Consider the following 57,073-nt stretch of genomic DNA (forward strand, 5'->3'; position numbering starts at 1 on the left):
GAACACTATAAAGTTACAATAATTTTCGCTAATCACCAAATTTACAAATAGTTATAATTCATCGAACTCACGTTAATTAGCTGAGCATCATATAATGTATCTTTTCCATAAAATACATATCTCTTCTCATCAGTAACAAAATCTCTGATACCAATTGGTATAGAATCTTTTACCGATTCAATATATTCCATATAATTATTAAAATTCCAAATGCCATTATTTTTTCTAATTCTAAACATATTATTTATGATAAGTTTTCAGTTTCTTTTTTACATTTTCTGGCAGTTTGGGCATGTTATTCGTATCATGTCCATGCTTGTTCTTCCACACACCGTTGGAATCCATTATTCCAATTTCTGTTATTTTTCCATTTCTACATTCCTTATAAATATGTATTTCAAAATCGGCTTCTCCTCCTTTTCCATTGAACGAATCTTTTCTTGCTCTATATCCATCTCCTAATATTATTGGTGTAATTCGTTTGTTGTTATCCTTCTTTAATCCAAAAACATCCAGCCAATAATTTGTATTCTTAACATATCCATACAGCGTTGGATTGTTCCCAGCTAATCCTATCGGATCCTGTGAGATATAACACCCCATAGCAGGGGAATAGTATCTGAATCGGTTGTATGCCAACTCAGTCTCATAGTCATAGTACTGCCCTTGGAAGAGGAAAGGCACCGTCACGTTCTTATAGTGGGAATTCCTTCTATGGCATTCCTCCTTGATAATCTTCCCGTTCATATCAAGCCGTCTGTAACATACTTCCTCACCGTTCTCATCGTACATCTCCGTAGGGGTACCCAAATGGTCGGTCATGATGGAATAGGTATGACCGTCCTGCAACAAAGCCAACGGTACAAAGCTGTTTTCTTCAAAAATCCATGTCTTGAAGTCTTCCTCATAGGGTTTCCAGCCCTTGTCCTCATAACGTTGTCCGCTCGTCCATTCGTGCAGCGGTACGTTCCCGTTCCACAACCAGTTGGTCTGTTCAGATGCCGATTTGCTCAGTCGCCTGCCAAGGGCATCATAAGTGAACTCCACCCAATGCCCGTGTCTGTCGGGACGCTGCACGCCCGCAAGACTTCCGTTTTGGTTCTTAAGAATGCGATTTCTTGCCATGGCAAAGCCTGAACAAGTTCCGCTTTGCTCATTTGGCTTAACGAAATCGTTCCATGCGTATTTCCAATGCTCACGCTTGGCATCCCACCATTTGCCGCTTCCCTTGTAGCGTTCCACGAGATTGCCGTCCTTGTCGTAGCCGTAACGCCATTCTCCGTCCGTTTCCATCCGGCTGCCTTCAAGATACTTGCGGAGCTTGCGGTCGGGGTCGTCAAAGAGATTGCCTATCTTGTCCACCGTGCGGTATTCCACACGTCCGTCTGCATAGGTGGCTTTCTGCAAATGCCCCCAAGAGGTGTATTCATAAGCGGTGGTTCCCTCACGGCTGTCCTCCGTCCTGAGCAGCCTGTCGGCCACTCCCCAGTGGTATTTTCTCTGACGGCGTGTCTGTGCCGACACGCGCGTCCGGCTGTCCACCAGCCTGCCCACATTGTCATAGGCAAAACTGCGTGCCACACCGCCCGGCATCATCCGCTCTATCTCAAGACCAAGATTGTCATAATGGTGTCGGGAGTTGAAACTGAGGTCGCCTTCTGTTTGGTGTGCCGAGAAGTCCACCAGCTCACCGAACTCGTTGCGGTTATATACAAGGTCGGCTCCCATCGAGCTTTTCAGTGTGGAGATGAGACCGTGTTTGTCGAACGTCCGCTTGATGACGTGCTCGTTGGAGCGTTCCTCGGTCGGAAGCCCCATATTGTCATACTTGAAGCTGACCGTGGCATGCTCGTTCACGGCTTCCTGCAACCATCCCGAAGCATAATAACTGTAAGTGTGAACCTCTTCCTCGTCCCATCCGTGAGAAACTCTTGTTACCCGTCCGGCTTTGTCATAACGGTATTCCTTGAACTTACCGCTCGGAAGGGTTTCCTTGACGACACGTCCCGCACGGTCGAGCACATAGGAGCGCACCGCCTTGTCAAAACCGATTTCTTCGACGACACGACCTGCGGGGGCAAGCGTGTAACGGTAGCGTTCTCCGCCCTCATTGAGCACAGAACGCAACTGTTCCTCGTTGTCATACTCGAAGAAGAGCACACCTCTTTCATCCTTGCGGCGCATCAGCTTCCACATCCCCTCATAGGCATATTCCACCTTTTGGTGGTTGTCCTTATAGCAAAGAAGGTTGTCGATGCCGTCATAGGTCAACTCGATATGATTGCCGTCAAAGTCCGACACTTCCACGATACGCCCCAAAAGGTCATACTTCCGTTCCTGTACGGCGCCTTTGGCATTGATGACCTTGGTACAGCGTCCCAAACGGTCATACTCGTAGCGTGTGATGTTGCCGCGAGAGTCGCCTGCCTCAGTGATGTTAAGCCACTTATCATAGCGGATAAGGGTTTCCACACCGAACTCGTCAACGATTTTGTCCAATAGACCGTCCTTATACGAGAACTCGATGAAAGCGCCCTTGGGATTTGTGCGTTTGGTCAGGTTGCCTGCTTCGTCATATTCCATCTTCCATCGACCACCATCGGTGCTGACTACCTCAAAAGGACGGTTCCGGAGCAAGCCTTTCTTGAAGTAGCTTGCCTGTATGCCGCCCCCTTCAGGGTCTGCACTGGAAATGAGGTTCCCTAAGTCATCATAGTTGAACAAATAGCTTCCGCCCTCTGCATCCTGCTCTTGGACAATCTGACGGTTACGGTTATGGTAGGTATAGACCTCATTACCGTTGGGATCTTCCTTCCGGTAAACAAGTCCGTCCTTATGGTAATAGACGGTCTTGCGGTCGAAACTGTTGAGCACCTCCGTCTTTCCCTTGAAGAAAGTCAGCTTGTGGTTGTAAATGCCTTGTGTACCCCAAGTGTGGATACACCGTGCCCCCGTCTGTGTGCCGTCATATTCGAAGAACCATTCCAGTCCGTTGCGCCACACCTCACGGGTCATGAGCCTGCCCTTGTAGTCGAAGAGCATCTTATCACCCTCGGCACCGCATTGCTCCACCATATTGCCGTCCTCGTCATAACGGTAGGAGGTCAGAAGCACTTCCTCATCCTTACGCATGTCGGGATGGGGAGCATAGATGGCAAGGATACGACCGCTTTTTTCATCGGTTTCTACCCGGAGTACTCTTTGTGCGCTGTCGGTAATGGAGGTAAGATGTCCTTTCCTGTTATAGGAAAAGCGGATACGGAAGCCGTTGTTATCGCTTACACGTTCCAGCAGCCTTACCTCATCATATTCTTGGGTGGTGAAATGGTAGAACAGGTCTTCCTCTATATCCCAAATGGAATAGTTGCCGTCCTCATCGACCCTTGCCTCGATGCGTTCACGCTCGATGACCGAAGGGCTGTCCTTGGACGGCAGGGGGAATGCCACGGGACGACCGTCATTCATACGGAATGTGAGTATGTCTGCATCCACCACAATACCCATGTCATAGGAGTGGTGCCAGCCGTAACCGAGCGGTCCGGAATAATCACTCTGGCTGTACCACGTGCGCTCCCAAGAAATGGGAAGCGGACCGGACAGATAGAAGTCTTCCTCATCGGTGAAGAAGTTTCCCGTGGCAACATCCACGGGGTGTCCCGTAACGGTACAGATGGTCTTATGCAGCGCGTCTTTCAGGGCATTGCTCTTAATCTTGTCGTTGACCATCCCATGCAGTTTATCCGCTATCCGTTTCATCTTCTTCTTGTAATACCCGGCAAAACGCCCCATGATGAAACGCTTGGTAGCTTCCATCGGGTTGATGGGGATGGGAATGGGATTGGTCAGAATAGGCTTGAACCACGGTATGGGCACAATCATGCCCGTGGGAAGGAACAGTGCAAAATAATCGGCTTCCTTTTTGACCGCATGCGGGGTAACAAGACCGATGTCCCAGCAGTCCATGTGCAGGTGGGCGCCTCCGCCGGAGAGCGGGTCGCCGTCGGCAAGTACATTCAGACTGCCCATATAGGCGTGCCCACGGTTCATGGGCGGAGGGACGAAGTTGCCGATATGGGGAATGCTTCGTGTAGTGGTACCCGCAACGGCTCTCGGGATGAAATTTCCTATCTTGACAGTGGCACCGAGCATACCGACAGCCATTGTTGCCAAGGTATGGATAATCTCACACGCCTTTGCCGCATCTGCCTCACCCGGAGCACCTTCACCCTCTTCGGGCATAGGGGGTGGTGGAGGTATCACAGAAGCAATGGCGATGGCAAGGAAGTCCTTGGGGTATATGAGAATGCCGATATAAGGTGCGGGAACCGGACTGCCCGGAGGCACCATAATATGGGCATCGACACCCATCACGGGGTCAAGCTGCTTGCTGATGGGAAGGCAAGCCATACCTTTGAGTCTCAATGCACCCAAAGCGGGGATGGCAAGCGATGAGAATACGGCATCACCAAGACCCGAAAGGGTCATGGCAGCCTTCATACCCGTATCCACCGCATTGATGCTCGGAGATACACCGGAGTTGGCATTTTCACTATATGTCTGACCTATCGAACTCAATGGCTCGACTACGGTCGCTGACAACTGAGACTGAACCGAAGTGAAGTAATTGCGTTGTTCTGATTCGATACGGTGAGACATATAATATAGTGATTTACAATATTGAATTTAGTTCATCAATAGACTTCAAGAACTCAGATTCAAGAAATGCCAGAGGATACTTTTCGCTCCCCCCATAAGCATACACAATAGCCAATTCATTGAGATATAAGAGTAAACAATCTCTAATATCTGTCTTTTTGCCCAATTCTTTAGCTTTATCTAATCCGCTCTTACGATTAACTAAGAAATCCCCATCACATCTACGTTTCAATGCCTCTGTTGTTTTTTGATCAAGAATTTTCTTTAATGCAGCATCAGCGAAGTGCTGATGAGTAGCATTTTTCTTTGAATCAAAATATATCAATGCTAACATAGGTTCAATGAATACCCATGTGTTCCAATTTTTATATTCCAGCCTTAACAATACTGGAAACAAATTATAGAACTCTTGCTTGTACCCTTTACTATATAAGCAATACACTACATTTTTAAGATTTATCAAGTCAGCAGAAGAATTGACACTCATTTTCTTGAGTACTTTCTTAATTTGATTATTGATAAATTTACTATCAATACTATCAACGTTTTTGATAATGTCTTGAATTTGATTTTCCATTATGAAACAATTTTAATCTTTATTCTTATATTCTCATCACAATTCTGTAAGGCAGCTCTAATAGAAGAGCCTGCACCTCTGTTATCTTGAGGGGAGATATGCTTAACATCAGCACCTTCCCCTCCTTCTTCAAACATGGCCATTGGCCACTCATCTCTGTCTTTTCCTTTTTTAACTTCCACACCTCGCAATGAATCCTTCCTTCTACTTCCAGCGTTGGCTCTATCTATAGTCACGATTTCAGCCTTTCCATCCTTGATAGCCTGTGCTATATGTTCGGTTGTTTCAGGATAAACAGAATGAGATATTTCTAAAACATAATCATGGTCATCACCTTCCGCTTCCTTTAAATAACACCCTTTAAGTCCCAATAAATCAATATAAGTATTAGGATCTTTCACATAACCATACAATCGTTTTCCCCCCGCCAATCTGATTGGGTCTTGTGAGATATAACACCCCATATTTGGGGAATAGTATCTGAAACGGTTGTATGCCAACTCAGTCTCATAGTCATAGTACTGCCCTTGGAAGAGGAATGGCACCGTCACGTTCTTATAGTAGGAAGTCCTTCTATGGCATTCCTCCTTGATAATCTTCCCGTTCATATCAAGCCGTCTTTACCAGACTTCCTCACCGTTCTCATCGTACATCTCAGTAGGGGTACCCAAATGGTCGGTCATGATGGAATAGGTATGACCGTCCTGCAACAAAGCCAACGGAACAAAGCTGCTTTCTTCAAAAATCCATGTCTTGAAGTCTTCCTCATAGGGTTTCCAGCCCTTGTCCTCATAACGTTGTCCGTTCGTCCACTCGTGCAGCGGTACGTTTCCGTTACACAGCCAGTTGGTCCGTTCAGATGCCGATTTGCTCAGTCGTCTGCCAAGGGCATCATAAGTGAACTCCACCCAATGCCCGTGCCTGTCGGGACGCTGCACGCCCGCAAGACTTCCGTTTTGGTTCTTAAGAATGCGATTTCTTGCCATGGCAAAGTCTGAACAAGTTCCGCTTTGCTCATTTGGCTTAACGAAATCGTTCCATGCGTACTTCCAGTGCTCACGCTTGACATCCCACCATTTGCCGCTTCCCTTGTAGCGTTCCACAAGGTTGCCGTCCTTGTTGTAGCCGTAACGCCATTCTCCGTCCGTTTCCATTCGGCTGCCTTCAATCTTTTCCTTGGAGGCGCAAGCATTGGCGGAAAGCAAACAAAGGAAAAATGCCATGTGCAGCATCCACAGCAAGTGCCAACCCAGCCGTGGGTGGGTCAAGGTGTCGGTGCGCTGCGTAATAACGGCTCTGCCCATGGATTGTTTAGGCTAATGTTGTGATTGCAAATATAAGTTTATTCAGGCAATTTGCTATTGAAAATCTGTATAATTGTAATTTCTGAATTACATTTGGCGTTAAAACGACTACTATAGTTTTAAGATTGAAGAGCCCGGCATGTTTGTATTCTACTTACGTTGCCTTATATATTGCCCCGTTTGCTTCTTCTCATAGCCGTCTATGCTATTCCGCAATCACGTGCTTCTGCCTTGGTAGTCCAACTCATGCCCGATGTTGATAAGACCAAGCCAGCTTCAGGGGGCATTCGCCAAGCAGGGTAGTGGACAATGTATTTTCACAGGTAAATCTTGCCATCATGGCGTCGAAGGTTGTGGATGGATGATTCACGGGTGTCGTGGCGGCATGGAATAAGGCCGTGACACCACCTGCACCACGCTCATTGCCTATATGGTGGTAGGGGGGGGCGGCCCTGCGGCTTCCTGTCAGATGCTTATGGTTCGGTCGATGCCTATGTCTTGAATGAACTGTTTGTCGTGGCTAACAATGAGCAGCGTTCCGATATAGGTTCTCAGTGTGGCAGCCAGCACATCCATGCTTGATATGTCGATGTTGTTGGTAGGCTCGTCTGCGATTATCATGTTGGGGGCATCCTCGCATACAAGCAGGCAGCATAATGCCAGTTTCATTCTTTCGCCGCCGCTTAGAAAGGCGCATTTCTTGTTCCACGACGCCGCCGTCAGCGAGAAACGGTTCAATAGCATTTTCAGTTCGTGCTCAGGTCTCTTTCCGTTGTAAGCCTCAAGCTGTGTGTAAACAGTCTGTTTGTCATCAATCAAAGAATACTCCTGGTCGAGGCATACAATGTTTAGCGTTTGGCTTCGGCGCACATTGCCGCTTGTGGGATTCAAGGCGCCGGTCAACAGTTTTATCAAGGTGCTTTTGCCGCATCCGTTGTCACCCCGGAGCCATACGCGCTCGCCGCTGTATAAGGATATGCTCAATGGCGAGCGTTGCCACAATGGTTCCCGGCCGGGATATCCGAATGTTACGTCTGTTGTTTCCACCAACAGTTTGTTGGCTGGCATGGTAGGGTTGCCAATGTCCAGTTTCATTTCCGGCAGTTTGTGCAGTTCGGTTTGTGCCGCGTTAAGGTCCTGCTTCATGGCCGCCAGCTTTTCCTGTTGCATCTTGTTGAGCCTTGACGCCGAGGCCTCCGATTTGTCGCGCATGTTGCCCATGGCTATTCGGGCCACGCATTTCTTCGCGCTTAGCTTCTCACCCCTTGATGCGTGCTTTTGTTGGCGCTCCATGGCCCGTTGTGCCGACATCTCGGCTTTCTTCAGTTCCTTCTGCCGGTTTTGCAGGCGTGCGGCCTTGGCGGAGTTTTCTGCGTCAACCGTTTCCTTGTATATGTTGTAGCTCATGGGATAGTATTTCATCCCAGAGGCAGACATCTCATATATTGCGGGCATCATGTCGAGCAGCGTCCTGTCGTGGCTTACCACGACCACCGTCCGGTTGGTCTGGCTCACAAACTCGTAGAGCAGGCTCCTGCCTGTTGTGTCGAGGTGGTTGGTGGGTTCGTCCATCAATGCGACCGACGGTTGAAAGACATTCAGCCCGGCCAGGAACGCTTTGGTCTTTTCGCCTCCGCAGAGTTTTCCCATCGGAGTGCAGGGCGACATGCCGTTGAGGTGCTATCGGGCGAACGCTTCCGCCAGCCGGTCTTCTATGTCCCACTCGTCGTTGAGCAGAGTGAAGTCGTGCTCCGTGCCCTGTCCGCCGAGTATTGCCTCCATGGCAGCCAGCTTTTCTGCCACGCCTAAGGCTTCGGCCACGGTCATGCTGTCGTACTGGCCGAAATGTTGCGGTATGAGGTAGGGTGTGCTGTCGCATGCCACCATGCCGGCGGCACAGGCCGTCTTGCCGGCCATTATTGACAATAGCGTTGACTTGCCTATGCCGTTGTTTCCGATGATTGCGCATTTTTCGCCCTGTTGAACAGTGAAACTTATGTTTTGGAACAGGGGCTCTTTGTCGGGATGGACATATGCCACCCCTTGAACTTGCAAGATCATGGTTGTTTGTTGGGATTAAGATGTGTAAGTGTTGTTTGCGTGTAAAACGGTCTATACACCGGACTTGAACAGGCCCGTGGGTGGTTTTGTGGTGTATAGTGAGTTGTTTTTACATCGTGGAAAATAATTTCCTGCAAAGTTAATGCATTTGTTCGGCATTGCCAAGCACCGGTTGCTTGGCTTGCCGGTTTTTAACCTGTTTTTGCGAACTAACGGCTAACTGACGCCGGCAACGTCGCCCTGCGGCAGTGTGGTATGGCGCCTGCCGCTTTCCGTTGTCTCGGCCGGGATTGCAGGAAAAATCAAGCCACAACCCGGTGCCCGTTGGTGAGAGGCCCTCGGGTTGTGGCGGTGAAAATTGTTGCGCTCTTTGCAACAGACATCTGATGTGCTTTGTCGTCAGTTGGCGGTATTGTTTGATGTGCTTCGCTTGTCGTTGTGGTTGGCCACCAAGGTTTATTTGTTGACGTCGAACCTCAGTCCGACGTTGAGGCTGAATGCGAGCGGGTTGTCAGAATAGAACGAAGTGACGTTGCTGCCGTTGTCGAAATGGTAGCTTATGCCCGGTTCGGCGTATATGGCCAACCGTGGCGCAAACCGCCACTCGGCGCCGATGGCGGCATTTGCCGACAGCTGCAGCGGCTTTATGGTCATCTTGTCGCGTGTGGTCGACTGCTCTGCGCCGTCTACTATGGTGCTGGTCTCGTCGCGCCCGCTCACCATCTTCTCGACCATTCCGCCTGCTGTGGCATATACGCCGAAGTGCTTGTTGGCCCAAAAGGTGTAGCTGGCAGCTATCGGCACCCCCACGTAGTGCAGTCGCCGGGTGGTCTGGGCTGCGTAGTTGTCGCCTATGGCGGTGAGCTCGGAGCGCTGGTAGCTGTATGACAGTCCGGCGCTTACGCTCCACCGGTCGTTTATGCGGTAGTTGAGGCTTGCCGAAGCTGTTATGGGCTGGTTGTGGCTCACGCTCGTTGTCGTGGGGTTGTCTTGCGCCAGGGTGGGCAGGCTGTTGTCGCCCCTAAACTGTGCCGCGTGCCATCCTATCGGGTCGGCCTTGGCCAGCAGTGCCGGCAGTGCCGTGGTGGCGCCCGTGGTCGTTGTCGACGAACCCATGGCCAGTGCGGCCCTCAGGCGTTGCCTTCGTGGCGTTAGTCCATGCTCTTGCGTGAGGCCGTATGGCTGTAGCTGCCTGGCGGCGTGCTGCTGCCGCTTGTCGTGCTGTTGCGTCTCTTGTTGCGGTGTTGCCACCTGTGCCGTGCCGTCGGTGGGGATGGGGGCCGCCGCGTTAGTTTCGGCGGGCTCGGCCTGGGCTCGGCCCTCTTGGGCCGGTGCCGGTCTGCGCCCGGTGCCCGCCATGGCCATCAGGGGCTTAGGCTCGGCCTGGTCGGCCGTGGTGTTCAGCCCCGTCGTGGGTTGGGCCTTGTCGGGCCTGGCGGTGGTCGCCGTTTTCACCATGTCAGCCCCCCGGCCCGCGGTTGGCGGGGTGGTGTCGCCCTGCCTTGTGAGCAGCGTCATGGCCGGTGGCAGCGCAATGGCGGCGATGGCTGCGGCGGCAACGAGCCTTCTGCCCCAGGCCAGTGTCGTCTTCATCCGTGCCGTATGCGCGGCGTGCACCATCTGGCTGCGCAACAGTGCCGGGTCGATGGTGGGCGGCTCTTCGGTGTAATTGGCGAGCTTGTCGCGTATGTCGTCTGTCCAGTCGTGGTTCATGGGCTGAGCTTCATTGTTGTCGTTGTTGTCGATATTCGTGTATCATGTGGGCAAGCATGTTCCTTGCCCTGTGGTATTGAGATGCCGATGATGCTTCCTTGATGCCGAGCATGTTGGCTATTTCGCGGTGCGACTTGCCCTCGATGGCGTAGAGGTTGAACACCGTGCGGTAGCCGTCGGGCAGTTTGCGTATCAAGCTGTGTATTTCTTCAGGTGTTATTTCCGTCACGTCGGGCGTCGGTTCGTCGGGTGTGTCCGGCATGTTGTCAAGCGAAGCGAAGTCGGTCTTTCGCCTTGCCCTCAGGAAGTTGACGGCCTCGTTGGCCACTATTCGTGTTGCCCATGACCTGAGCGAGCCCGGCCCCCTGTAGCTGAATTCCCCGGCGTGTTGCATTATCTTTACCATGGCGTCGTGGAACACGTCCTTGGTGTCGTCGGGTGAGGCCACATAGCGTGAGCACACCCCGGCGAGGTACGGGGCGTGCATGGTGTAGAAGCGTGCCACGGCTGTGGTGTCGCCACGGCGCAGACCGTTGGCCAGGTTCTGTTCGCTGTCTTCCTTTGTGTTCTCGTAGGGTGTGCTCACTTTTTCTTTAGGGCGGTGTCAGTCTTTCCGCGGCTTATACTTGAACGTGTGCGTCTTTGTGCCGCTGTATGAGTTCCACTGTAGCGTGATGTTTATTGTCGTGTCAGGTTCGTTGAACGTGCTGTCGAGCCTGAACGCCACGAGTCCGTCGGCCACGGGGCCTGCGGCCGACTCGGGGGCCGCGTCGTGGTAGAACTGCAGCAGGTATGGGGTGTTGACGTCGGTGCGGTGCACCAGGTTCACCCTGTGCGGCCTGCCCGAGGCCCACCGTGTGCGGAAGCGCAGCGTGAGGTAGCCGTCTTCGGCCACGGTCTCGAAGCTGTTTACTATCTCCACGGGGTCGTTGCCGTAGGCCGAGTCGTTTTTCTCGGCAAGGTTGGCAACGGTGGGCTTGGTCAGTATGCTGTCAATCCAGTTTATGGTCACCGTTTGCCCCTGGTGGGCCGTAGGGTTTTCCGTCGGTGTGCAGTTTACCAGCGCCCTCACCTCCTTGTTGCCGAAGGGCGACACCTTCATGTTGGTCGGTATGAGCGTTGTCGAGTCGTCCACCTGCAGGTAGAACGAAGAGTTGTCGGCGTTGGGCTTCACGGTCACAATGGCCGTGGGCCTGGCGTAGGGATAGATGTAGTAGTCATCGTCGTCGTTGTCGCACGACTGCAGTGTGGCGGCCGTAGCCAAGAGCCACACGCTTAACAGGGCTGTTGCAATTTTTTTCATGTCAGTGTCGTTTTTGTCATTGTCATCTGCCTATATAACTCTGTTTGCGTGCGATGCTTGCTTCGTCTTGGATTAAATAAAGTTAACGTGGTTTTTGGCCGTGATGTTGCGGGTGGCATCACAGCCGTCCCTCTTCGCGGTATGAGTAGTAGCGTCCGTCGGTTATTATCACGTGGTCGGCAAAGAATATGCGCATGGTGCCGCAGGCGTCGTTGAGCTTTTGCGTTATCCTGTCGTCGTCTTTGCTCGGCCTCGGGCTCTGGCTCGGGTGGTTGTGGGCCAGCGCCACCACGGTGGCGTTGTTGAGCAGCGCCTCGCGCATGATGATGCGCACGTCGACGGCCGTCTCGCTTATGCCGCCGTGCGATATGCGCTCGCGCTTTATCAGCTTGAAGTTCTGGTTCATCAGCAGTATCCAGGCCTCTTCGGTGTCGAGGTCCTGCATGAGCGGGTGCAGGTGGTTGTAAATGGCAGTGGCCGACCCGAGGTCGGGGCGTTCCTCGGCTTTCTCCATCTGTCGCCGCTTGCCCAGTTCGCATGCCGCGAGTATCGTGATGGCCTTGGCCGGCCCCATGCCTTTATACCGTGTCAGATCGGCAATCGAGAGCTTGCCGAGCGTGTTGAGGTTGTTGCGGCAGTCGTTGAGCACTCTCTTGGTCAGCTCCACAGCGCTTTCTCCCGCCGAGCCCGAGCCTATGAGTATGGCCAGCAGCTCGGCGTTCGACAGTGCCGCCGGCCCCCTTAGTGCCAGCTTCTCGCGCGGCCTGTCGTCTTCGGCCCAGTCGGCTATGGTGAGCCTGGGCCGTGCCTCGTCCCTTGGGGTGTTGTCGTTGTTGTTTCCCATGCCCTTGCTTGCCCGGCCTGCGTGGCTATTTGTAGAAATTGCGCTCGAAAGCCTGGAACTCGTCTTTGCCCAATATGCACCGCTTCCACCATGCCTCGATGAATCCGAAGCCGTAGCCCATGAGCTGCACGAAGGCGGCGCCCACCGACAGCAGCCCTATCTTCAGGCTCCTGTTGCGCACGGCCGAGTCGGCCGCTATGATGGCGCAGTAGGCCAGTATGGGCAGCCACGGCGCGGCGCAGAGCCAGTACCAGCGGTGCGGGTCGTCGTAGTGCATGAGCAGCCTGCCGGCGGCCGACGTCAGCAAGAGGGCCATTACGCCCACCGTGAACACCGTGGGCAGCAGGTGGACGAGCTTGAGCGAGCCCGGGTGCCTTTTCTGCAGGTTGATGCGGGCTATGCCGCTGTTGTATACCTGGCGGAAAAACTTGCGCATGTCGGTGCGCCGCTTGTGCCACACCCATGCCCCGGGGAACAGGCGGCAGCGGCATCCCGCCTCGACAATGCGCAGGCTGAAGTCGATGTCTTCGCCGAAGCGCATCTTCGAGAAGCCCCCGAGCCGCAGGTAGACATCGCGGCGCACGCCCATGTTGAACGACCTTGGGTAAAACTTGTCGAGCTTTTTCTTGCCGCCGCGTATGCCCCCGGTGGTGAAGAAGCTTGTCATCGAGTAGCTTATGGCCTTCTGCGTGTCGGTGAACGACGGGTGGGCGCGGTCGGGCCCGCCAAAGGCGTCGGCCGGCGCGGAGGCCAGTTCGTCGGCAATGGCTTGCAGGTAGCCCGGCGGCACCACGACGTCTGAGTCGAGCACTATGAGCCACTCGCCCTTGGCGCGCTCGGCGCCGTAGTTGCGGCTGGGCCCCGGCCCGGAGTTCTTCTTGGCAAAGTATCTGACGTCGAGCTTGCCGGCATACTGCTCGGCCACAGCCCGGCAGTCGCGCTCGGAGCCGTCTTCCACTATTATGACCTCAAAGTCTTTCACTGTCTGCGCGGTGAGGCTCTCGAGCAGCTCGGCCACTTCGTCGGGGCGGTTGTATACGGGTACGATGATGGAGTATTCGCAGTTAGTCATGTCTGTTGGTCGGCTTGGCGCCGGGCTTTAGGGTTGTGGTGGTGGGCGGGCCCGCGCTTTGGGCCCTGCCCTTATCCTGAAAATGCACAGCCCATAATCCGCATAATCGGCAGATTATGGATTGTGCATTGCCATGAGTGCCGCCGTGCCTGTGGTGGCGGGCGGTATATGTCGCGCCGTGGCGCAGCCTTATTCCTTCACGCGGCTGAGGTAGCTGCCGTCGCGGGTGTCAACCTGTATGAGGTCGCCCTCGTTGATGAACAGCGGCACGCGTATCTCGACGCCTGTCTCGAGCGTGGCGGGCTTGGTGGCGTTGGTGGCCGTGTCGCCCTTGATGCCGGGCTCGCTGTGGGACACGCGCAGGTTGGTCTTCACGGGCATCTCGGCGTAGAGTATGGTACCGTCGGTAGTGTCGGTGACAACCTCGACCACGTCGCCCTCTTTCATGTACTCGCTGCCTATTACAAGGTCGTTGGCGATGGGTATCTGTTCGAAGGTCTCCTGGTTCATGAATATGCGGCCGGTGGGATCCTCGTAGAGATACTGGTAGGGGCGGCGCTCTATGCGCACGTCCTCAAGCTTGAAGCCTACCTGGAAGGTGCGGTCGAGCACACGGCCGTCGGTGACGTTCTTCAGCTTGGTGCGCATCACGGTGTTGCCTTTGCCGGGCTTTACGTGCTGGAAGTCGATGCATACCCACACCTGGTTGTCCAGGCGTATGCAGGTGCCTTTCTTAATTTCCTGTGAGTTAATCATTGTTTTTATTGTTTTACTGTTTCGTTTAAACTTTCCTAAGCGGCTGCAAAGTTACTGAAAATCAAGTGAACAGCAAAGGAATTTTTGCGTTTTTTGATGCCACGCGCCACCTCGCGGGCACAAAAGAGCGGGCTTATGGCAAAAGTTTTGGCTAAAAAAGGCCCAAAGTTTTGTGGGTTCGAAAAAAATGACTACCTTTGCACCCCAAAGTGTACGAATAATAACAATAAATAAAAATAAGGACGATGAAAAGAACATTTCAGCCTCACAACAGAAGGAGAGTGAACAAGCACGGTTTCCGCGAGAGAATGTCAACAAAGAACGGCCGCCGCGTGCTGGCTTCACGCCGCGCCAAGGGCCGCAAGAAGCTGACCGTTTCTGACGAGCACCACGGAAAATAACAGTCCGTGGGCCGCAGCCGGGGCCGCTCCGGCTGGCTGCCGAAGTGGAGCATGGGCGTGTGCCTTTGCTCCACTTCGGCTTTTTTGTGCCGTGGCGCAAGGGGCGCCCGTGGTGGCTCGCCTGCCTGCCGGCGTCCGCCGCAGGCGTGGCCTTTATGGCTCGCCAGATAAATCCAGTGACTTTGTGGGAGTTAGGGAGTTAGGGAGTAAAGGAGTTAAGACAATAGTTTTTGGGGTTTATTTTGTAGACGGGAGGCAGGAGACAGGAGTACAGACAATAGTTTTGGAAACATGGAATCTCTGGGAGCATTGGTAAGGTGTTGCAGGAAGACAGTCGAATACTATTGTCTTAACTCCTTTACTCCCTAACTCCCTAACTCCTAAAAAGCCCCCTATGTTTGTCGGGTGTCCCCTTTGTGTCGCGTTTTTTTTGTTGGCGGCCAACCCCCTTGCCGCCAGGGGCTTGCCGGCGGCTGCCGTTTGGCCCGCCGGAACGGGCCGTTCGGGAGCGTGGCGGATGCCGTTTCGCAAGCCAATACGGGCCATTTGGCAACGGCGGGTGGCCGCAGTGCCCATTTGTCAATATTTGTTTCCAACATCGCATGCCCCAATCCGGCCAGCCGTAAGGCTGCGGCCACTACCCGTGGGGCTGCCCGCGGCGGCTATGCCGGCCACCGGGGCGCTCCCGCACAGCCCGGCCACGCCCTTTTGGCAGCCGCCGAGGCACAAAAACAGCCAATTGTTTTGCTGTCAGAGCCAAAAGCATTATCTTTGCATGATGCAAGCCGTGAGCGACGGAGGCGGCGGGGGCAACGGCCCCGGTGGCCCGCCGGCAAGGCTCATGCGGGTTGATGGCCGGCAGCACAGGCCGTGAGGTGCGGGCCAACGGCAAGTGAAGTCACGGCAATGACACAGATATCAAGCAATGAAGTCAAAAGAGTTTTTCGGCAAGTTCCTCGACAGGCGGCTCTGGGGCAACCTATTGGCCATGGCTGTGGTGGTGGCGGCGCTGTGCTTCGGAGTGAAGTACGGCCTCGATGTCTACACCCACCACGGCGAGGAGATACCTGTGCCCAACGTCAGGGGCATGGGCTTCAACGAGGCCCGGGCGCTGATAGAGAGCAACGGGCTGAGGGTGGCGGTGGCCGACACCGGCTACAACAAGCGCATGCCCGCCGACTGCGTGCTGCTGCAGACGCCCATAGGGGGCGCGCGCGTGAAGTCGGGCCGCATGGTTTACCTTACGGTCAACTCGGAGTCGACGCCCACGCTGACGATACCCGACATAGCCGACAACAGCAGTGTGCGCGAGGCCGAGGCCCGGCTTAAGGCCATGGGCTTCCGCCTGACGCCGCCCGAGGAGGTGACAGGCGAAAAGGACTGGGTGTACGGGATAAAGGCCCGCGGACGGCGGGTAGGCATGGGCGACCGCGTGCCCATCGACGTGCCGCTGACGCTTATGGTGGGAAGCGGCACATATGACGACAGCCTGATGGACATAAATTATGTAGACCCGGCCGAGGTGACAGTGACCTACGGCGGCGAAGACGACTTTGAGGTGGTGGGCGAACAGGCCGGAGAGACGCAGGCCCAGGGCGGCATCGCCCCCCAGGCTGAGGCAGGGAAGGAGGAAGCGCAATGACATTCGACGACGAGATAGACTACCTTGAGCCGGGACAGGAGCCCGATGGCGACGCCGGGGCGGAGCAGGGGCAGCTCTACGAGCACTTCCGCGTAGAGGTGGATCGCGGGCAGGCGCCGGTGAGGGTCGACAAGTTCCTCTTCGAGAAACTGCAGCACTCAAGCCGAAACCGCATACAGAAAGCCGCCGACGCGGGCTTCGTCCACGTTGGCGGGCGCCCGGTGAAGAGCAGCTACAAGGTCAGGCCGGGCGAGGTGGTGACGCTGATGCTCGACCGCCCGCACTACGACACCACCATAGAGCCTGAGGACATTCCGCTCGACGTGGTGTATGAAGACGACGACCTCATGGTGATAAACAAGCCGGCGGGCCTGGTGGTGCACCCCGGGTGCGGCAATTTCAGCGGCACGCTCGTCAATGCCGTGGCCTGGCATCTGCGCGGGCTCGACTCATACGACCCCAACGACCCGCAGGTGGGGCTCGTACACCGCATCGACAAAGACACCAGCGGACTGCTGGTGGTGGCCAAGACGCCCGAGGCAAAGACATCGCTCGGCGCACAGTTCTACAACAAGACCACCCACCGGAGCTACAACGCCCTCGTGTGGGGCAACTTCACCGCCGACACAGGCACCATAGAGGGCAACATCGGGCGCGACCCCAAGGACAGGCTGCGCATGGCCGTGTTCCCCCCGGGCTCCGAAGTGGGCAAGGCAGCCGTCACCCACTGGCGCGTGATGGAACGCTTCGGCTACGTCACTCTCGTGGAGTGCATCCTCGAGACAGGGCGCACGCACCAGATAAGGGCGCACATGAGGCATGAGGGCCACCCGCTATTCGGCGACGAACGGTATGGGGGCACCGAGATTCTGCGCGGCGAGCGCACGGGCAGCTACCGCCAGTTTGTGGCCAACGGCTTCAAGCTGTGCCCGCGCCAGGCGCTGCACGCGCGCACGCTGGGCTTCGTCCACCCCCGCACAGGGCGGCAGATGGACTTCACCTCGGAGCTGCCCGCCGACATGGAGCAGCTTGTTGACAGGTGGCGCAGGTATATGAACGCTAACAATGACATAACAACAATATAACGATGAAACAAATAAAGAGAAACATCGCCATCGTTTGCGGCGGCGATTCGTCGGAACACGATGTGTCCATGCGCTCCGCGCAAGGGCTTTACTCATTCTTCGACAAGGAACGATACAATGTATATATAGTAGACGTGAAGGGCCTCGACTGGCACGTCGACCTCGGCGACGGCACCACGGCCTCCATCGACCGCAATGACTTCTCGTTTGTGAAAGACGGTAAAGCCGTGCTCTTCGATTATGCATACATAACCATTCACGGCACGCCCGGAGAGAACGGAGTGCTCCAGGGCTACTTCGACCTGATTGGAATACCTTACTCCACGAGCGGCGTTCTTGTCGAGGCGATGACCTTCGACAAGTTCGTGCTCAACCAGTATCTGCGCGGCTACGGCGTGCTCGTGGCCGACAGCCTGCTCATACGCAGCGGCTACGAGGAGCTTGTGAGCGACGACGAGGTGGAGGCACGCATCGGCATGCCCTGTTTCGTGAAGCCGGCAGCCGACGGAAGCAGCTTCGGCATATCCAAGGTGAAGAACAAGGACCAGCTGGCACCGGCCATACGCAAGGCCATGCTCGAGAGCCCGGAGGTGATGGTCGAGGCCTGCATCAACGGCACGGAGATTTCGGTGGGATGCTACAAGACGCGTGAGCGGTCGGTGGTGCTGCCCGCTACCGAGGTGGTGACGAAGAACGAGTTCTTCGACTACGACGCCAAGTACAACGGACAGGTGCAGGAGATAACCCCGGCGCGCCTCAGCGAGGACACCACGCGCCGCGTGAGGGAGCTCACAAGCCACATCTACGACATACTGCACTGCAACGGCATCATCCGCATAGACTACATCATAGGCCGCGGGCCGGGCAAGGACGGCAAAGAGGTAGACAAGATATACATGCTTGAAATAAACACCACGCCGGGCATGACCGCCACGAGCTTCATACCGCAGCAGGTGCGTGCCGCCGGCATGACCATGACCGAAGTGCTCACGGAGATTGTCGAGAACCAGTTTAATTAAGCCAACAACGCGCCGGCTGCCCACCGGAGGCCGGCCCAAACACTTTATTCTGCCATGGATGATGAGTTGAGGCGCTATGACGCCATAAGGCCGTTTGAGCCCGAAGAGCTGCCTGAAGCGTACGACAGGCTGCTGGCCGACGGGCAGTTCAGGGCTGTGCTGGCCGCAGCCGTGCCGGGAGTGCCCTTCGAGGCGCTGGCCGGGGAAGTGAGGAAGTGCAAGTCGTGCCTCGACTTCCAGGTGAAGTTCTGCTATGGTTTCCTCAAGAGGCTTGTCAAGACTGCCAGCGACGGGTGCGACATGGACTGCTCGGCTGTCGACAGGGCCGGCCGCTACACCTTCGTGAGCAACCACCGCGACATCGTGCTCGACTCGGCGTTGCTCGACATGCTCTTGATTGACGCTGGCTTCGGAACCACTTGCGAGATTGCAATAGGCGACAACCTGCTGGCCGCTCCGTGGATAAAAGACCTCGTGAGGCTTAACAAGTCGTTCATCGTAGAGCGCAACGCCGGGCTCAGGGAGATGCTTGCCAGCAGCAAGCGCATGGCCGACTACATGCACTACGTGATTGCCCGCAAGCACGACAACATCTGGATTGCGCAGCGCGAGGGCCGGGCCAAGGACAGCGACGACCGCACACAGCCGTCTGTGCTCAAGATGATGGCCATGGGGGGCGACGGCTCTGCCATCGACAGGCTGCGGCAACTGCATATCGTGCCGCTGGCCATTTCGTATGAATACGACCCGTGCGACTATCTCAAGGCCATGGAGTTCCAGCTCAGGCGCGACGTGCCGGGGTGGAAGAAGACCAAGGCCGACGACGTGATGAGCATGCAGACGGGCATCATGGGCCGCAAGGGGCGCATACACTACCACTGCTCGACGTGCATCGACGCATTTCTCGATACGCTCGACCCGGCCATGCCTAAGGGCGAGCTGTTCGACACTGTGGCCAGGCACATAGACCGTGCCATTCACAGCAACTACATGCTGTATGCCGGCAACTATGTGGCTGCCGACACATTGTGGCCCGGCGAGGGCTACGGCGAGCATTTCACCGAGGCCGAGCGCCGTGTGTTTGAAGATTACGTGGGCGGGCAGCTGGCCAGGATTGAGCTTGAAGGCAAGGACGAGCCGTTCTTGCGCGAGTGCATTCTAAGGATGTATGCCAACCCCGTGCGCAACAACAGGGCGGCATTGGCAGCTACAGTTTGAACCATCAGCGGCGGCACCTCGCTCCAAAGGCAAGGTGCCGCCGCAATGTTTCCACATTATTATGATTAATAAGTCTATTCTATTTTTGCTGGCAACCGTGCTCGCTGCTTGCCAGGTGGACAGCTACGACAGTGGCGACGGCGAATACTCGCTGCTCACTGCCGACTTTGTCGAGGCGCACACGTCGCAAGCCTCTGCCATAGACTATGCCGTCACCGACGGCGGCGACTCGCTCGTAATGCAGCAGCCGCTGAGCGCCGACTGGGCCGACAAGGCCGACACGCTCTACAGGGCCATACTGTATTACGACCATGCCGACGGCACGGCGGTGCGGGCAAGGAGCATCGTGCAGGTGCCGGTGCTGCGGCCAAACCCTCCGTCGGCTTTTGGCACGGTGCGCACCGACCCCGTCGACCTTGAGAGCGTGTGGCTCAGCCCGTCGGGAAAGTATCTCAACATCGGGCTTTACGTAAAGGTAGGCGAGGGCGGGCCGGAGGGGGCAAGGCACACCGTGGGCCTTGTGTGCGACTCCGTCGGCGTGTCACAGGCCGGGGGCCGCACCGCTTACCTGCGCTTTTACCACGACCAGGGAGGCGTGCCGCAGTACTATTCGTCGAAGACTTACGTCAGCATAGGCTGCGCCTCGTTGCGTGCCGACTCGGTGGAGCTGGCCGTAGAGACCTATGATGGCACGTCGGTGCGCTGCTTCCGACTGTCAGAGCAGTGACTGCAGCTGCTCAAGCTCGGCCTCGGTAGTGGCCCAGCTCGTCACGAAGCGGCATACGGTGTGGTTTTCGCCGGCCTTTCCCCAATGGGTGAACAGCACGTTGCGCGACAGGCGCTCAACGTCGTCGTTGCCTATTATCACAAACTGCTGGTTGGTGGGCGAGTCGATCCAGAGGCGGTAACCTTTCTTTTCAAACATCATGCGCATTCTCTTGGCCATGTCTATGGCATGGCGCGAGATGTCGAGATAAAGCCCGTCGGTGAACAGGGCGTCGAATTGTGCGCCCAGCAGGCGTGCCTTGGCCATGAGCGCCCCGTGTTGCTTCTGTATGGTGAAGAAGTTGCGCGGGGCGTTTCTGTGCGTGAACACCACGGCTTCGCCGCATAGTGCCCCTGCCTTGGTGCCCCCGATGTAGAACGCATCGCAGTGGCGGGCAAGGTAGGGCAGCGTGATGTCGTTGCCGTCGGCGGCCAGACCGTAGCCCAGGCGCGCCCCGTCGACATACAGCGGTATGTTGTTGCGGCGGCAAATGCGGTATATCGCGTCGAGCTCGGCAGCGCTGTAGAGGGTTCCCAATTCCGTTGGGAAGGTGATGTAGACAAGGCCCGGGAACACCGAATGGGCGTTGTTTTCGTCGTTGTTGAAGTCTTCGAGGTGTTTGTCAAGGTCTTCCGCCCTCATCTTTCCCCCGTGGCCGGGCAATGTTATTACCTTGTGCCCCGTGAACTCTATGGCTCCTGCCTCATGCACATTGATGTGGCCGCTGTCTGCGGCTACCACTCCCTCGTATTGGCGGAGCAAAGAGTCGATGACGGTGGCGTTGGTCTGCGTGCCCCCGGTCAGGAAGAATATCACGGCGTCTTCGTCGTCGCAGGCTGCCATTATCTTGGCCTTTGCGCTTTCGCAGAATTGGTCGGCCCCGTAGGGCAGTGTCCGCTCTTCGTTTGTCTCAACCAGTCGTTGCAACACCTTTGGGTGTGCCCCGTTGTTATAATCGTTTTCAAATGAAACCATAAGCTGTGTGTTAAGTGGGCCTTTGGCGGCCATGCCGTGGCGGCTGGCGCGTCTGCCGGTGCCGCCACTGCAGGTTTGGCGGTGCAGTGATGCTGCAAGAAAGCGGCAAGTGAGCTTGCCCACAATTGCCCGGGTGCCGCTTATCTTATGCAAAGATAATGCCAGCGAGCGAAGATAGAGCTTGCTCTGAATCTTCCGAGTGCCGCTTATCTTATGCAAAGATACTTCAACTGCGAGAAAGTTCAAAGCAAAATCCATGATTTTTTCGTTTGCCGCGGCTCGCAGCATGGCGGATGCCCGGTGGCCTTGCATGCTCTCTCCGCCAGTCCGCCGACGGCGATTGCCGTTGGCGTCGGCCCTGTTGGCGTGTGGTCGGGGCATGGATTGGCTAACGGTCTGGTTTGCAGTAGGTTGCAAAACGGGCCGTTCGGGCTCTCAAAACGTGCCGTTTGGACAGTCAATACGGCACGTTTCGCATTGCAAAACAGGCCGTATCGGCCATGAGGCGTGGCGAAGCATCGCCCCCGGGCCTTGCTTGAGCGCAAGCGCCCCGCATACGCCGTGGCGGCGGTATGCGGGGCACTCGTATTGGGTTGCTGTGGCGTCAGAGACTCTCGAGCATCCGCTTGATGACTACCGAGGCCGAAATCTCACGGTTGGCGGCCTCGGGTATTACCAGCGAGTCGGGGCTTTCGATGACGTCGTCGGTTACTATCAGGCCGCGCCTTACCGGCAGGCAGTGCATGAACTTGCCGTGGTCGGTGACGGCCATGTGCGCCGCGTCTATGGTCCAGCCCATGTCGCGGCTCAGTATCTTGCCGTAGTCGGCAGGGTTGGTCACCCCGGGGCAGCTCCAGTTTTTGGCGTAAACGAAGTCGGCGCCCTCGAGAGCCTTCATCTGGTTGTACTCTATGCGCGCGTTGCCGGTGAATTTCGGGTCGAGCTCATAGCCTTCGGGGTGGGTTATCACGAAGTCTACGTCGGCCGCGTTCATCCATTGCGCAAACGAGTTGGGCACAGCCTGGGGCAGCGCCCTGCAATGCGGGGCCCACGACAGCACCACCTTGGGGCGCTTCTTCGTCTTGTGTTCCTCGATGGTAATGAGGTCGGCAAACGCCTGCAGTGGGTGTACGGTGGCCGTCTCCATGGCAAACACGGGCCTGCCGCTGTATTTTATGAACTGGTTGAGCACCGTCTCGGCATAGTCGTAGTCGCGGTCTTGCAGCCCGGCGAAGCTGCGCACGCCAATCATGTCGCAGTAGCAGCCCATCACCGGTATGGCTTCGAGCAGGTGCTCGCTCTTGTCGCCGTCCATGATAACGCCCCGCTCGGTCTCCAGTTTCCATGCCCCGGCGTTGACATCGAGCACTATCACGTTCATGCCAAGGTTCATTGCGGCCTTCTGCGTGCTCAGCCTTGTGCGCAGGCTGTTGTTGAAGAAAATCATCATGAGCGTCTTGTTCTTCCCTAGGGCCTGGAATTTGAAACGGTCGTCCTTTATCTCGCGTGCCTCGGCGAGTGCCTTTCCAAGGTCGCCGATGTCTTCTACGTTGATGAATGTTCTCATGTCTTGTCTGTTTAAATGTTGTTTCCTGTTGTTTACTGTGGCTTGCCTGCGGCCCGTCCTACGGCCTTGTCTGCCCCTGTCCGTCAATCAACCACTTGTAGGTGGTGATTTCTTCCAGTCCCATGGGGCCTCTCGGGCCCAGCTTTTGGGTGCTTATGCCAATCTCGGCGCCCAGCCCGAACTGCGCCCCGTCGGTGAAGCTTGTTGGGGCGTTGACGTATACGCATGCCGCGTCGGCCTTGCGCCTGAATCTCTCGGCCACTGCTTCGCTTTCGGTTATGATGCACTCGCTGTGGCCCGAGCCGTAGGTCGCTATGTGCTGCAGGGCCTCGTCGGCAGAGTCTACCGTGCGTATGGCCATCTTGTAGTCCATGAACTCCGTGCCGAAGCTCTCTGTGGTGGCGTGGCAGAGCAGTCTGTCTGGATAGCGCCCGCTTAGCGCCGCGTAGGCGCGCTCGTCGGCGTAGAGCGTCACCCCCTTTCCGGCCAGCGGCTCGCACAGCTGCGGCAGGTCGGCAGTGCGCGCCGAGTGGACGATAAGGCAGTCGAGGGCGTTGCACACGCTGACGCGCCTGGTCTTGGCGTTGCACACTATCCGCCGCCCCATCTCGAGGTCTCCCGAGGCGTCGAAGTAGGTGTTCACCACCCCGGCCCCGGTCTCTATCACCGGTATGCGTGCCGTGTTGCGCACAAAGTCAATCAGCTTGCGCCCGCCGCGGGGTATGCACAGGTCTATGTAGCCGGTGGCCCCGAGCATCTCGGCGGTGGCTTCGTGGGTCGAGGGCAGCAGCTGCACGGCGGCCGTGTCGACCCCGTGGCGTTGCAGTGCCTCGTGTATCAGTGCCACGCCTTCGCGGTTTGAGCTGTCGGCATCCTTCCCCCCTTTCAGTATGCAGGCGCTTCCGCTCTTGAAGCATAGCGCGAACACGTCGAAAGTGACGTTGGGCCGTGCCTCGTATACAATGCCGATGACGCCGAAAGGCACGCTGACGCGCCTTATGTGCAGCCCGTTGGGCAGTGTGCGGTCGTGGCTCGTGCGGCCCAGCGGCGACGGCAGCAGGGCCACGTTGCGCATGTCGGCGGCAATGGCGTCGAGCCTTTCGGCCGTTAGCCGTAGCCTGTCGTAGAGCGGGTTGGCCTTGTCCATGCGGGCCAGGTCGGCCCCGTTGGCCGCGAGCAGCCGCTCTTTGCCGGCCACGATGGCGTCGGCCACGTCGGCCAACACCGCGTTGCGTTCATCGTCGGTCATGTCGGCAAGTGTGCCGGCAGCCCTTCTCACGCTTTTGAATGTGTCTGTAAGAGTCATAGTCTTTGCTTTGTCGTGTCAGTGTATTGTGATGCCGGCAGGCGCGGTTGGCTTCCGGCGTGTCACTCTTGCGGGTCGAGGCACAGGTAGTCGTAGTGCACGAGCGGTTTCACGTCGTGCTTTCCTATGAGCCTCCGTGCGTCGTTGCTGCCGTAGGCGCTGCGGCCCACGCCCATGCGCCGGCCCTCGCCGTCGGCGATGGTCACGATGTCGCCCTCCTCAAACTCGCCTTCGATGGCGGTGACGCCCACCAGCAGCAGGCTCACGGCGCGGTCGCCGCGTAGCACCTTGGCCGCCTTGTCGTTGATATGTACAAGTCCCTTGGCGAAGCTCGCGCTGTGGGCGAGCCATTTCTTCATGTTTGATGCAGGCTCGGCGTTGGGCGTAAACTCCGTGTGCAGGGTGCCTTCGGGGTGCGACAGCAGGTCGATAAGTATGTTGTCGCGCTTGCCGTTGGCAATGATTACCCTGATGCCTTCTTCTGCCACCTTCCTTGCAATGTGGCATTTGGTGAGCATACCGCCCCGCCCGAAGCCGCTCTTTTCCTGCCGTATGTATGTGCTGAGGTCTCTGCCGGGCTCAACCTGCCTTATCACCCGGGCCCCGGGCGCGCCCGGCTCTCCGTCGTAGATGCCGTCGATGTTGCTCAATATGACGAGCGCGTCGGCGTCCATCATGGCCGCGATGAGCCCCGACAGCTCGTCGTTGTCGGTGAACATCAGCTCGGTGACGCTTATCGTGTCGTTCTCGTTGACTATCGGTATCACCCCGTTGGCTATCATCACCGTCATGCACGAGCGCTGGTTGAGGTACTCGCGCCTTGTTGCGAAGCTCTCTTTCATCGTCAGCACCTGGCCGACGGGTATGCGGTATTCGCGGAAAAGGTCGTAGTAGAGGTTGATGAGCTTGGCTTGCCCGAGGGCGGAGAACAGCTGGCGCTGCTCAACGCTGCCGAGCTTGTGGCCCACCTTGAGCTCACTGCGGCCGCAGGCCACGGCCCCGCTTGACACGAGAATCACCTCGTGGCCGCCGGCCCTGAGTGCCGCCACCTGGTCGACAAGGGCCGACATGCGGGTGATGTCGAGCTTGCCGTTGTCGCGGGTCAGCACGTTGCTGCCCACCTTTATTACTAAGCGCACGTTGTCGTTGGTCTTTTTGTGTCGTTGGCCTGTGCCTGTGGCGGCACGGGCCGGTTACTTCTTCTTGTCTTTCTCTCTTATCTCCACGCGGCGTATCTTGCCGCTGATGGTCTTGGGCAGCTCGTCGACGAACTCGATGACGCGCGGATACTTGTATGGGGCCGTCTCGCGCTTGACGTGGTTCTGCAGCTCTTTGACCAGCTCGTCGCCCGCCTTGTCGCGCCATGCCTTGCTCAGCACGACGGTGGCCTTGACCACCATGCCCCTTATCTCGTCGGGAACGCCCGTTATGGCGCACTCAAGTACGGCCGGATGGGTCATCAGTGCGCTTTCAACCTCGAACGGGCCGATGCGGTATCCGCTGCTCTTGATCACGTCGTCGATGCGCCCCACAAACCAGTAGTAGCCGTCTTCGTCGCGCCAAGCCTCGTCGCCTGTGTGGTAAACACCGTCGTGCCAAACGCGCCGGGTCAGCTCTTCGTCGCGGTAGTATTCCTTGAACAGCCCTATGGGCTTGCCCTTGTCGGTGCGTATCACTATCTCGCCTTTCTCGCCGTCTTCGCATGGTGTGCCGTCGGGCTTCACCAGGTCGATGTCATACTGCGGGTTGGGCAGGCCCATCGAGCCGGGCTTCGGCGTTGTCCAGGGCATGGTGCCCAGTGTCATGGTGGTCTCCGTCTGGCCGAAACCCTCCATGAGCCGTATGCCCGTAAGCTTCTCGAACTTGTCGAATACGGCCGGGTTGAGCGCTTCGCCTGCCGTGCAGCAGTAGCGCAACGACGACAGGTCGTACTTCGAGAAGTCTTCGTGTATCATGAACCTGTAGACCGTTGGAGGGGCGCAGAACGACGTGATGCGGTGCTTCTCTATCTGTCGCAGTATCTTGTCGGCGGTGAACTTCTCATGGTCGAACACGAATACTGCCGCGCCGGCGAACCACTGTCCGTAGAGCTTTCCCCACACGGCCTTGCCCCATCCGGTGTCGGCCACGGTCAGGTGTATGCTGTCTTCTGCCAGGTTGTGCCAGAAAACGCCGGTTGTGAGGTGCCCCATGGCGTAGAGAAAGTCGTGGGCCACCATCTTGGGCTCGCCGCTCGTGCCGCTGGTGAAGTACATCAGCATGGTGTCGTCGTTGGTGTTCACGTGTGCCGGGCGCACGAAAGCCGGGGCCACGGCCCACTCGCTGTGCCAGTCGTGGAAGCCTTCGGGCACCTTCGGCCCAACGCTCACGAGCACCTGTACCGAGGGGCTTTCGGGCATGGCCTGGCTTACCTGCTCGAGCACGTAGTCTTCGCCCACGCACACTATGGCCTTTATGCCGGCGCGGGTGTTGCGGTATACGATGTCGTGCTTGGTGAGCATGTGAGTGGCGGGTATGGCCACGGCCCCTATCTTGTGCAGGGCCAGCATGGAGAGCCAGAACTCATAGCGGCGCTTTAGTATTAGCATCACCATGTCGCCGTGCCCTATGCCGAGCTGCTGGAAGTAGGCTGCCGTGCGGTCGGTCTCTTCCTTGAGGTCGCCGAAGGTCGACTTGCGGCAGTCGCCCTCGTCGTTTGTCCATATCAGTGCCACCTTGTCGGGGCGTTCTTCGGCCCATGCGTCCATCACGTCGTATGCGAAATTGAAGTTGTCGGGCACGATGAACTCCAGGTTTTTCTTGTAGTCATCCTGAGAAACGAATGAAGTTTGCTTTAGAAATCTTTCTATCATCTCTTCTTCTTTGCTTGTTGCTTGGTGTATTTGTCTGTCCGTCGGCCGGGTAGGCCGTTTGGCCTGCGCCCGGCTGCGTAGCGTTTAGTTTGTTGTGGAGAGTGTGGTTGCGTCAGGCCGTGCCCGTCATATCACCACGACGAGAAACCTGACGGGCTTGCCGTCGAGCGCCCTCATGCAGTGGGGCTGTGTGGCATCGAAGTAGATGCTGTCGCCCTCGCCGAGCTCCATCACCTTGTCGCCGATGGTAATCTCCATCCGTCCCTCCACGATATAGTTGAACTCCTGTCCGTCGTGAGAGTTCTTGCTGTACTTGCGGTCGCCCGGCAGCGGGTCGACCTGGGTGAGAAACGGGTCTACCTTGCGCCCGCGGAACCCGCTGGCCAGGCTCTGGTACTTGTACTCCTTGCGCCTTTCGACGCTCAGCCCCTGGCCTTTGCGCGTCAGGAAGTAGGCGCTCATGCGCGGTTCTTCGCCAAACAGCAGCACGTCGAGCGATATGCCGTAGCGCTTGGCTATGCGCGAGAGGCGGTAGACCGACGGGTCGGCCTCGCCGGCTTCTATCTTCAGGTAGTGGTCGAGGGTGATGCCACACAGTTCGGCCACCTCTTCTGCCGGTATGTCGAGCACCTCGCGGAGTCCTTTAAGGCGTTGCCCGATTTGTTTGATTGCTTCGTCCATGTATATTTTGTTTTAATTCGTGCAAAAATAACAATAATATCCGACATATTGAAACGTTCGTTCCATTTTATGGTTCGTTGTATTAATTATCTGAAAATCATTGCACACGCCGTCTTTTTGTGTGCAAGACTTGGCCCGCCATTGTTGAAAATATCATAAAAAACGGCCGGCGCGGTTAAACAGGCCGCCGGCCGGCGAGTCTAAAAAGCATACAGGAAAACGCGGCCCGGGGCGCATGCGGCGTGATGGTACCGGCGGTGCAGGGCGTTCGGCTGGCGTGGCCTGGCAGTGCATTACAGTAATGGTATAACTTAACTAAAGGTAAAGGAGACTACAGTCATGAAGAAAATTCTGATAGCGCTGGCCATGGTGTGCATGGCAGCGATGCCGTCTGTCGCGCAAGGCAACGGCAACAAGGACGCGAAGCCGACAAAGGAGCAGGTGGCCCAGCGCAGGGCCGAGGCAGTGGCCGACAGGCTTATGCTGGGCGACGGGGCCCGTGCCGAGTTCGTGCCCCTATACCAGAAGTATTTGGGCGAGCTCGCCGAGGCCCGCAAGTCGGGCCGCACGGCCGCTGCCAAGGGTTCTGCCCAGACCGACAAGGAGATACTTGAGGGCATAGAGCGTGAGCTTGAAGCGCAGCAAAAGGTGATTGACGTGAAGAAAAGCTACTACAAGAAGTTCAAGGGCATGCTCAATGCGCGACAGCTGAAGCAGCTTTTCAACGATAGGCGTCCTGCCCCCGGCTTGCGCATGCCGTTCGGCCAGCCGCACAAGGCCAGGCTTGCCGGCCAGGGCGCCAAGCGCGGTTGAGCGCCGTCTGCGGCCCCGCCAGCCCGTGGGCTGCGGGTGGCCGCAGGGCAATCTTTGCGGCGGGCCGTGGCTGTGGATGCCAGGTTGGCCGCCGGAGGCACGAATAGTTACGCCATGTAGCTGCGCTGGCTTCCGCCCGCCTTTGCCGCGGTGGCTGCCACGGCTGTTTGCCCGCTGTTGGCAAACGGGCCGTTCAGGCCGCCAATACAGGCCGTTCGGGCTTTCAAAACCGTAGGTTTCGCATGGTAATATGGGCCGTTTTGCCGCCCGGGGCGCAAGGCGCTGATTGACAGATGGTTGGCCTTGCTGTGCGGGCTGGCTTGTGCCGCGGTCGGATGCCGTCGGTGACAACGGCCGCCGGCGCCGCATGTGGTGGCGGCCAGACGGCACATGGATATATGGCAATCCCTCCGTCCGGAAAGCACTCCGGCCGGAGGGATTGCCTTTCTGCCCGGCATGTTGCTGCCGTGCCATGCCGCCTGGGCAGCCTTATTGCAATCCGGCCTTCAGCCCGCGTATGACGGCGCTTGAGAATCCGGCGTGCTCCATCTCGTTGAGCCCGCGTATGGTGACGCCGCCGGGGGTGGTCACCGTGTCGATGGCCGCCTCGGGGTGGTCGCCCGACGTCTGCAACAGTTCGACGGCCCCGCGCACCGTCTGCAGCACAATGTCGCGTGCGGCCTGGGCCTTGAAGCCCAGTTCGACGCCACCCTCGGTGGCGGCGCGCACGTAGCGCATGGCATAGGCTATGCCGCACGATGCCAGTGTGGTGGCTGCGGGCAGCAGACGCTCTTCGGTTATCAGCGTGCGGCCCACGCTGTCGAGCACGGCGCACACGCTCTCGGTCTGTTGGCGGGTGGCCTTTACCGGCACGACAAACGTCATTGAGCACAGCTCGGCCACGGCGATGTTGGGCATGGCCAGCATCAGGGCCGGCGTGCGCCCCCCGCTGTCGGCCAGCCATCGGGCCATGTCGGCCGAGCCCACCCCGGCCGCTATCACCACCACGGTTTGTGCAGAAAGGTCGAGCGAGCCTTTTATTTCGGCGAGCACGCCCTCTACCACCCATGGCTTAACCACCACAAACACCACGTCGGCCCCTGTGGCAGCCGCCACGTTGTCTGTGGTGGTATGCGCGCCAAGTTCGGCAAAGGGCCTTAGCGCGGCCTCCGTGCGGTTGGCCACGGTGATGTTTCCTGCCTGCCACCTGCCGCTTTTCAGCAGGCCTTTGGCCAGCGAGCCGCCCATGGCCCCGGCCCCTATGATTGCTATTTTCATTTCGGTGTATTTGTTTTTTCTCTTGTTACTCGTTTTGTGCCATGCCGGGCTTGCCGCGGTGCGGCCTGCCGGCGGTGGAGGTCATTGTGCGTCGAGGCATTTTTTGAGCCTTGCCACAAACTCGTCGGCCATTGCCTTGGTAAAGCACAGCGGCGGCAACAGGCGCAGGGTGTTGGTGCCCGAGCATCCCGTGAACACATGCTCTTCGTAGACGAGCCTGTTGCGCACGTCTTTGTATGGCATGTCGAGCTCTATGCCAACCATCAGGCCGCGGCCGCGCACGTCGGTGATGTGGCTGCACGAGGCCTGCAGGGCCTTGAGCTGCCCCATCAGGTAGCTGCCCGTTTCGCGTGCGTTGTCGACCAGCCGCTCTTCCTCCATCACGTCGAGCACGGCCAGGGCGGCCGTGCAGGCCAGGTGGTTGCCCCCGAAGGTGGTGCCGAGCTGCCCGTAGACAGGCTTGAACTCGGGCGATATGAGCACGGCGCCCATGGGGAACCCGTTGCCGATGCCCTTGGCCACAGTGATGAGGTCGGGGCGTATGCCGAGCCACTGGTGGGCAAAGAAGCGCCCGCTGCGCCCGTAGCCGCATTGTATCTCGTCGCATATCAGCACCGCGCCGTGGCGCTTGCATGCCTCGGCCAGGCCCTGTGCAAACTCGGGCGTGGCCAGGCGTATGCCGCCAACGCCCTGTATGCACTCTATGATGCAGGCGCACACGTCGCCCTTGGCCAGCTCGGCCTCCCACGCCGCAAGGTCGTTGAGCGGCAGGTAGGTGGTGTGGCCGCAGTCGTTGATGGGCGCTATTATCTTGGGGTTGTTGGTCACCTCGACCGCCAGCGATGTGCGCCCGTGGAACGCTTTCTCGGCCGAGAGCACCCTTGTGCGCCCGTTTGTGAACGAGGCCAGCTTCAGGGCGTTCTCGTTTGCCTCAGCCCCGCTGTTGATGAGAAACAGCTGGTAGTCGTCATACCCGCAGGCGCGGCCCAGCCGCTCGGCCAGCTCGGCCTGCAGCCTGTTTATTACCGAGTTGCTGTAGAAGCCCAGCATGTCGAGCTGGCGCCCCACCATCTCGATGTAATGCGGGTGGCAGTGGCCGATGCTTATCACGGCATGGCCGCCATACAGGTCGAGGTATTCCTGCCCGTTTTCATCCCACACGGTGCAGCCCCGGCCCTTGACAATGTTTATGTCGAATAACGGATAAACGTCGAATAGTTTCATTTTGCTTCAGATTACTTTGAAAACGATGTATATCACCCCGCCTATCAATGCCCCGATGATGAACGAGTTGGCGAAGGTGTCGGTGTTGAACTTTGCCATGGCCGCGCTCCCCGTCAGAAGGCCGAGGCCTTTAGCCTCAGGCCCTCGGCCTCGTCGAGCCCGAACATGATGTTCATGTTCTGCACGGCTTGGCCCACGGCGCCTTTCAGCAGGTTGTCTATCGTTGATGTCACAAGCAGCTTGTCGCCATGCTTGTCGCAGTGTACGAGGCACTTGTTCGTGTTCACCACCTGCTTCATGTCTATGGCCCTGTCGGTGTAGTGGGTGAACGGCTCGCCCTCGAAAAACTCTTTGTAGGCAGCCGTTATCTCGTCGGCGGGTGCATCGGTGCGCACCACGGCTGTGGCAAAGATGCCTCGCGTGAAGTTGCCCCTGTAGGGGATGAAGTCGATGCCTGCCGCCGGCGAGCCCTGCACCTGGCCCAGGCTCTGCCTTATCTCGGGCACGTGCTGGTGGCTGAAGGCCTTGTATATGCTCAGGTTGTCGGCCCGCCACGAGAAATGGGTGGTGGCGCCGGGCTTCTGGCCGGCCCCGGTGGAGCCCGTGATGGCGTTCACGGCCACGTCGTCGTGCAGCAGTCCCATCTTGGCGGCGGGCAGCAGCCCCAGCTGTATGCACGTGGCAAAGCATCCGGGGTTGGCCACGTGCCTTGCAGCGGCAATGCGGTCGCGGTTGATTTCGGGCAGCCCGTAGACAAAGTCGTTGCCCGGGGCGGCCAGCCTGAAGTCTTGCGCCAGGTCGATTACCCTGAGGTGGGCCGGCAGCGGGTGCTCGTTGATGAACGCGGCGCTCTTTCCGTGGCCGAAGCAAAAGAACACCACGTCGACAGAGTCGAAGGGCATGTCGGCCGTGAAGGCCATGTCGGTGTCGCCGACGAGCCCCTCGTGCACGTCGGCCACGGCGTTGCCGGCGTTGCTCTCGCTGTTGGCAAACACTATCTCGGCCCCGGGGTGCCCCATGAGCAGGCGTATCAGTTCGCCGCCGGTGTATCCGGCCGCCCCGAGGATTCCTATTCTCACTTTTTCCATCGTCAATTCTTGCTTGGTATTATCCAGTAAAGTATCGGGTAAAGAATGATGCCGCTGAAGGCTGTGAACGCGGTGAGCAGGGCGTAGGCTATGCGCACGAGCGTAGGGTCGAGGCCGAAGTATTCGGCCAGGCCGCCGCATACACCGCCGAGCATCCTGTCGTCAGAGAGCGTGAGCCGCTTTCCGCTGTACATGGCTCAGCGCTTTTCGTCGTTGTGTATGCCGTAGTACACCCTGAGCGGGGTGCTCAGCACCTTGATGAACCCCTTTGCCTCGTCGGCCGTCCAGCCGTGCTGCATCTCGCCATACTCGCCGAGCTTCGACTTTGTGAGGTCGTCGGCCGAGTCGACACCCACCGTCTCGAAGCCCATGGGCCTGAGCTTGAGTATGGCCGTGCCGTTGACATTGCGCTGCGACGAGGTGAGCATGGCCTCTATGTCGGGCATCACGGGCTCGAGATACTGGCTCTCGTGCAGGAACATGCCGTACCAGTTGGCCACCTGGTCTTTCCAGTACTGCTGCCATTTGCTCAGCGTCGACTTCTCCAGCAGGCGGTGGGCCTCGATGATGAGCTTGGGGGCGGCGGCCTCAAAGCCCACGCGGCCCTTGATGCCGATGATAGTGTCGCCCACGTTGCAGTCGCGCCCTATGGCGTAGGCAGAGCCAATCTCCTCGATTCTCTGTATGGCGGCAACCTTGTCGGCGAACGCCTCGCCGTTGACGGCCACTATCTCTCCCTTCTCGAATGTTATCTTCAGCAGCTCCTCGCCGTCTTTGGCGACATGCTTCAGGTATGCTTCCTCGGGCAGGCCCTGCGTCGGGTCGAGCAGCTCGCCGCCGCAGATGCTCGTTCCCCAGATGCCCACGTTGTACGAGTATTTCAGCTTTGCGAAGTCGGCGGTGAACCCGTTGGCATTGAGGAAATCAACCTCTTCCTTCCTGCTGAGCGCCTTGTCGCGCGTGAGCGTGATTATCTCTACCCCCGGGGCCATCACGAGGAAGGTCATGTCGAAGCGTATCTGGTCGTTGCCGGCCCCCGTCGAGCCGTGGGCAATGGCGTCGGCGCCTATCTCGTTGGCGTAGCGTGCTATGGCCATGGCCTGGAATATGCGCTCCGAGCTCACCGAGATGGGGTAGCAGTTGTTGCGCAGCACGTTGCCGAATATCATGTACTTGAGCGATTTCTCGTAGTACTCGTGCGTTACGTCGAGCGTTACGTATTGCTTGGCGCCCAGCTTGTATGCGTTCTCTTCGTTTTTCTGGAGCTGCGCGGGGCTGAACCCGCCAGTGTTGGCGCATGCGGCGTAAACGTCGTAACCGTCTTTTGCCAGTTTCATTACTGTGTACGAGGTGTCCAGCCCTCCGGAGAAGGCCACCACAACTTTCTTGTTTGCCATGTCGTTGTCGTTTTTTTACGGTTGTTGTTTCTTTGTTTGTTTTAGTCTGCCCTGTGCTGCCTGGCGGCTGTGGCGCAGTGGCCTGGCGTGCGGATGCGGGCGCGCCGCGCCGTGGGCGGGGATGTGTGGTGGCCCGGTGTGGCGCCTCCGACGCCACGGGCCGCCATGGGTGTCGGCCTCACCCCTTGGCTGCCGCAATGTCGATGGGGGGCTTTTCGCCCGGGTGGTCGGCCGGGTCGTAGAGCATGCCGGTGCAGATGCAGTAACGGCGGCCGGTGCGCTTGAGCACGTCGACATTGACGCAGCCTTCGCATCCGCGCCAGAACGCCTCGTCGTCGGTGAGCTCGGCGAATGTCACGGGCAGGTAGCCCAGGTGGGTGTTCATCTTCATCACGGCCGAACCGCTGGTCAGGCTGAATATCTTGGCATTGGGCCAGCGGGTGCGGGCCAGTGAGAACGTCAGGTTCTTGATGCGCTTTGCCACGCCGCGGTTGCGGTATTCGGGCGCCACGATGAGGCCGGATGTGGTGACGTACTGCTTGTTGCCCCATGTCTCGATGTAGCTGAAACCGGCGAAGGCGCCTCCGCAGAGTGCTATCACGGCCTTGCCCTCCTTCATCTTTGTGGCAATGTACTCATGGGTGCGCCTGGCTATGCCTGTGCCGCGCACCTTGGCTGCGGCTGCCATCGTGTCGAGTATTGTGTCTACGTAGCGTTCATGGCTTGCATCGGCCACCATTACCTTAATCTCTTCCATGTCTGTCAGTGTAACTGATGTTTCGTTTTATTGTCGTTTTTCTGTAGTCTTGTTCTATGCCGCTGCCGTCGCGGCGCGGCGGTTTCGGCGGCGAGTGCTGTTGACGGCTGGCGCCCGGGCGTCAGTAGTCGGCCTTCGCCATCTCCGGCACCACGGCTGCCAGGGCGCTGACAACGTCTTTCTGCTGGGTGCCTTCGGCCACGACGATGAATATTGTGTCGTCGCCGGCAATGGTGCCAAGTATGCAGCTTATGTGACTGGCGTCGATGTTGTATGCAATGCTGCTGGCATAACCCGGCCGTGTCTTTATTACGCCCATATTGCCGGAGAAGTGTATCGACAGGAATCCGGGCACCTGCATCATTTCTTTCACCTGCGCCGGGGTGCTGACGCGCTTGTACATGGTCACGTTGGGCAGCACATAGATGTAGTTGCCTCGCATGGTGGCTGCCTTGGCCACCTTGAGTTGTTTGAGGTCTCGGCTGAGGGTGGCTTGCGTAACCACGTATCCTTCCTTTCGCAGTGCAGCAAGCAACTCTTCCTGATTGCCCATCTCTTGGCTTGAGATAATCAGTCTCAGCGTTTCAAGTCTGTCTTTCTTTGATTTCATGCGTGTGTATGTTTATGCGGGTTCGGCTGCAAAGATATACATATTTATGCGAACTGCCAAAGAAAACGTGCATAAATTTCCAGCTTGCCCTGATTTTTTGATGTGGTTGTGTTAAACTGGATGCTGTGCCGTGCGGTGTGGCCCGCGTGGCGGGGCGTCGGCTTTGCCTTGCCGGCATGTTGCTCCCTGTGCCTTAATCTGTTGCGGCATGTTGCGCCATGCGTGCCGTCGGTGGCGTTGGCGGGTGATTTCGCTTATGCCGCCATGGCCTTTGCCGGGGTGAATGGGGTGGCTGCCGGAGCTGTGGGGCGGGCCTTGCCGCGGGCTGCCGGCTGTGGTCTCGGGGGCGCTGTCTGCGGCCACTGCGTGCCGGTCAAGGCCATTCCAAAAGAAAGGCGGCACCCGGTGCAGTGCCGGATGCCGCCTTGTTGTTTGGCTTAAGCCTGTTGTTTACTTGATGACAACCTTCTTGCCGCCGATGATGTAGAGGCCCTTGGCCAGGCCGTCGAGCGACTCGCCTGCCTTGCGAACCATCACGCCATTGATGGTGTAGACGTTGTTGTTGTCTGTGTCAACGTTTGTGTTCACTTCGTTGATGCCAACGCTGATCAAGTCGGCATTGCCAACCTCGATGAGATAGATGTGGCAACCGCTGGTAGAAGTAACGAGCACATCAACAGGATCGGTGCCGAGGGTCTCGGGAACAATCCACTCGTAAGATGTCTTCTCCACAGGTATGCCTTCGCCAATCTCTGTTCCGTCAACGCTCAAGCGCACTCCGCGGGCATTGTCGCCGGTGTTCTTGTGCGACTCTATTTCCATCAGGATCTTCTGTCCGGGCTGTACTGCAGGTATGGTGAACTGCAGGTCGGTGCCGTTGAGCCAGAGGTATGAACCGCCGGCGTAGGTTCCGATGCTTGTCTGCGGGTAGTCGATGGCCAGGGCAACGGTGTTGTTCAGCTTGGTTACATTGTTGAAGAGCAGGCCTGCGGTCTCGGCAATGGTCTCGCCGTTGGCCTTCAGCTCTGTGGGCTCATTGATGTAGCTGCCATACCAGTAGATGGTGTACGGGTCTTTCAGGCCGTCTGCCTCTGTCCATTCGGCACCGTCTTTCTCGTAGCGGCGCCATCCGGTCTCTGTGCCTTCGGGTGCCGGGCCGTCGATGTAGTTCTTGGCTTCAGCCTCGAGGTTCTCCTTCGTGGTCTCGCTCCATGTGGTGAAGTCCCACTTGCGGTACTCCTGCGGCTCTGCCTTGGCCACTGTCAGCTTGACGCCGTGTACTGCCACGTCGCCGCCACTGCCGTCGGTGTTGACGCCGGTGAAGTCGATCATGTACTTCTTCGACTTGTCGAGCTCTACCGTTGCCACAGCCGTGGTGTTCGGGGCGCTCTCAGCCGTTGCTGTGACAGCCTCGCCACCGTCGGCCGGTGTGGCTGTGATCACGAGCGAGCGTGACTCGCCGCTGCTTGTCGTAACACCGTATCCGGTCACTGCGTCTACGCCGGTCACGTAGATAACAAGCGTCTTCTCGCTGTTGCCACTCTTCACTCCGACGCCGGGGAATGCCGTAGCGCTCTCGAGGGTCTCGCCTGTTGCCGGGTCGATGTTGCCCTTCTTGTTGTCTACGCGTGCGGCAGCTCCGGTGAGCCAGCCCTCTTGCTGTGCAGCTGCAACGTTTTCTTCAGTGGGCAGGAACACCTCGGTCTCGGTCACTTCCTTGTAAACCGTCTCGGGCTCGGCGCTTGCGATGGCGGTTGGCCAGAACTCATAAGTGTCGGTGTTTACGTCGTGGAAGACTATTCCGCTGATTGTTGTAGGCTCTGTCGGCAATACCATTGCGCCGTCGGCATACTCCATCTTCTGGAACTTGTCGACCAAAGTGATAGTCTCCTTGCCCTGTGCTATGGTATAGGTGGTGGTAGCCTCGTCGTAGGTGATGGTGACGTCGGCATACTGTATGAGCCTGAGTGAGTTCTCGGCTGCCTTCGACTCGGCAACGCCCATGACAGTGGCAACCGGCTCGGCGGCCTCTGTGGTAATCTGCGACGTAGCTGTCTTGTCGTTGGCGCCCAGGCTGATGTCGCCGTAGTTGTTAGAGAGCGTTGCGATGAGCGAGCCGGTGAGTGAGATGCCGTCGCCGGTGAATGTCTCGGCCAGGGCCTCGGCCACGCTGGCGTCGATTGCCACTGCGCCTGTAGCGTCCTCAATGATGATGGTGCGCTCGCCCTCTGCATACGGGTCGATGCCGGGCTCTTCGTCGCCGCCGGGCTCCTCGGTGCTTGCCTCTACGGTCTCGTCAACCGTAACAACGGCGCCCTCGAGCTTCAGCTCAACGTCGATGCCGGTTGGCATTTCCTTCAGTGCTGCAATGTTGGCAGCCACCTCCGGCTGTACGTTGGCTGCGTCAACGATATCGTCGGCGCTTACGGGGTAAACCTCCTGGGCTGCTCCGTCAGAGCCGCCTATGGCAAGGATGCTGCCTATGTTGGCAGGCCATGAGTAGTCGGCCGGCAGCACTCCGAATGCGTCGTCAATCCAAACGGATGTTCCTCCGAACGAAAGCCAGTTGCCCTCTACAGACATTGAGCCGACAAGCTTGATGAGCCGGTTGGTGTATTGCATGCCGTTGAGGCCCTGCACAGTGGCCAGGGTCGGTGTGACGGTGGTCTGCTCTGCTGTGAATTCCGAGCTTGCGGTCTGGCCGTTGGCGCTGAGCTGAGGTATGCTGCCGCGTGCGTAGGTAGCGTAGAGGTTGCCGGTGAGGGCGGTGTTGGCTGTCAGTTCGAGTCCTATGTTGCTGAGCTTGATGGCTCCGGTCTCGTCTTCGATGAATGCGATGTCATCCTTTACGAATGTCACCTTTGCCCCGTTGAGCGCGAGGTTGATGTTTTCGCCGCTCTCAATTGTTGAAAGGGCGCCGATGTTTGCCACCTCGGTGGCCGGCTCAACATAGTCGCCAACGGTGAAGCCGGTGAATGTCGACTGGAAGACGCTGAACGTGAAGGTCACTGTCTCGGCGTCGCCTGTCCATGTCTTTGTCGTGCCGTCGAGTGTGCCTACGTCGGCCTTGACGATGCCCCATGTGCCTGTGCAGTCGAGAACAATCTTGTTGATGTGCTTGCCGTCGACGCCCTTGAACGTGAGCGTGCCGTTGGTGATGTCGAGATACCAGTTGCTGTTGTACGTGCGGAACTCGCCGTCGCCGTCAACGGTCACTGTGAACTCGCCGCCGTCGAGCACCGTGCCGTCGGCAATGCTGCCGGCCGTGATGCCTTCAATGTCGGCCAATACCAACTTGCCGGTGGCGTATGACGGCTCAGTAATTTCAACGTCGCCGGTCTTTTGGAAATACACATAGTCGATGCTCTTTTGGCTTGAACCGCCGCCTGCTGCCAATGTTATGGTATTTGAATTGGCTGTCAGTGAGAACTCTTCGCTGGTTACTTCGCCTAAATTTGTGTTCGGGGCTACAGCTGTAAATATGGTTGTGCTGCCGCAGTTGAAGTTGAACTGAGCACTTGCTGTCTTGCCAGCATCAAAGATGCCTGCAACCATCTTGTATTTTCCTGCTGGCAGGGTTGCAACCGTCAAGTCTTGCTCATCGTTGTAACCTGTCTTGGAGTTAGAGGCTCTGACTGCAACATTGCCATCTGAGATGACCTTTGCGCCCTCGATATCCTCTCCTTCAATAAGAAATTTAACGTCAGTGCCAACAGCGGTGTATTCCAGATTTTCGGTTTGTCCGTTTTCGTTGAGTGTGAATTTGTGGTTGTACTCCTTGTTGGTGGGTTCTTTCTTGTAGAGAGTTCCGTCTGCACCGAGAATGTATCTAGGATAGGCAACGGTAATCGACGTGCCCTCGTTGTTTTTGTCCTCGGACAACACCTTAAGGGTATTTGTGCCGTCTGTGGCATTTACGGTGTAAGTGTATACGGGCTGTTCGCCTGTGTATAGAACCAAAGAAATATTGGAAATGGCTTGTTCGCGGGCAGTGCCAGTGAAGAGTCCGAATGTCAATATTTTGTCTTCATCGGCCAGGAAGTAGTCGGTGACTATGGCTTCTAGGTCGGCACCGCTTTCCTTTACCCATTCGTCGGAAGTGTATACGTCGGTAACTGCAGAGCCAGACGATGTTACGCTGGTCCACGTTGCCTGGCTAAGGTCTATGTCCCCGCCTTCTACTGTTGCAACGTGAATCTGGGAATTCTTTCCTGCAACAGTGCAATAAGAATGGAACTTCAATACAGCCTTGGTTATTTCCTGTCCTGAATAGTCGGAAGCGTCTACTTTAACAAGTGCTACTGATGATGAACCTGCAGTCCCGATAGCGAAAGTTCCTCCGCTTATTTTGCCATAGTTTATTCGCCATTCGGTTGCTCCCTCATTGTAGAGCACATCGTCGGGAGTGTCGCCAGAGATGGTTGTCACTTGGCTTGGGGCAATTTCAAAGTTCTCTGCCGTAGCATTGGTGCCTGCGCCAAAGAGGGCAAACACGGCTGCAAGAGCCGAGAGTAATCTTTTATGCATGTTATTTTTATTTAGTTAGTCGTTTGCGCCTTGCGGTCCGTTTGCGCCTTTACTTGTTTTTGGTCTTTCTGTCCGATGCCGCGGGCCGTTCAATTCGTCCAGTCTCAGTGGTACGAACGGCAACGGGGATAGTCATTCTCCTTTTGCTGTTTGTTATTGGTCTTTTTTGTCGTTTTAGTTGTATAAAATGTACATTACGTGTTATCTTCCGGCCTCTAAGTTACTTATTATTTTATAAAATGAACGTTATAGTGTTATATATTTAATGTTTTTTAAACATATAAGAGTATTGATTTTGCCGTATTTATGGACAAAATACAGGACAACGGTCATCGTTTTGCATTTCGTTGCAGCATGGTTTGCCTGTGGTTTGAGGCCAGTGTTTAGGGCGTAGAGCACAAAAATGTTGGCGAAACGTTTGGTGTTTACGGGAAATAGTGATAACTTTGCACGCGGTTGGGCGAAAGCCCGGCTTCGGCGGTTGCCGCAATGGTGGAATTGGTAGACACGAGGGACTTAAAATCCCTTGGCCAGAAATGGCTGTGCGGGTTCGAGTCCCGCTCGCGGCACGAAGCCCCGGCTGTGGTTTGGGGCATCGGTTTTATGGAAATGGGCTGCATCACTTAGCGTGGTGCAGCCCATTTCTGTTGCCCGCTTGTTGGCCGCGTGCCATGTGCGGCGTCGGTTTTGCGTCGTAGGGGCCATGCTCCAAGGCTCAAGGCCACGGCTTCTTGTGGGTTGGAGTCATTTTTTCAGTTTTGAGAGAATCCAGTCGAGCTGCGCCCTGTCGGTGGCAGCCGACGTCCAGTGCTCGTTGATTGGCGTTACAAGGCATTCCTTGGGGCACGCCAGCGTGTTCCATACGGCATACGAAGTGGTGGGCGGGCAGGTGTTGTCGTTGTATCCCCACGTCATGAATGTGGTGGCTTTCACGTGGCGGGCAAAGTTGGCCACGTCGTAGTAAGCCATCGTCTCCAGCTTTTCGGGGGTAAGCATACCGTCTTTTTCTGTGAAGTGCGGGTAGCCGCCCGTGAGCCCGGCGGCGGCCGCCGCCATGTCGCTCAGCGCCGGGTGGTTGGCCACGCACAGCGTCACCCGCGGGTCGAGGGCGGCTGCTATGATGGCCAGCGCCCCTCCCTGGCTGCCTCCCTGCGTGATTACGTTGCGTCCGTCCCACTCGGGCAGCGACGTAAGCAGGTCTATGCACCTGACGAGCCCGGTGTAGACGTGGCGCATGTAGTAGTTGTCGCGGTTGTCGAGCCCTTGGTACAGGTAGCCCTTCACGCGGCCGTCGAAGGCGGCCCTGATGTCGTCGAAGGTGGTCTCGGGCAGCCTTGGGTCGAGTCCGTGTATCTCGGTCACGAGGCGTATGACGCCGTTTTCGGGGTAGTACATGCCTTCGACCACCCTCTTGATGCGCTTGACGCCCGCTCCCGGCGGTGTGAGCACCACGGGGCATGAGCCCGGCTTGGCCCCGCGTGGCACGAGCAGGTAGGCGTAGAGCGAGTGGCCCTCGCGGTCTGTCTGTAGTTTTATGAGCCATGCCTCCACCCGGTCGGTGGTGTATTCGGGCGCCGGTTCGCGCGTGTATTTCAGGGGGAAGGCTGCCGCCCGGCTAAGGTTCGACTGCCAGAATTCCGTGAAGTCGGCCGGTTCGGCTGTGTAAGGCCTTATTTTGTCGGGGCTGAACCCCACTTTCACGTGGTGGGTGTATTTCTTTCCGTCGACGTTGGCCGTCAGCCTCAGGTCGCGGAATCCCGGTTTCCGGCTCGTGCCCATGTTGATGGTGGCCTTGCCCCGCTTCATGGTGGCCTTGCCGTGGGTGTCGTCGGGCAGGCAGTCGCCTCCGATGGAGTATTCTATCGTGGCGTCACGCGGTATGCCGTATTTATAGAACTGTACGTCGATGATGGCCTCTTCGCCCACCTTGTACGTCCAGTTGTCATGGTCGGGCACGGTCACCCACAGGTAGTCGCTGTTTTCCGGGTAGTTCTTTGCTGCCCCGGCGTGGGCCAATGCGATGATGGCCAGCAGCGCGGTGATGATGGTTTTCTTCATAGTTGGTTTTAGTTTTGTTAGTGTCGTGATGGTTTGCCTGTCGTGCCGCCGCGGCGTTGTTGTAGCGCGGTGGCCCTTGTGGCGTTGCCGCAGGGGTCGTTTCGCCGTGTCGCGGAGGCCGTTTCGCCGTGCCGTTCGGGCCGTTTTGCCGGCCCAAACGGGTGGTTTTGCCAATGTGTTGAGGCTCAGTGGGTTGGCTTCATGCGCCGCGCTCGGCCCAGTCGCCGCGGTCAAGGTTGCGGTAGCCGATGGCTTCGGCCAGGTGCTCTGTGCGCACGTTGGCGCTCGAGTCGAGGTCGGCAATGGTGCGCGCCACCTTCAGTATTCGGTTGTAGGCCCTTGCGCTCAGGCTGAGCCGCTTCATGGCCATGCGCAGAATCTCTATGCCGTCGGCGTCGGGCTCGGCATACTGGTGTATCATCCGTTCGGTCATCTGGGCGTTGCAGTGCGTGCCGGGGTGGCTGCGGTAGCGCTCCTCCTGCATGCGGCGCGCCCTGACCACCCGTTGCCTGATGGCTTCGCTGGGCTCACCCGGTGCCGACCGCGAAATGTCGTCGAATGGCACGGGCGTTATCTCAACCTGTATGTCGATGCGGTCGAGCAGCGGGCCCGATATCTTGTTCATGTAACGCTGTATCTGTCCGGGCGAGCATACGCACTTGTGGGTGGGGTCTCCGTAGTAGCCGCAGGGGCATGGGTTCATAGAGGCCACGAACATGAACGAGCAGGGGTATTCCACTGTGTACTTGGAGCGCGATATCGTGATGCGCCTGTCTTCCAGTGGCTGCCGCAATACCTCAAGCACGCTGCGGTTGAACTCGGGCAGCTCGTCGCAGAACAGCACCCCGTTGTGGGCCAGCGATATCTCGCCCGGCTGGGGGTTGGTGCCGCCGCCCACGAGCGCCACGGGCGATATGGTGTGGTGGGGCGAGCGGAACGGTCGCTGCGATATTAGCGACGTGTCGCGGCTTAGCTTGCCCGCCACGCTGTGCACCTGTGTCGTTTCCAGGCTCTCGGCCAGCGACAGCGGCGGCAGTATCGACGGCAGGCGCTTGGCCATCATCGACTTGCCGCTGCCCGGCGGGCCAATCATGATGAGGTTGTGGCCTCCGGCTGCTGCCACCTCGAGCGCGCGCTTCACGCTTTCCTGCCCGCGAACGTCGGCAAAGTCGTGCTCGAAGTGGTTTTGGTTGGCGTAGAACTCGGCCCGTGTGTCTACCACGGTGGGCTCGTATGCCCCGGAGCCGTTGAGAAAGGCTATCACGTCGGTGATGCTTTCCATGCCGTAGACGTCGAGCTTGTCGACCACTGCGGCTTCGCGCACGTTCTGCCGGGGCACAATCAGGCCCTTGAACTGTTCTGCTCGGGCTTTTATGGCTATGGGCAGGGCTCCGCGCACGGGTTGCATGCGGCCGTCGAGCCCCAGCTCGCCTATCATCATATAGCTGCCCAGCCGGCTTGTCTCCACTTTTCCCGAGGCGGCCAGCAGGCCTATGGCCAGCGGCAGGTCGTAGCCGCTGCCTTCCTTGCGCAGGTCGGCCGGTGCCATGTTGACGGTGATGTCGGCCACGGGAAACTTGTAGCCGTTGTTTTGCAGCGCGGCCACTATGCGGTCGTGGCTCTCGCGCACGGCGTTGTCGGGCAGCCCGGTGAGGTGGAACAGCACGCCGCGCGACAGGCTCACCTCCACGGTTACGGTGGTGGCTTCGAGTCCGGTCACGGCTGCGCAGTATGTCTTTACAAGCATTGTGGTATGGGTTTTCGGTGGGATGGTGGTGGTTAGTAATGGCAGCCGTCGTTGGCTGCCGTAAGCGGCTTTGGGGTGGCTGCCCGTTGCGGCAGCCAGGCGTGGGTGTCAACGCTCGCGGCTGCCGCCGAAGTCAAGCTTGCCGAGCATCTTTTCCAGCTGTTCTCTCATCTCGCGCGTGCTGAGGTTGCGGGCCACTATGCGGCCGTCGGCGTCGGCCACGATGTTGCCCGGCACTGTGGCCAGGCCGAAGCGCGCCATCAGCGGCGTGTCCCACATGAGCCCGTCGCACACGGTGGGCCAGTTTATTGAGTCGGCCTTCAGCTCGCGCAGGCATGTGGCTTTGTCGCCGTCGAGGCACAGGCTGACCACGGCCAGGTCGTTGCCCTTGGCGGTCTTGTACCTCCTGAGCCAGCGCTGTATGTTCTGGCTGTCGTAGCTCCACGACGCCCATGCGCTGACCACGTTTACTTTTCCGTTGAGGTTTTTCAGGCTTATGGCTTTGCCGTCGGTGTCGGTGGCGGCAAACTGGGGCAGCTTGGCCCCTATGGCCGATGGCTTCAGCGTCTCCGTCTGCTTGAGCAGCAGGGCTGTGCGCCCGTTGGTCGGGTCGGCCTTGAGCATTGTCTTTAGCAGTTTGGCTGCCGCGGCGTAGTCGGGTTCGTCGGCGCGTATGTAGTAGCGGTCTACCAGGTACATGCTTACGGGCGACGCGGGGTGCTCGCCGACGAAGTCGGCCACGGCTTTTTTCACCTCGGGCGGGGCCATCCTGTTGGCCGACATGCGGAATTTGGTCATGAGCTCGTTGTCGTCGGAGCCCGACACCTCGATTTCCTTCATGTGCGAGACGTCGCCGCTGAGCTTGGCCACCTTGCCGTTGTCGCCGAACACTACAAGCTCGGAGAAGTTTGGGAATATGAGTATGAATGTTGCTTTGTCCGACAGTGGCACGTTGTATGAGAACCGTCCGTCTGCCACTTGTATTGTGTCGCGGCCCTGTGTGCCCCCGTCGGGGCTGTATACGTAGAACTCGCCGCGGTTGAGGTTGCGGAACCGCCCTTCAATGCGGAACCTGCCGTTGCCCGCCCCGCACGCCGTGAGCAATGTCACGGCTGCCATGGCAGCGATGGCATGGACTGATGGTGAAAAAAAAGAGAGGGAACGTAGCGATGGGATGTGCCTGGCCCAAGTGGCTTTCCGCCCGTTGGTGCCGACTGTTGCCTGCTGTCCGGGCTTGCGCCTGGTGTCGGGCCCTGTTGTAAAGGCAAATCCCATTGCTCGTTCCCTCTCCTTATGTGAAGTGAAGTGTGCCGTTTTTACTTGCTGACGTTAGCCAGTTCGAGGTCGTTGGCGGCGTAGGCAGCCAGCGAGGCGTCCTTGCTCACAGCGCTGCGCAGAGCGTTGGCAGCCTCTGTGTTGTTGCCCTGGCGTGCATAGAGTATGGCCTTGAGGTAGTCGGTCATGCCGTCAGAGTTCTTTATGTTGTTGAGCGTGTTTGACGCAGCAGAGTAGTTCTTGTTCAGAATCTGGGCAAGCGCGGCGCTGTTTGAGTTGACTTTGGCGAAGTCCTGCTCTGCAAGGGCGTAGTTGCCCTGTGCCAGGTGCAGGTTGCCGAGCACTTCTGCCAGGCCGTTGGCGTTTGAAGCCTTCGATATGTAGGTCTCTGCTGTCTTGGCGTCGCCAGCCTGCAATGCCAGCAAGCCGAGGTTGGCGTTGGCCTCTCCGTTGTTTGCGTCGATGGCAAGGGCCTTCTGCAGGTAGTTCTTGGCCTCGTCGTAGTTGCCCTTGGCATACTCTATGGTGGCTACATTGTTATATGCGCGGCAGTCGTTGGGGTAAACCTCGGTCGTTGTCTTGTATATCTGCTCCTGCTCGTCGGCGTTGTCTTTGAGCGTTGCGGCATACAGAAGCTCCTCTACGCTGAGCTGCTTCGGGTCTTCCTTATACTGTGCCAGTATCTGGTCGTCGTCGCGGCCGATGACCTCATAGTTGATGGTCATGCGCGAACGGCGCAGCTGCGGCAGGATGCCGTCGGCCAGCTCGCGGAATCCGGCGCTCATGTTCTTGATTTGGCGCTCACGCTCTTCGGGGTCTTTGTACATCGAGAGGACGCGCAGGATGACATCCTTGTCCTGTATGTTCGATGCCTGCACGAGCTCCTGGAAGCCTTCCCAGTCTTGTGCGGTGTACTTGGCGTCGACGTTGGCGTCGGCCAGTTTTGCCTTCTTGAGCTGCTGGTCAACATACTTCTCGGTGTTCTTCTGGCGCTGGTTGGCAAGCTTGTCGTTCAGCTCCACACCTCCGTCAGGCGATGCATAAGCCGATATCTCTATGTTGTTCAGGTTGAGGCCTTCCTTGTCTGCGTTGATTTTCTTGAGCAACTCCACGAATTCTGTAACGGAGTTGTTCTTCAGCTCGCTCTTGCGCAGGTTGGCCTGCTGGATGAGGAACTTGATGTTGGCAACTTGCTTTGCTTCTGTCACGCGGCGGAACGAGTCGGGGGCAATGCAGGCCTGGGCGCTCTTCACAGTGCGGCCCACCAGCTCTGAAGTGGCAATCACGCCGTCGGCCACCTTCACGGCAGGTATTTCCTTTTCTTTCTTGCCTATCTTGGCGTCGAAGGTGAGGTAGAGCTCGCTCTTCTGCATCTCGGGCACATACTTGAAGTTGGTCTTCATTGTGTAGTTGCCACCCACCTGGTAGGAGATGGTCTGGTCGTTGCCTTCCACCTTCTCGCCCTGGAACGTGGCGCTAGTGCCGCGTGCCACTTGCCCGTTGCCGTAGCGCAGCTCCGGAGTAACGGTGACAACAGCCTTTTTCTTCATGTACTTCTCAGGGAAGGAGCCGTTGATTGTGGCAGGCACCTGTCCGGCGTGAGATTCCAGCGGGTTGGGAACCACCTTGAAGTTGTCGGCCGTCAGCGGGCCAAGCTTCGAACACGATGTCAGCAACAACAATGATGCGGCTGACAAGAAAACAAGATTCTTCTTTTGCATTTTATTAGATATTTACAAGGATATGCGTGCTGTTAGCCTGCAGCCTGGTTAGCTTGCAGCCTGCCTCCTTTCGTTTTACACTGCTGCAAAGATAAACATCTAATTCTGTATTAGAAGAAATTCCGACAAATTTTTATGTTTTATTAATCCTTCACGCGCAATTATGGCATGCGGTGGCGCCGGTGGCGTGCCCTTTGTGGCATTGGTCGGCGTTATTGTTCGGTTTGTCTGTTGCTGCCGTGCCGGGCTTTCGGCAGTGCCGCGGCGTAAAAATATCTGCTTTCCTTTCGGTTAATCGATAATTTGCATTAACTTTGCACCAAAATAAAAAGCAAACAATAGATACATCACTCGAATATGGAAGAGAAGCATTACAAGCGCACCACCGTCACGGCAGCACTGCCATACGCCAACGGGGGGGTGCATATTGGCCATTTGGCCGGTGTGTATGTGCCGGCCGACATATACGTGCGCTACCTCAGGCTCAAGGGTGAGGACGTGCGGTTCATCTGCGGAAGCGACGAGCACGGTGTGCCAATCACCATCCGCGCCAAGAAAGAGGGCATCACGCCGCAGGCTGTCGTCGACCGTTATCACGCCATGATAAAGAAGAGTTTCGAGGATTTCGGCATTTCATTCGACATCTATAGCCGCACCACGTCGGGCATTCACAGCCAGACGGCGTCGGATTTCTTCCGCAAGCTCTATGACGACGGCAAGCTCATAGAGCGCGAGAGCGAGCAATACTACGACGAGGAGGCCCACCAGTTCCTCGCCGACAGATACATCACGGGCGAGTGCCCGCACTGCCATAACCCCAAGGCCTATGGCGACCAATGCGAGAAATGCGGCAGCGACCTTGACCCGACGGAGCTCATCAACCCGCAGTCGGCCATCAGCGGCTCCAAGCCTGTGCTGCGGAAAACCAAGAACTGGTACCTGCCATTGAACGAATACCAGGACTGGCTCAAGCAATGGATACTCGAGGGGCACAAGGAGTGGCGCCCTAACGTTTACGGCCAGTGCAAGAGCTGGCTTGACCTCGACCTCCAGCCGCGCGCCATGACGCGCGACCTCGACTGGGGCATACCCGTGCCGGTGGACGGGGCTGAGGGCAAGGTGCTCTATGTGTGGTTTGACGCGCCCATCGGCTACATATCAAACACAAAGGAACTGATGCCCGACGACTGGGAGAAGTGGTGGAAAGACCCCGAGACCCGGCTCGTGCATTTCATCGGAAAAGACAACATTGTGTTCCATTGCATAGTGTTCCCGTCGATGCTCAAGGCCCACGGAGGCTACATACTGCCCGACAATGTGCCGGCCAACGAGTTCCTGAACCTTGAGAACGACAAGATATCCACGTCGCGCAACTGGGCCGTATGGCTTCATGACTACCTGCTGGAGATGCCGGGCAAGCAAGACGTGATGCGCTATGTGCTCACTGCCAACGCCCCCGAGACCAAGGACAACAACTTCACCTGGCGCGATTTCCAGGACAGGAACAACAACGAACTGGTGGCCGTCTATGGCAATTTCGTCAACCGTGCCCTCCAGCTTACCAAGAAATACTGGGACGGGGTGGTGCCTGCCTGCGGCGAGCTCACGCCGACCGACCATGCCGCGCTCGACGAGTTCAAGGACGTGAAGCAGAAGGTCGAGGCACTGCTCGACGTGTTCAAGTTCCGCGATGCCCAGAAGGAGGCCATGAACCTGGCCCGCATTGGCAACAGGTACATCACCGAGTGCGAGCCGTGGAAGGTATGGAAGACCGACCCGAAGCGCGTCGAGACCATATTATATGTGTCGCTCCAGATTGTGGCCAACCTCGCAATAGCCTTCGAGCCGTTCCTCCCGTTCAGCAGCGCCCGCCTGCGCAGGATGATAAACATGGACGGGGCCGACTGGGGAAGCCTCGGGCGCACAGACCTGCTGGCCCCTGGCCACAAGCTCGGCGAGCCAGAGTTGCTCTTCGAGAAGATTGACGACGAGGCCATTGACTACCAGCTCAAGAAGCTCGACGACGCCAAGAAGGCCAACGAGGCCGCTGCCCACAAGGCCGACCCGGTGAAGGCTACGGTCGATTTTGCCGACTTTGAGAAGATTGACATACGCGTAGGGCACATCAAGGCCTGCGAGAAGGTGAAGAAGGCAAACAAGTTGCTCAAGTTCACAATAGACGACGGGAGCGGCACCGACCGCACCATCGTCAGCGGCATAGCCAAGTTTTACGAGCCCGAAGAGCTCGTGGGCAAAGACGTGCTGTTCATTGCCAACCTCGCGCCGCGCAAGCTCATGGGCATAGAGAGCCAGGGAATGATACTCTCGGCCGAGAATTTTGACGGCTCGCTGAGCGTGACCACCATACTGCGCAAGGTGAACCCCGGCAGCAAGGTGTGCTGACACAGCGCCCTGCAGGCTTATTGACAACACCGCTCAATGGAATCGCTGAAGGAGAAAACGGCCAAGGGAATACTTTGGGGCGGGATGAACAACTTCATCCAGCAGGCGCTCGGACTGTGCTTCGGCATAATGATGGGGCGGTTGCTATCGCCCGACGACTACGGCATGATAGCCATGATAACCATCTTCCCGCAGATTGCCATAACGCTGCAGAACAGTGGTTTCACCGTGGCCCTCACCAACATAAAGCAACCAGGACACCGGGAGTACAACTCGGTGTTCTGGTTTAATGTCATTGTAGGCACGGCCATGTATGCGCTGCTCTTCTTTTGTGCACCGCTGATAGCCGACTATTACCATACAGACAAGCTCGTGCCGCTGTGCCGTTATGCCTTTCTCAACATACTTTTTGCCAGCTTTGCCACAGCCCAGTCGGCCTACCTGTTCAAAAACCTCATGGTAAAGCAGCAGGCGAAGGCCGGAATGACGGCCGTGCTCTGTTCCAACATAGTGGGCGTGAGCATGGCTTTCTCGGGCATGGGCTACTGGTCGCTGGCCACCCAGGGGCTTGTCTTCGTGGGTGTCAACACCGTGTTGCTGTGGCGGTGCTCGCCGTGGCGCCCGTCGTTGCGCATCGACTTCGGCCCTGTCAGGCGCATGTTCCGCTTCAGCGTCAAGGTGCTTGCCACCGGCATACTGAACAATGTGAACAGCAATGTGCTCAACATCTTGCTGGGACGCTACTTCTCGCCATACGCCACGGGGTGCTACAACCAGGCTTATCAGTGGGACAACAAGTGCTATTACCTCGTGCAGGGCACCGTGCAGCAGGTGACGCAGCCGGTGCTGGCCGACCTCAGCGGGCAGAGCTTGCGCCGCCTCGGTGCCATGCGCAAGATGGTGAGGCTCATCTCTTTCGTGTCGTTCCCGCTGCTGTTCGGCCTCGGCCTTGTGGCCCGCGAGTTCATAGTGCTGGCCATAACCGACAAATGGCTGTTCTCGGCCGGGCTGATGCAGATACTGTGCATCAGCGGCGCGGTCATGCCTCTGCACACATTCCTGTCTAATGTGGTGCTCAGCTGCGGGCGATCGGGTGTCAACCTGTGGTGCACGTGCGGCCTGGGGCTGGCCTCTATAGTGCTGATGGTTTGCATCTGGCCGCTCGGCATACGCTCGATGGTGGTGGGTTATACGGCGCTCAACCTGCTGTGGGTGCTTGTGTGGCACTTTTTTGTGCGCCGGCTCACTGGCTACGGCTTCGTGATGTTCATGCGCGACACGCTTCCTTTTGCCTTCGCCGCCATGGCGGTGATGGCCGCCACCTACTTTGCCACGGCGTGGATAGGCAACATGGCCGTGCTGCTCGTGGCGCGCATAGCCGTGGCCGCCGTGCTGTATTATGCTGTTATGCGTGTGGCCCGCGTCCACATCCTCAATGAGTGCCAGCAGTTTATTGTCAACAAGTTGTTCAAACGCAAGCATTGATCATGGACACAAGCAAGACGGTGGATGTGGTGATGTGCACCTACAACGGCGAGCGCTACCTGCGCGAGCAGCTCGACTCAATCATCGGGCAGACCTATCCGATACACAGGCTCATTGTGCAAGACGACCGTTCGACCGACGGCACCGTGGCCATTGTCAGGGAATATGCCGCCCGTTACCCCTTCATCAGCCTCTATGTCAACGGGCGCAACCTTGGCTACAACCTCAACTTCAAGTCGGCCGTCATGCGTGCCACGGCCGACTTCGTGGCCATTTCCGACCAGGACGACGTGTGGTTTGCCGACAAGATAGCCCGCCAGGTCGAGGCCATCGGCGGCCACAACATCTGCTTCTCGGCCCACGTGCGCGGCAGCCGCCTTGAGGGTGCCCGCCGGGTGGAGCCGCAGCATTCGCTCAAGGCGCTGCTTTTCCACGGCTTTGCGGGCCACACCATGCTGCTGCGCCGCGACTATGTGCAGCGCGAGGGGGCGTGGCTCGACTGCATCATCTACGACTGGAGCCTTGCGCTCAACGCTTATTTCTATCGCGACAAGGCCATAACCTACATTGCCGAGCCGCTCAACTGGCACCGCACCCACCCGGACGAGGCGGCCAGGAGGGTGGGCGGTGGGCCTTCTGTCGGCGCCGCAGCTGCCGCCCTTGGCCCGCTTGCCCCTTATGTGGTGGGCTACCGCCATTACCGCCAGCTGCAGCACAAGGCCAAGTGGCGCCGCCTTTACACCCATGTCTGTGCCCAGACGGCATCGGATGCGTTGCGCACAGAGCACACCATGGCCCGTTGCATGCTCTCGCCGGGCGCATTGCCGTTGCTGCGCCTGTGCCTTTGTTGCATGAGGCATCGCCGTTCCACATATTATAATAAGGCAAAGGCCGGCGGACTGATGGGCGCGGTGCGCGGCTTTTTCTATCCGCTCATATTCGCTTACCGCAACTCCGACTTCGACGACTGAATGGCCTTGCAGGCCATGCGCAACCGCCTGGAGTTGCCATACAAGCCGTTTCGTCATTCAAGGCGTGCCGTTTTGCATGGTCATACGTGCCGTTTCGCAGTCTGATACGGCACGTTTCGCAACGTGCTTGTTTACAGGCTGTTGGGCGGCCATGGCCGTGGCGGCGCAAAGAGCCTTTGCCCTCTAACTCCATCTAACTCCTCTTAACTCCCTAACTCCCGCAAGAAAGACTATTGTCTTAGCTCCGAACAAAGAATTAAGAATTTAAAATTAAGAATTAAGAGTTAAGAAAATATGCCATGCGCAGTGTCAGTCAAATGCAAAAGTCTGCACTCCTGAACTCCTGTCTCCTGCCACTCCTAATTAAGGGATGGGCTGCGAGGCGTCAGTCAAATGCTATTGTCCCCTAACTCCCTCTATCTCCTTATAACTCCTTCTAACTCCTCTTGACTCCCTAACTCCCGTGAGAAAGACTATTGTCTTAACTCCTTTACTCCCTAACTCCTTAACTCCTAAAAAGCCCCTTGATTTATCCAGTGAGCCCAAAAAAGCGCGCCTATTCCCATAGACGCGCTTTCTGCAATGTTTGGAGCGTTTACTCCTGGATTAATAATTTAGTAAAGGGGATTCTGCTGAATGTTCGGGTTGGCGTTGATTTCGGCCACGGGTATCAGCGGCAGGGCCTTCTTCGAGTCGCGGTTGAATGTGCGTGCCTCTTCCGTCAGCACGTCGTGCCACCCGCGGTTGTTGTCGTTGGTGTAGCGAACCACGGTCTCTCCGCGCCTTATCACGTCGAAGTAGCGCTGTCCCTCGCCCACAAGCTCCTTGCGCCGCTCCATGTATATGCGGTCGAGCGTGATGTTTTCGGCCGTCACCACCTTCGTTGCGTCGGTGGTGCGGTTGGTTATCAGCTTGTTGAGCAGCTGTGCAGCGGCAGCCTTGTCGCCCGTCTGGAATGCGGCCTCGGCAGCGCTCAGGTACACCTCCGACAGGCGCAGCATAGGCACGTTGGCATAGCGCACGTCGCCGTTGTGCGCCGGCATCTTGTTGATGAACACCCCGTGCTTCACAAAGTCGTTGCCGTCGGTTTCAAATTTGCCGGCATAGGTGTCGGGGTCGCCGCCCGGCTTGAGCAGCACATTGTTTCGTGCGTCGGCCGGGTCGGCCTCCATTGCCTCGGCAAATGCCTTGGTCACCATGATGTCGCCGTAGCCGGGAACATCGCCATGGGCGTCGCTCATGCAGTAGGCTATGCCCTCGCGGTCGGTCCAGTCCTTGTTGTCGTTGATAGACAGCTCGAATATTATCTCGTTGTTGTGTGCGTTGCTGGTCTTTGCCCATGCCTCGGCATACTGTTCTGGAGTCCACAGCACGTAGGGAGAGTTGCTTATTATGTCGCGCGCGGTGGCCAGGGCCTTGCCCCATTCGCCCTTTGTCATGTACACACGCACCTGCAATGCCTTGGCTGCCCACAGGTTGATGTACACCGATGCGTCGCCTTTGTTTGATGTGGGCAGCGCCCCCGACTTCACGGCGTCGTCCAGGTCTTTCTCTATCTGTGTGTAGCATTCGGCCACAGTGTTGCGTTTCGGCTTGTTGGCGTATGCGTTTTCAACAGGCTTGAGCATTATCGGCGCGCCGAGCGAAGCCCCTTTGTCCATGGTGTAGGGCTTGCCGTAGATGCGCGTCAGGTCGAACAGTGCCATGGCCCTGAGCGTCTTGGCCTCGGCCTCGTATTGTGCTATGGCCTCGTCGTCGCCCAACGTGCCGCTCTCGGCGGCCTCTATCACGCGGTTGGCCCTCTCGGTGACTATGAAAGCCGACTGCCACGGAGTGTTGTCGCCTGAGAAGTTGTCGGCCGTGGAGTAGGTCATGTAGTAGTAGAAATTGCCGCGTCCGCTTCCGTCCACCCAGTTGTACTGCACGTCTTCGCCTCTCATGTCGCCGTAGATGAACATGTTGCGGCCGTAATAGTCGACAAAGTCTCTGATGCCTTTCAGCGAGGCGTAAACGCCGTTGCGCACAGTCTCGAGGTCGCTCACCGTTGTCACGGCTCCGCTGGCGTCTATTCCGTCAGACGGTGTCTGGTCGAGCCAGTCGTTGCCGCACGACGTCATGCCGGCTATAATCGACAGGATGGCCATTGCTCTATATATTCTTGCTGTTTTCATATTTCGTTTGATTTATGTTGTTATTGTGCTAATTAACTTGATGTATGGCCGGAGCGGCAATCAGAAGTCGAGCTCCACGCCGAAGGCGAACGTCCTGTAGGCCGGCGTCTCAAACGTCATTATTCCGCTCGGGCTCATCTCCGGGTCTACCACGAGGTCTTTCGACTTCCATGTCAGCAGGTTGGAGCCCGAGAAGTATGCGCGGGCCTTGGTCAGTCCGAGCTTGCTGATGAAGCTTGTCGGGGCGCTGAAGCCTATGGTGAGGCTCTTCAGCCGCAAGTAGTCGGTGGGCATGAGCCATCGCGACGAGGCCGTTGTCGATGCGCTTCCGTACTGGAACTTGGGCAGCTTGGCGTTGGTGTCGCCCGGACCCGTCCACATTTCCGACAGGTCGTATGACGCCGGCACGGCGCCGCCGTAAAGGTATCTGCCGCCGTCGGTGTGCTGCCATGTGGCGTAGTCGAACGCTTCGCCACCCACAGAGTAGGTCAGCGTGAAGCTCAGGTCTATGAACTTGTAGCGCAGGGTGTTGGTCAGTCCGCCCTCTATGGCCGGGTCGTGCTTGCCCACAATGGTCTTGTTGGCCTGTGCTATCTCGGTGGTGGTGTTGCGGGCGTTGCCGGTTCCGTCGTTGATGTAGTAGAGGGGCTTGCCCGTCTGGGCGTCCACGCCGGCGTATTCATACAGGTAGTACGAATAGTAAGGCTCGCCCACGCGGTGTATCATAGGCCCGCTTATTATCTCCTGGCTCTCGCCGTCGAGCTTGGTTAGCTTGTTGCTGTTGTGCGAAAGGTTGAGCGACGTGGTCCAGTTGAAGTCTTTCGTGTCGAAGTTCACCGAGGTGACGGTCATCTCAAATCCCTTGTTCTCCATCTCGCCCACGTTCATTGGCTGCGTGAACACGTATGCCCCTGCGTTGCCGTCATAGCGGTAGTGGCCTCCTGTCATTGACACGGGCAGGTTGTATATCAGGTCCGACGTCTTGCGCTGGTAGTAGTCGAGCGTCACCGAAATGCGGTGCAGGAACTGCAGGTCGAGTCCGATGTTCCACGTCTTGTTCTTCTCCCACCTCAGGTCGGGGTTGGCAATGCCTACTATTCCCATGCCCGACATGCCGTTGTAGTTCTGGTTGCTGTACTTGTAGAGGTTCATGTAGGCATAGTAGTCGGACGGCTGCGTGCCGTTGACGCCGTAGCTCAGTCGCAGCTTGCCGTCGGAGAGCACATCCTTGACGGCCGCCATGAACTTCTCGTCTATAAAGCGCCATGCTCCCGACACCGACCAGAACGTGCCCCATCGGTTGTCGCGCGACAGCTTGGATGTGCCGTCGGTGCGCATGCTTGCGCCAATGTAGTATCGCCCTGCGTAGTTGTAGTCAATGCGGCCGAGGTAAGACGTGAGCCTGTAAGAGCTGTAGCCCGACGACGCATTGGTCTCGGCGGCGTTGCCGAATTCGTAGAGCTGCCCCGGATATTTCTGTCCGCTGACGTAGTTGTCGGAGTTAACGAAGTTCTCGGTCTCAAAGCCCAGCAGCGCGTTGACGTTGTGCTGGCCGAACGTTTTCTCGTATGTCAGCTGCGTTTGCGAGTTGAGCTGTTGGTAAGAGAGCTTGTCGCGCTGCATCACTCCGCCCGGTCCGCCGTCGTTAGAGAACTTGTCCCACAGCACGTCCTCGGTGCCGTCAAAGTAGTCGTAGGCTATTTTCTCGCTCAGCTTCAGGTTGTCCCAGATGTTGTAGGTGAGCTTTACGGTGCTGAATGCCTTGGTGAATGTGTACACATCCGATGAGTGGTCGCGCTCGAATATCGGGTTGACGCCAAACAAGCCGCAGCCGTCGTTGAGCGTGCCGTCGTCGTTGTATGGTGTCGACGACGGGTTTTGCACCCAGGCGTAGTTCATTATCGGGCTGGTGAACGAAGTGCCTTCGTTGGCCAGGTCTTGCCTGGTGCGCGACAGCTGCGTGGTTACCTGAAGGTCGAACCGCCCGAAAGAGTGCTGCAGGTTGGCGTTGCCGGTGATGCGCTCCAGTCCCTGGTCGTAGGCAATGCCCAGCTGCTTGTTGTATGCGAGCGACGCATAGAACTTGGTGTCGGTGTTGCCTCCCGTGACGCTCATCTGGTAATTCTGGTGCGAGCCGGTGCGGAAGAGCAGGTCTTTCCAGTCGGTCCATCCGTTCTTGGGCATCGAGGCGTATGCGTCTATCTTGCTTTCGGCATAGGCTTTGGCGTCGGCTGCCGACATGCCGAGGTCATAGATGGCCTGGTTTTCGAGGCCCTTGCTCAGCAGGGCGCGCCTGTCGTCGCCGCCCAGGGTGGGCCTGTAGTTTATTGCCATGTTCGAGAATCCCCAGTTGCTGCGGAACGACAGCTTGGTCTTTCCGGCCTTGCCGCTCTTCGTCGTGATGACAATCACGCCGTTGGCCGCGCGCGAACCATATAGTGAAGCGGCCGCAGCGTCTTTTATCACCGTCATCGACTCGATGTCGTTGGGGTTGATTGTCGACAGCAGGTCGGAGCCAGTGTCGTTGTATGAGCCCGAGAACGGGTTGGCGTCGCCGCTCTGCACCGGTGTGCCGTCTACCACGATGAGCGGGTCGTTGCCGGCGTTGATGCTGCTCATTCCCCTTATCCTGATGCTCTTTGTGCCGCCGGGGGCGCCCGATGTCTGGCTTATCGACACGCCGGCCACTCCTCCCGACAGCTTGTCGGCTATCGAGATTACCGGCACGTCTTGCATGGCGTCGGTCTTCAGGCTCTGGGCCGAGCCGGTGAACGATGCCTTCTTGAAGTTGCCGTAGCCCGTGATGATGGTCTCGGCCAGCTCGTTCTTGGCTTCCAGCAGCTTGACCTTCATGCCGTCTTTGGCTGCCACTGTCTGGGGCTCGAAGCCAATGTAAGATATCCTCACATTCTTTTTGCCGGCGGGAAGTGTTATGCTGAACTTTCCGTCGCCGTTTGTCACTGTGCCTTTTGAGGTTCCGTCTACAACGATGGTGGCCCCTATTACAGGAGAGCCGTCACTGTCTGACACCACCGACCCCCTTATCAGGGCCTGCGCCATCGCAAATCCGCATGTCGTGATGAGCAATGACAAAATGATAAACAATCTTTTCCTCATGATGCTTTTTGTTTTAATAAGTGGATAATTATTTACTCTTTGGCATTCAATCCCGGTTTCGTTCACAAATTTAGAAACCTTTTCTTAATTTTAAGGCTTATAGTATTAAAACTTTGCGCGTTGGTAACGGTTTGATGGAATGATTCTGTGTTATCGGATAAATGTTAATTGAGAAAACACAATATTTTATAGAATGAAAGGAAAAATGGCTATGCTTAGGGCTGTTTCACCGATATGTTGGCATAATCTTCGCATAATGTTAAAAAACGCCAGTTTCGCTGTTGCTGTCTCGCATTGGCCTCATGCCCTGGCCGTGGGCGTTTGGGGTGGTTTCGGCAGCAGCCGTGCGGCTCCGCCTTGCCGGCCCCGGGCGGTAGCCTTTGCCCTGCCGCCTGCCACGGTGGTGCCGGTTGCGTGCGGGTGGTTGCCGTGGGTGGGCGTGGCATGGCGGTCTGTCGGCCCCGGTCGTGGCGGCATGTCTGGGTGGCATCCTGCCGCGCCATGCCAACCCCTTGGCGCCCAGCAGTTTGCAAAACGGCTCGTTTTGCCTTGCCGAACGGCCCGTTTCAGGGTTCCATACGGGCCGTTCGGCAACCCCATACGGGCCGTTTGGGCTCGCAGGGCGCCAATAGC

The 57,073-nt window shown here is 57.5% G+C and carries 43 protein-coding genes, 1 tRNA gene and 1 pseudogene; 11 read left to right on the forward strand and 34 right to left on the reverse strand.

Features of this window, described 5'->3' with window-relative positions; genetic code table 11:
• Positions 1-41: 41 nt before the first annotated feature.
• The 13 genes from M3089_RS12765 to efp all read right to left on the reverse strand — a co-directional run bounded on the left by M3089_RS12765 (position 42) and on the right by efp (position 14,286).
• Complete coding sequence (locus tag M3089_RS12765; protein WP_249084486.1) at positions 42-239, reverse strand: hypothetical protein; 198 nt, start codon at positions 237-239, stop codon at positions 42-44.
• Between the two features lies 1 nt (position 240).
• The gene (locus M3089_RS12770) at positions 241-4,656 is read right to left on the reverse strand and encodes a DUF6531 domain-containing protein (RefSeq protein ID WP_249084488.1); all 4,416 of its coding nucleotides are present in this window, start codon (positions 4,654-4,656) and stop codon (positions 241-243) included.
• A gap of 13 nt (positions 4,657-4,669) precedes the next feature.
• Positions 4,670-5,233, reverse strand: coding sequence for a DUF6707 family protein (locus tag M3089_RS12775; RefSeq protein WP_249084490.1), 564 nt, complete (start codon positions 5,231-5,233; stop codon positions 4,670-4,672).
• Positions 5,233-5,841: an RHS repeat-associated core domain-containing protein gene (locus tag M3089_RS15875; protein ID WP_317236443.1), complete on the reverse strand. Its 609-nt coding sequence runs from the start codon at positions 5,839-5,841 to the stop codon at positions 5,233-5,235. Before M3089_RS15875 ends, M3089_RS12775 begins: the two co-directional genes overlap by 1 nt.
• Positions 5,842-5,853: 12 nt before the next feature.
• Positions 5,854-6,387, reverse strand: a complete 534-nt coding sequence (locus tag M3089_RS12790; protein ID WP_249084491.1) for an RHS domain-containing protein — start codon at positions 6,385-6,387, stop codon at positions 5,854-5,856.
• A gap of 615 nt (positions 6,388-7,002) precedes the next feature.
• A complete protein-coding gene (locus M3089_RS12795; protein ID WP_249084492.1) occupies positions 7,003-8,187 on the reverse strand; it encodes an ATP-binding cassette domain-containing protein in 1,185 nt (394 codons plus the stop codon).
• A 30-nt stretch (positions 8,188-8,217) separates the two neighbouring features.
• A complete protein-coding gene (locus M3089_RS12800) occupies positions 8,218-8,598 on the reverse strand; it encodes an ATP-binding cassette domain-containing protein (protein ID WP_249084493.1) in 381 nt (126 codons plus the stop codon).
• Between the two features lie 456 nt (positions 8,599-9,054).
• Positions 9,055-10,311, reverse strand: a complete 1,257-nt coding sequence (locus tag M3089_RS12805; protein ID WP_249084494.1) for a porin family protein — start codon at positions 10,309-10,311, stop codon at positions 9,055-9,057.
• 10 nt (positions 10,312-10,321) lie between these two features.
• A complete protein-coding gene (locus M3089_RS12810) occupies positions 10,322-10,897 on the reverse strand; it encodes an RNA polymerase sigma factor (protein ID WP_249084495.1) in 576 nt (191 codons plus the stop codon).
• Between the two features lie 18 nt (positions 10,898-10,915).
• The gene (locus M3089_RS12815; RefSeq protein ID WP_249084496.1) at positions 10,916-11,614 is read right to left on the reverse strand and encodes a NigD1/NigD2 family lipoprotein; all 699 of its coding nucleotides are present in this window, start codon (positions 11,612-11,614) and stop codon (positions 10,916-10,918) included.
• A gap of 118 nt (positions 11,615-11,732) precedes the next feature.
• A complete protein-coding gene (gene radC, locus M3089_RS12820) occupies positions 11,733-12,458 on the reverse strand; it encodes a RadC family protein (protein WP_205108158.1) in 726 nt (241 codons plus the stop codon).
• A gap of 25 nt (positions 12,459-12,483) precedes the next feature.
• Complete coding sequence (locus M3089_RS12825; RefSeq protein WP_205108156.1) at positions 12,484-13,530, reverse strand: glycosyltransferase; 1,047 nt, start codon at positions 13,528-13,530, stop codon at positions 12,484-12,486.
• A gap of 189 nt (positions 13,531-13,719) precedes the next feature.
• Entirely contained in the window at positions 13,720-14,286 is a 567-nt protein-coding gene (gene efp, locus M3089_RS12830) for an elongation factor P (protein ID WP_249084498.1), read from the reverse strand.
• A gap of 245 nt (positions 14,287-14,531) precedes the next feature.
• Here efp and rpmH point away from each other — a divergent pair, with 245 nt between their 5' ends.
• The 6 genes from rpmH (at position 14,532) to M3089_RS12860 (ending at position 20,378) form a co-directional block, all read left to right on the forward strand.
• Entirely contained in the window at positions 14,532-14,687 is a 156-nt protein-coding gene (rpmH, locus tag M3089_RS12835) for a 50S ribosomal protein L34 (RefSeq protein WP_172206299.1), read from the forward strand.
• Positions 14,688-15,612: 925 nt separating this feature from the next.
• The gene (locus tag M3089_RS12840) at positions 15,613-16,329 is read left to right on the forward strand and encodes a PASTA domain-containing protein (protein WP_249084499.1); all 717 of its coding nucleotides are present in this window, start codon (positions 15,613-15,615) and stop codon (positions 16,327-16,329) included.
• Positions 16,326-17,414 carry an RluA family pseudouridine synthase gene (locus M3089_RS12845; RefSeq protein WP_205108150.1) on the forward strand — a complete coding sequence of 363 codons (1,089 nt, stop codon included), beginning with the start codon at positions 16,326-16,328 and terminating at the stop codon, positions 17,412-17,414. The genes M3089_RS12840 and M3089_RS12845 overlap by 4 nt, the downstream gene beginning before the upstream one ends.
• A 2-nt stretch (positions 17,415-17,416) precedes the next feature.
• Positions 17,417-18,433 carry a D-alanine--D-alanine ligase gene (locus tag M3089_RS12850; protein WP_205108148.1) on the forward strand — a complete coding sequence of 339 codons (1,017 nt, stop codon included), beginning with the start codon at positions 17,417-17,419 and terminating at the stop codon, positions 18,431-18,433.
• A gap of 54 nt (positions 18,434-18,487) precedes the next feature.
• Positions 18,488-19,651, forward strand: a complete 1,164-nt coding sequence (locus M3089_RS12855) for a 1-acyl-sn-glycerol-3-phosphate acyltransferase (protein ID WP_249084500.1) — start codon at positions 18,488-18,490, stop codon at positions 19,649-19,651.
• 61 nt (positions 19,652-19,712) lie between these two features.
• Positions 19,713-20,378: a NigD1/NigD2 family lipoprotein gene (locus M3089_RS12860; protein WP_249084501.1), complete on the forward strand. Its 666-nt coding sequence runs from the start codon at positions 19,713-19,715 to the stop codon at positions 20,376-20,378.
• On the opposite strand, the gene M3089_RS12865 is transcribed toward M3089_RS12860, so the two are convergent.
• From M3089_RS12865 to M3089_RS12890, 6 genes are all read right to left on the reverse strand, one after another.
• Entirely contained in the window at positions 20,367-21,392 is a 1,026-nt protein-coding gene (locus M3089_RS12865; protein ID WP_249084502.1) for a threonine aldolase family protein, read from the reverse strand. The two genes, M3089_RS12860 and M3089_RS12865, sit on opposite strands and share 12 nt — an antisense overlap.
• Before the next feature lie 604 nt (positions 21,393-21,996).
• Positions 21,997-22,959, reverse strand: a complete 963-nt coding sequence (locus M3089_RS12870) for a Rossmann-fold NAD(P)-binding domain-containing protein (RefSeq protein ID WP_249084503.1) — start codon at positions 22,957-22,959, stop codon at positions 21,997-21,999.
• 58 nt (positions 22,960-23,017) lie between these two features.
• A complete protein-coding gene (locus M3089_RS12875; protein ID WP_249084504.1) occupies positions 23,018-24,265 on the reverse strand; it encodes a glutamate-5-semialdehyde dehydrogenase in 1,248 nt (415 codons plus the stop codon).
• A 62-nt stretch (positions 24,266-24,327) separates the two neighbouring features.
• Positions 24,328-25,404 carry a glutamate 5-kinase gene (proB, locus tag M3089_RS12880; protein ID WP_249084505.1) on the reverse strand — a complete coding sequence of 359 codons (1,077 nt, stop codon included), beginning with the start codon at positions 25,402-25,404 and terminating at the stop codon, positions 24,328-24,330.
• Positions 25,405-25,458: 54 nt separating this feature from the next.
• On the reverse strand, positions 25,459-27,117 hold the full coding sequence (locus M3089_RS12885) for an AMP-binding protein (RefSeq protein WP_249084507.1): 1,659 nt from the start codon (positions 27,115-27,117) through the stop codon (positions 25,459-25,461).
• 126 nt (positions 27,118-27,243) lie between these two features.
• Entirely contained in the window at positions 27,244-27,798 is a 555-nt protein-coding gene (locus M3089_RS12890) for a helix-turn-helix domain-containing protein (RefSeq protein WP_205108133.1), read from the reverse strand.
• Positions 27,799-28,137: 339 nt separating this feature from the next.
• Here M3089_RS12890 and M3089_RS12895 point away from each other — a divergent pair, with 339 nt between their 5' ends.
• Positions 28,138-28,611 carry a hypothetical protein gene (locus M3089_RS12895; protein WP_249084509.1) on the forward strand — a complete coding sequence of 158 codons (474 nt, stop codon included), beginning with the start codon at positions 28,138-28,140 and terminating at the stop codon, positions 28,609-28,611.
• Between the two features lie 489 nt (positions 28,612-29,100).
• Here M3089_RS12895 and M3089_RS12900 read toward each other — a convergent pair.
• From M3089_RS12900 to M3089_RS12935, 8 genes and pseudogenes are all read right to left on the reverse strand, one after another.
• Positions 29,101-29,901 (reverse strand): annotated as a pseudogene (locus M3089_RS12900) (pyrroline-5-carboxylate reductase family protein); the annotation flags it as partial.
• Positions 29,902-29,970: 69 nt separating this feature from the next.
• Complete coding sequence (locus M3089_RS12905) at positions 29,971-31,113, reverse strand: aspartate aminotransferase family protein (protein WP_249084512.1); 1,143 nt, start codon at positions 31,111-31,113, stop codon at positions 29,971-29,973.
• 113 nt (positions 31,114-31,226) lie between these two features.
• Positions 31,227-32,201, reverse strand: a complete 975-nt coding sequence (gene argC, locus M3089_RS12910) for an N-acetyl-gamma-glutamyl-phosphate reductase (RefSeq protein ID WP_205108125.1) — start codon at positions 32,199-32,201, stop codon at positions 31,227-31,229.
• A 2-nt stretch (positions 32,202-32,203) separates the two neighbouring features.
• Positions 32,204-32,395 carry a PspC domain-containing protein gene (locus M3089_RS12915; RefSeq protein WP_205108123.1) on the reverse strand — a complete coding sequence of 64 codons (192 nt, stop codon included), beginning with the start codon at positions 32,393-32,395 and terminating at the stop codon, positions 32,204-32,206.
• A 3-nt stretch (positions 32,396-32,398) separates the two neighbouring features.
• A complete protein-coding gene (locus M3089_RS12920) occupies positions 32,399-33,598 on the reverse strand; it encodes an argininosuccinate synthase (RefSeq protein WP_249084514.1) in 1,200 nt (399 codons plus the stop codon).
• 178 nt (positions 33,599-33,776) lie between these two features.
• Complete coding sequence (locus tag M3089_RS12925; RefSeq protein WP_249084515.1) at positions 33,777-34,355, reverse strand: GNAT family N-acetyltransferase; 579 nt, start codon at positions 34,353-34,355, stop codon at positions 33,777-33,779.
• 121 nt (positions 34,356-34,476) lie between these two features.
• A complete protein-coding gene (locus M3089_RS12930) occupies positions 34,477-34,965 on the reverse strand; it encodes an arginine repressor (protein ID WP_205108117.1) in 489 nt (162 codons plus the stop codon).
• A 450-nt stretch (positions 34,966-35,415) separates the two neighbouring features.
• Positions 35,416-39,492 (reverse strand): hypothetical protein, encoded by a 4,077-nt coding sequence (locus M3089_RS12935; protein ID WP_249084516.1) that lies wholly within the window; start codon positions 39,490-39,492, stop codon positions 35,416-35,418.
• 483 nt (positions 39,493-39,975) lie between these two features.
• Between M3089_RS12935 and M3089_RS12940 the strand changes: the two genes are divergently transcribed.
• A tRNA-Leu gene (locus M3089_RS12940) sits at positions 39,976-40,061 on the forward strand.
• 175 nt (positions 40,062-40,236) lie between these two features.
• Here the strand turns inward: M3089_RS12940 and M3089_RS12945 are convergent.
• The 4 genes from M3089_RS12945 to M3089_RS12960 all read right to left on the reverse strand — a co-directional run bounded on the left by M3089_RS12945 (position 40,237) and on the right by M3089_RS12960 (position 46,293).
• Positions 40,237-41,550 carry an acetylxylan esterase gene (locus tag M3089_RS12945; RefSeq protein WP_249084517.1) on the reverse strand — a complete coding sequence of 438 codons (1,314 nt, stop codon included), beginning with the start codon at positions 41,548-41,550 and terminating at the stop codon, positions 40,237-40,239.
• A 199-nt stretch (positions 41,551-41,749) separates the two neighbouring features.
• Entirely contained in the window at positions 41,750-43,297 is a 1,548-nt protein-coding gene (locus M3089_RS12950; protein WP_249084518.1) for a YifB family Mg chelatase-like AAA ATPase, read from the reverse strand.
• A gap of 108 nt (positions 43,298-43,405) precedes the next feature.
• Positions 43,406-44,572, reverse strand: coding sequence for a TlpA disulfide reductase family protein (locus tag M3089_RS12955; RefSeq protein ID WP_249084519.1), 1,167 nt, complete (start codon positions 44,570-44,572; stop codon positions 43,406-43,408).
• Between the two features lie 41 nt (positions 44,573-44,613).
• Entirely contained in the window at positions 44,614-46,293 is a 1,680-nt protein-coding gene (locus tag M3089_RS12960) for a tetratricopeptide repeat protein (protein ID WP_249084520.1), read from the reverse strand.
• Positions 46,294-46,650: 357 nt separating this feature from the next.
• Between M3089_RS12960 and metG the strand changes: the two genes are divergently transcribed.
• Genes metG through M3089_RS12975 form a run of 3 tightly spaced genes read left to right on the forward strand, consistent with a single transcriptional unit; the run spans position 46,651 to position 51,152 of the window.
• Positions 46,651-48,696: a methionine--tRNA ligase gene (metG, locus tag M3089_RS12965; RefSeq protein WP_249084521.1), complete on the forward strand. Its 2,046-nt coding sequence runs from the start codon at positions 46,651-46,653 to the stop codon at positions 48,694-48,696.
• Positions 48,697-48,732: 36 nt separating this feature from the next.
• The gene (locus M3089_RS12970; protein ID WP_249084523.1) at positions 48,733-50,181 is read left to right on the forward strand and encodes a lipopolysaccharide biosynthesis protein; all 1,449 of its coding nucleotides are present in this window, start codon (positions 48,733-48,735) and stop codon (positions 50,179-50,181) included.
• Between the two features lie 2 nt (positions 50,182-50,183).
• A complete protein-coding gene (locus M3089_RS12975; protein ID WP_249084524.1) occupies positions 50,184-51,152 on the forward strand; it encodes a glycosyltransferase in 969 nt (322 codons plus the stop codon).
• Here the strand turns inward: M3089_RS12975 and M3089_RS15945 are convergent.
• The 3 genes from M3089_RS15945 to M3089_RS12985 all read right to left on the reverse strand — a co-directional run bounded on the left by M3089_RS15945 (position 51,115) and on the right by M3089_RS12985 (position 56,440).
• Complete coding sequence (locus M3089_RS15945; protein ID WP_394802290.1) at positions 51,115-51,345, reverse strand: 2Fe-2S iron-sulfur cluster-binding protein; 231 nt, start codon at positions 51,343-51,345, stop codon at positions 51,115-51,117. The two genes, M3089_RS12975 and M3089_RS15945, sit on opposite strands and share 38 nt — an antisense overlap.
• A gap of 421 nt (positions 51,346-51,766) precedes the next feature.
• Positions 51,767-53,323, reverse strand: coding sequence for a RagB/SusD family nutrient uptake outer membrane protein (locus tag M3089_RS12980; RefSeq protein WP_249084525.1), 1,557 nt, complete (start codon positions 53,321-53,323; stop codon positions 51,767-51,769).
• A gap of 60 nt (positions 53,324-53,383) precedes the next feature.
• On the reverse strand, positions 53,384-56,440 hold the full coding sequence (locus M3089_RS12985) for a SusC/RagA family TonB-linked outer membrane protein (RefSeq protein ID WP_249084526.1): 3,057 nt from the start codon (positions 56,438-56,440) through the stop codon (positions 53,384-53,386).
• Positions 56,441-57,073: the final 633 nt, after the last annotated feature.

Source organism: Marseilla massiliensis (assembly GCF_023336985.1).
Lineage (GTDB): Bacteria > Bacteroidota > Bacteroidia > Bacteroidales > Bacteroidaceae > Prevotella > Prevotella intestinigallinarum.

What these genes read in the sequence shown, in the direction of transcription:
- M3089_RS12765 (WP_249084486.1), bottom strand. Translation starts at nt 239, where the DNA reads ATGTTTAGAATTAGAAAAAATAATGGCATTTGGAATTTTAATAATTAT.
- M3089_RS12770 (WP_249084488.1), bottom strand. Translation starts at nt 4,656, where the DNA reads ATGTCTCACCGTATCGAATCAGAACAACGCAATTACTTCACTTCGGTT.
- M3089_RS12775 (WP_249084490.1), bottom strand. Translation starts at nt 5,233, where the DNA reads ATGGAAAATCAAATTCAAGACATTATCAAAAACGTTGATAGTATTGAT.
- M3089_RS15875 (WP_317236443.1), bottom strand. Translation starts at nt 5,841, where the DNA reads ATGAACGGGAAGATTATCAAGGAGGAATGCCATAGAAGGACTTCCTAC.
- M3089_RS12790 (WP_249084491.1), bottom strand. Translation starts at nt 6,387, where the DNA reads ATGGAAACGGACGGAGAATGGCGTTACGGCTACAACAAGGACGGCAAC.
- M3089_RS12795 (WP_249084492.1), bottom strand. Translation starts at nt 8,187, where the DNA reads ATGGGAAAACTCTGCGGAGGCGAAAAGACCAAAGCGTTCCTGGCCGGG.
- M3089_RS12800 (WP_249084493.1), bottom strand. Translation starts at nt 8,598, where the DNA reads ATGATCTTGCAAGTTCAAGGGGTGGCATATGTCCATCCCGACAAAGAG.
- M3089_RS12805 (WP_249084494.1), bottom strand. Translation starts at nt 10,311, where the DNA reads ATGAACCACGACTGGACAGACGACATACGCGACAAGCTCGCCAATTAC.
- M3089_RS12815 (WP_249084496.1), bottom strand. Translation starts at nt 11,614, where the DNA reads ATGAAAAAAATTGCAACAGCCCTGTTAAGCGTGTGGCTCTTGGCTACG.
- radC (WP_205108158.1), bottom strand. Translation starts at nt 12,458, where the DNA reads ATGGGAAACAACAACGACAACACCCCAAGGGACGAGGCACGGCCCAGG.
- M3089_RS12825 (WP_205108156.1), bottom strand. Translation starts at nt 13,530, where the DNA reads ATGACTAACTGCGAATACTCCATCATCGTACCCGTATACAACCGCCCC.
- efp (WP_249084498.1), bottom strand. Translation starts at nt 14,286, where the DNA reads ATGATTAACTCACAGGAAATTAAGAAAGGCACCTGCATACGCCTGGAC.
- rpmH (WP_172206299.1), top strand. Translation starts at nt 14,532, where the DNA reads ATGAAAAGAACATTTCAGCCTCACAACAGAAGGAGAGTGAACAAGCAC.
- M3089_RS12840 (WP_249084499.1), top strand. Translation starts at nt 15,613, where the DNA reads ATGAAGTCAAAAGAGTTTTTCGGCAAGTTCCTCGACAGGCGGCTCTGG.
- M3089_RS12845 (WP_205108150.1), top strand. Translation starts at nt 16,326, where the DNA reads ATGACATTCGACGACGAGATAGACTACCTTGAGCCGGGACAGGAGCCC.
- M3089_RS12850 (WP_205108148.1), top strand. Translation starts at nt 17,417, where the DNA reads ATGAAACAAATAAAGAGAAACATCGCCATCGTTTGCGGCGGCGATTCG.
- M3089_RS12855 (WP_249084500.1), top strand. Translation starts at nt 18,488, where the DNA reads ATGGATGATGAGTTGAGGCGCTATGACGCCATAAGGCCGTTTGAGCCC.
- M3089_RS12860 (WP_249084501.1), top strand. Translation starts at nt 19,713, where the DNA reads ATGATTAATAAGTCTATTCTATTTTTGCTGGCAACCGTGCTCGCTGCT.
- M3089_RS12865 (WP_249084502.1), bottom strand. Translation starts at nt 21,392, where the DNA reads ATGGTTTCATTTGAAAACGATTATAACAACGGGGCACACCCAAAGGTG.
- M3089_RS12870 (WP_249084503.1), bottom strand. Translation starts at nt 22,959, where the DNA reads ATGAGAACATTCATCAACGTAGAAGACATCGGCGACCTTGGAAAGGCA.
- M3089_RS12875 (WP_249084504.1), bottom strand. Translation starts at nt 24,265, where the DNA reads ATGACTCTTACAGACACATTCAAAAGCGTGAGAAGGGCTGCCGGCACA.
- M3089_RS12885 (WP_249084507.1), bottom strand. Translation starts at nt 27,117, where the DNA reads ATGATAGAAAGATTTCTAAAGCAAACTTCATTCGTTTCTCAGGATGAC.
- M3089_RS12890 (WP_205108133.1), bottom strand. Translation starts at nt 27,798, where the DNA reads ATGGACGAAGCAATCAAACAAATCGGGCAACGCCTTAAAGGACTCCGC.
- M3089_RS12895 (WP_249084509.1), top strand. Translation starts at nt 28,138, where the DNA reads ATGAAGAAAATTCTGATAGCGCTGGCCATGGTGTGCATGGCAGCGATG.
- M3089_RS12905 (WP_249084512.1), bottom strand. Translation starts at nt 31,113, where the DNA reads ATGAAACTATTCGACGTTTATCCGTTATTCGACATAAACATTGTCAAG.
- argC (WP_205108125.1), bottom strand. Translation starts at nt 32,201, where the DNA reads ATGGAAAAAGTGAGAATAGGAATCCTCGGGGCGGCCGGATACACCGGC.
- M3089_RS12915 (WP_205108123.1), bottom strand. Translation starts at nt 32,395, where the DNA reads ATGTACAGCGGAAAGCGGCTCACGCTCTCTGACGACAGGATGCTCGGC.
- M3089_RS12920 (WP_249084514.1), bottom strand. Translation starts at nt 33,598, where the DNA reads ATGGCAAACAAGAAAGTTGTGGTGGCCTTCTCCGGAGGGCTGGACACC.
- M3089_RS12925 (WP_249084515.1), bottom strand. Translation starts at nt 34,355, where the DNA reads ATGGAAGAGATTAAGGTAATGGTGGCCGATGCAAGCCATGAACGCTAC.
- M3089_RS12930 (WP_205108117.1), bottom strand. Translation starts at nt 34,965, where the DNA reads ATGAAATCAAAGAAAGACAGACTTGAAACGCTGAGACTGATTATCTCA.
- M3089_RS12935 (WP_249084516.1), bottom strand. Translation starts at nt 39,492, where the DNA reads ATGCATAAAAGATTACTCTCGGCTCTTGCAGCCGTGTTTGCCCTCTTT.
- M3089_RS12945 (WP_249084517.1), bottom strand. Translation starts at nt 41,550, where the DNA reads ATGAAGAAAACCATCATCACCGCGCTGCTGGCCATCATCGCATTGGCC.
- M3089_RS12950 (WP_249084518.1), bottom strand. Translation starts at nt 43,297, where the DNA reads ATGCTTGTAAAGACATACTGCGCAGCCGTGACCGGACTCGAAGCCACC.
- M3089_RS12955 (WP_249084519.1), bottom strand. Translation starts at nt 44,572, where the DNA reads ATGGGATTTGCCTTTACAACAGGGCCCGACACCAGGCGCAAGCCCGGA.
- M3089_RS12960 (WP_249084520.1), bottom strand. Translation starts at nt 46,293, where the DNA reads ATGCAAAAGAAGAATCTTGTTTTCTTGTCAGCCGCATCATTGTTGTTG.
- metG (WP_249084521.1), top strand. Translation starts at nt 46,651, where the DNA reads ATGGAAGAGAAGCATTACAAGCGCACCACCGTCACGGCAGCACTGCCA.
- M3089_RS12970 (WP_249084523.1), top strand. Translation starts at nt 48,733, where the DNA reads ATGGAATCGCTGAAGGAGAAAACGGCCAAGGGAATACTTTGGGGCGGG.
- M3089_RS12975 (WP_249084524.1), top strand. Translation starts at nt 50,184, where the DNA reads ATGGACACAAGCAAGACGGTGGATGTGGTGATGTGCACCTACAACGGC.
- M3089_RS15945 (WP_394802290.1), bottom strand. Translation starts at nt 51,345, where the DNA reads ATGGAGTTAGAGGGCAAAGGCTCTTTGCGCCGCCACGGCCATGGCCGC.
- M3089_RS12980 (WP_249084525.1), bottom strand. Translation starts at nt 53,323, where the DNA reads ATGAAAACAGCAAGAATATATAGAGCAATGGCCATCCTGTCGATTATA.
- M3089_RS12985 (WP_249084526.1), bottom strand. Translation starts at nt 56,440, where the DNA reads ATGAGGAAAAGATTGTTTATCATTTTGTCATTGCTCATCACGACATGC.